This window comes from Fibrella aquatilis, assembly GCF_017353255.1.
Classification (GTDB): domain Bacteria; phylum Bacteroidota; class Bacteroidia; order Cytophagales; family Spirosomataceae; genus Fibrella; species Fibrella aquatilis.
Genome location: NZ_JAFMYU010000003.1, coordinates 343,267 through 400,937 on the forward strand (window position 1 = coordinate 343,267; position 57,671 = coordinate 400,937).

The following is a 57,671-nucleotide window of genomic DNA, read 5'->3' on the forward strand; positions in this document are numbered from 1 at the left end:
AAAAAAGCGCAGGACATCGTTGTGATGGACCTTCGCAAAGTGAAAAATGCCATTACCGATTACTTCATTATCTGCTCTGGTAGCTCCGACACGCAAATTGACGCCATTTCGGGATCTGTTGAAGAAGAAATATTGAAAGTAAGCCGGACGTTCCCCATGAACCGCGAAGGCAAAATGAACCGCGAATGGATCCTGCTCGATTACCTCGACGTGGTGGTTCACGTGTTCAAAAAAGACCGCCGCGCGTTCTATGATCTCGAGCAACTTTGGGGCGATGCCGAGATCCATGAGATACCCGACGATGCACCGATTATTTCGGTCAACGTAGCCGCCTGATTACCTCTAAAACCGCCCATCATTTGCCTTTGAGGGCCACTACTAGCGGCGAAACATTCATTTCCCGTCTGGTGTTACTTTCATAATCCTATCTTTTGTACAACCTGTCGAAATGTCTGATAACAACAATAAAAATCCCCTCAGCCGAGTGCCGCGTAAGCCGAACTTCCAGGGGTGGATTGTGGTGCTGCTTATTGCCGCAATTTTAGGCATCACCCTGCTCAGCAAAACATCGTCGGTTCGCCCCACTACGCCCAAACAGTTTGAGCGGATGGTGAAAAACAACGATGTTAAATCGGTGGTCATCGTTAACGACAAGATCGCCGAGATCACCCTCAAACCAGAGGCACTCAACAAACCCGACTACCGGGCCGTTGGGGGACAAAAGCAACTCTTCAACAGCAACTCGAACGGAGGCCCTCATTATTCCTTCGAGGTGCCCTCTGCTGAGTCGTTCAAAAGCGACCTGCAACGGCTGGAGAAAGACGTTCCCGACGCCCAACAGATTGACGACCGCTACGAAACCCGCCCCGACTGGGTTAGCTCTCTGGCTACCTACGGCGTGGTGATCGTGATGATCCTGGCCATGTACTTTATCCTGGGCCGCATGTCGGGTACGGGCGGGCCGGGTGGTCAGATCTTCAACATTGGCAAGTCACGCGCCGCCCTGTTCGACCCCGAAAACCGGGTGAAGATCACGTTCAACGATGTGGCTGGGCTGGACGAAGCCAAAGAAGAGATCAAAGAGATTGTCGACTACCTGAAGAACCCCGCCAAGTTTACGAAGCTGGGAGCCAAAATTCCTAAAGGTGCTCTGCTGATTGGCCCTCCGGGCACGGGTAAAACGCTGTTGGCCAAGGCCGTAGCCGGTGAGGCGGGTGTACCGTTCTTCTCGCTGTCGGGGTCCGATTTTGTGGAAATGTTTGTGGGGGTGGGTGCCGCGCGGGTACGTGACCTGTTCAAACAAGCCAAAGAAAAAGCGCCCTGTATTATCTTCATTGATGAGATCGACGCCGTGGGTCGTACGCGGGGCCGGGGTTCTATGCCCGGTGCCAACGACGAACGCGAAAACACGCTGAATTCGCTGCTGGTAGAAATGGACGGTTTCGCTACCGATTCGGGTATCATTATCCTGGCCGCTACCAACCGCCCCGACGTACTCGATTCAGCCCTGCAACGCCCTGGCCGTTTCGACCGGCAGATCAGCATCGATAAGCCGGACATCATTGGCCGGGAGGCAATCTTCAAAGTCCACCTGAAGCCCATCAAGCTGGCCCCTGACGTGGACCCCCGCGAACTGGCGGCACAAACACCTGGTTTTGCCGGTGCCGAGATTGCCAACGTTTGCAACGAAGCGGCCCTGATTGCCGCCCGTCACGATAAGGAGTCGGTGGAAATGATTGATTTTCAAGATGCTATGGACCGCGTGATTGGTGGTCTGGAGAAGAAAAACAAGCTCATTTCACCCGAAGAGAAAGAGATCGTGGCCTACCACGAAGCCGGTCACGCCGTGGCGGGCTGGTACCTGGAGCACGCCGACCCGCTCGTGAAGGTGTCTATTGTGCCGCGTGGTGTGGCGGCGTTGGGTTATGCCCAATACCTGCCCCGAGAACAGTATCTCTACCGCACCGAACAACTCATGGACGAGATGTGCATGGCCCTGGGTGGCCGCGCCGCCGAAGACCTAGTGTTCGACAAAGTATCGACCGGGGCGCTGAGCGATCTGGAGCGGATCACGAAGCTGGCCTACAGCATGGTGACGATGTATGGCATGAACGACAAGATCGGCAACATTTCGTTCTACGATTCGAAACAGTCAGACTACAACTTCAACAAGCCGTATTCGGAAGAGACCGCCCGTCAGATTGATGAAGAGGTGCGTAAGATTGTTGACATCGCCTATCAGCGCACGAAAGACATGTTGCAGGAACACCGCGCCGGTCTGGAGATCATTGCGAAGGAGTTGCTCGAAAAAGAGATTCTGTTCCAGAAAGACCTAGTGCGTCTATTGGGCGAGCGGCCTTTTGAGCGGGACACGGCCTACGCCGCCAACAAAAAACGCGGCGTAGCGGAAGAAGTGAAAGAGGAGATTGGCAAGGAAGCTAAACCCGTTGAGACCCTGCCGCAGGAGTCGATTTAGATTCGACTGCTTTTAGTGAAAAAGGCTCAACCAGCAACGGTTGAGCCTTTTTCATGCTCAGCGGAACGTTGCTCATTCTTTTGGAGAAATAATAGTTATACCCCCCCCCCTTAACTGTTGACTTAAGCAGGCCGTTACGGATTACCTGCACCAACAACTCATCCGCTTCAACGTCAAGCAGTGTGGTCACCGATACCTTATAATAACTGGCAATCACTGCCAAGTGTGTCTAGGAAGGCTGGTCTTTCCCATTTTCCCATTTACAATAGGCTGCTTGGCTTATATTGAAAAAAACGACATCTGATCCTGCGAAAGCCCCTGAAGACTTCGTAGGCGAAAAAGCTTATCAGGTAACGTATGCATAGCAGGTTGAGCGTTTAAGTAGTTGTAACAGTAGTAAAGTTGAGCATAAATTCGTATCATACTTACAAAAAAAGATTACCATATTGAGAAAATAGCATCAAGTAACTATTAGTTGTCTTAGATTTATTGTTCAATAACTTCTGGTTATAGGTATATACTGTATGAACCTCCACATTTGGCTAGTCAACATAAATAGATTAGCCAATGAAAAACATGTTCGTATCCCAACGAATCTGGCGTGTGGTGAGTCTAGTAGCACTAGGCTTTACTAGTCAGGCGTGTAACCCGGATTTTTTGCAAAGTGATCCCGGAAAAAATACCCCCGACGAGGGCGTATTGAGTATGAGCTACGAGGCAGAAATGCTGACGTATCAGCCCCTTGGCAGCGACTGAGGAACGGTAATATCAGTATTCGTAACTCGGTTCACACCATGAATCGTAATGCGCGGGGTGGCATTGCCGACCAGAAGCAAGTCGATATTGTGAATGAGCAACTTGGTATTGTAGTAGGGTCGAGCCTGTATGACGAAAAAGACCAACTGGTTTGCCAGACCTTCTACAAGTACAAAAAGGAGAACAACAAGAACAAGCTGACTCCTGAGGTCATCTATTCAAAGTCGTGGCACGTAAACCCACGCACGAATCAGCGGGTGGAAACCATCACCAATACCGAGTTCGAAAACATTGTTGTTAAGACTAAGAAAGCATAGCCAGCATGAAAACGAAGCAAATTTTGATCGCTTTAGCCTGTTGGGTAATGGCGACAGTAGCACAGGCTCAGAGCCGGGGTGCTGTGTGGGTACACGGTTTGGGGTCTGATGCCAATGAATGGGCGCAGTGGGCCAATCTGTTCACCGCTGAACGGCAATTGAACACCCTGAGCCGGGGTTCATTTACCAGCGAAAATGGTGTAGCCAATATGGCTGGTCAGGTACGTGGGAGCTATACCGCCAACGAGCAGAGCATTTATTTTGGCCACAGCCTGGGTGGCGTAGTGGGGCGACAGATCGACGCTACCGATGGCAATACATTCGGGGCTATCATCACGGCAGGAAGTGCGCACGACGGAGCACGCATTGCCAACGCCGCCGGCAACGGGGAACTGGTCAACGCTGTTTCTGACGGTATCGATGCGCTAGCCTCTGGGCCAGGGGGGGACCCTACGCTGAACCTGTTGACCGGTGGTTTATTTAACGTAGCCGGTATTGTGGTTTCAGTGGCTGCGAATTATCTGAAGCAGCCAGCCCAGGTTTATCTGAACAACAATTTTCTGAATCAAACCGCCCAGGATTTATCGGAAGGCAGTGGTTATCTGAACGGCGGGCCGCGAACCACCCAAACCAACACGCCGAAGCTCCTGATCTATGGCAATGAGGAAAGCCCCGTTCACTGGCGCATTGCCTCGGAAGCCGCTTTCAACGACGAACGGATGGCTGACTGGGCAAACACCGCCTTCGACATCTATTCGGCGGCCATGTGGACCAACTACGGGTTGGCGGCAGCGGTGGGTGCTGTTACGTTTGGGTTGGGGGCCATACCGTTTGTGGCCAGCGCCATTCGCTGGAGCCGGGGCATGAACTGGGTACGGTACGATTCAGAGCGAGTCTGGAATTACCTTATTGGGGCGGGTATTCCGGCTACCTTTACGGTCTGCCAACAGAACATCAATTGGGGTTCTTTTGGGCAGTGTATGAATGCGGTGGGGCAAGGAGCAACGTACGATGACTATATCCGATGTCAGCAGCAGAACTCCTACCAGTCGTGTTATACCTACTATGCCTCGACTAATGGTCAAAGCGATGGTTTCATCAAGGCCCCGTCTCAATCGGGTTTCAACTCGGCTTGGGCCAGCAACGCTATTCGGGTGGAAGCTCAGGGAGTCAACCACTTGCAGATGAAGAAGCATCCCAGAATGCGCGACATCTACAATCAGGCTTTTGACGGAACTTACGGTTTTAGTTTTAGAGTAGCCAGATGAGGAGGGTAATAGCTATTTTTCTTCTGCCACTATGGCTGTGTGCTTGTCACAAAGAAGAGGACATCGTGAAAGACGCAAATGGGGTAGCTATTCAGCTACCCCATTTGTGGGGTACGTCCATTTCCAACAATGGAGAATTAGCCGAAATTGTAACGGAGGCAAATTTTGTTATCAACAATCAAACTGTTGTTGTTGGTGGGAATAAGGATAATAATCGCCAATTGTTAGGGGTAAATAGTGAATCTGGAAAAATTGTCTGGGTTTGGAGTGACCTGTTAGGACTTCTGTCAAACCCAACTTATCCAGACCCCATTTCTGTAGATGAAGGCAAATATCACCTTTACCAAAACAAATGGCTTTTTCTATTGGGCTCAAGCACATATTGCATTGATTTGGACAAAGGCACTACTTTTTGGAAGCATAAAACAAACTTAAGTCGCTTCGATAATTGTAGCGGAATCGACAACCTTTTTTTTAATGCAGGAAGACCTTATTCTAGCCAGGATGACGAATCTCTGTTTTCTGCTCAGATTATCGGAAATACTATGGAAGAGAAAGTTGTGACCCCTCATTATGACTCGCTTGATGTGGACAAGAGTAGTGTTATTAAGGGAAGTATTTGGAAGATATTGCCTTTTAAGCAGAATGAAGATGTATTGCTAGCTATCTTATTTGGAGACCCGGCTAAAACTAACAGACGCTACCCCACCGCAATGGGCTTGTATAATTATACCCAGCGAAAGTGGGTCTACGAACGGGTAGCCCTCAACGGCTCCTATCCAGATTCAAATGTGTCCTGGGCCAAGCTCTATAACGGGAAAGTCTACCACACCTCAACGCGCAGTATGCAGTGTAACGACGTTATGACAGGTGAGGAGATTTGGAAGGTGAATTTCGATCAGGGGTTTGGCTCGTCGGGCTTTATCATTCATGACGGCAAAATCTTTGGCAATAACGACAATCGGTACACCTATTGTCTTGACCCTCAAACAGGTCGTCAGATCTGGAAGGAAGAAAGCTCCGGTTCGGCTTCGCCCATCAGTTACCTCAACGGGGTGCTGTATTTCATGGGTGGGGGTGATGGGCGGCTTCACGCCATCGACGCCACGTCTGGCAAGCACCTCTGGCGGCTGCGCTCGCCAGACGTGGACAAGAACTCAGGGGCGTTTTTCTACGGTACCTGCGTAGCCGTGCCGGGGCAAGGCGGGCAGAAGGGACGGGTGGTGGCCACCACGGGGCTGAACGCGTATGGCTATGAGGCCATTCGGTAGTGGCATACTATAGTTAATGCCGCTATTCAAGAGCAACTTTTCACGAAAAGCCTGGCCAATTGGTCAGGCTTTTTTTGTTTATCGGTATTAGTGATATATTTCCCCGTAAGTAGATGTCCTGTCTATTCGTACCTACTATATCCTTGCCTAAATGACCACTTTACCGTCCTTATACCTGGGCTGCGTTATCAGCCTGTTACCCCTTTTTTGCTGGGCGCAAACCACCACCCCAACGCCAAACGTGAAGTTTGGCCAGGTTACGGAAGCCGATTTTGCGCTGAAGCCCGTACCCAACGACACCACCGCCGAGGCCGTGGTCCTCTACGAATCGGCCGATAGCCGATTTGAATTTCGGAATAACCGTATCCAGCTGATAACAAGCTTTTTCAGCCGGATACGGATCAATAAGAAATCGGGATATGACCAGGCCACGGTCGATATACCGCTTCGGGGGAAAAGTACCGATGCCGACTATGCGATGAGCCTGGAGGGGGTGACCTACACGCTTCAGAATGGGCAGGTTACCAAACAGAAAATGGACAAAGCCGCCATCCGCATCGAAAACGTGGCCGACGGGTATAGAATCCAGAAGTTCACGCTGCCGGGTGTGCAGGAAGGCTGCATCATCGAGTACCGCTACGTGCTGAACATGCCAAACGTGTATACGCCACCAAGCTGGCGTTTTCAGCAGTCAATCCCCGTGGTCTGGAGCGACTACAAGGTCACGATCCCCAACTTCTTCTACCACAAGGTGATCCTGACTGGCTACCTGCCCCTCACGGTGTATCAGTCGCGGACCGTATCGTCGCAGATGTCTATTCCGGGTATTCCCGACGTGAACGCCACCGAGAGCCACTACGCTATGGCCAACGCGCCCGCGTTTCGGAACGAACCCTACATCACCACGGCGGGTGATTACGTGTCGAAGATTGAGTTTGAACTGGCCCGCGTCGACGTGCCCGGCCAGCTTACGGAAAACTATTCGCTCAATTGGCCCGACATTGACCAGACCCTGTTGCGGCGTGAGTCATTTGGCGGACAGTACAAAAAAGCGCCCTATTTCCGCGACGTAGCCACCGCCATCAAGGCTAAATACCCGGCTACCGACACGCTGGGCCGGGCCGTGGCTGCCTATGAACACGTGCGCAGCACCATGACCTGGAATGAGAAAACGAGCATGGACAGCGACCGCCTGAAAAAGGTATTGGAATTGAAAAAGGGTGATGTGGCCGACCTGAACTTTATGCTGATCGGGCTACTGCGCGACCTGGATATTGACGCTAACCCACTGATTTTGAGTACTCGAGACCACGGACGTATCAACGAGACTTATGGCCTGCTACGTAAGTTCAACTACGTGGTGGCTCACCTGGTGGTGGGGGGAAAAGACATGATGCTCGACGCTACCGACCGGTTTGTGAAGCCGGGTATGCTACCGGAACGGGCACTCAACAGCACCGGTCGCCTGATTATGCCCAACGACCAAAGCCGATTTGTGTCGCTTACGCCCACCGAGCGCGACGTCGAGGCTAAGTCGGCCTCGTTCACCCTGTCTGACGAGGGTGAGCTGACGGGCGAGTTAACCCATTCCTACGCGGGCTATGCGGCCGTCGATGCCCGGTCGTCGTATGTGCTGCGGGGCGAAACACTCTTTGTGGAAGACGTGAAACGCAAGAAACCTTCCTGGCAAATAGAGAAAGCCGAGTTTACCAACGCCACCAACGTAAACCTTCCCTTGAGTGTGAAGTATGCACTGAAGATACCAGAAGCGGCTCAGGTAGCTGGCGACCGTATCTACCTGAATCCACTCCTGACCGAAGGGTCCACCGAAAACCCTTTCAAATAGCCAGAAAGGCAGTTTCCCGTCGATTTCGGGTCTGCTTTCGACGAGACCTTCACCGCCACGTATACCCTGCCCGATGGCTACATTGTCGACGAACTGCCTAAATCTACGGCCCTGGCCCTGCCCGATAATGGTGGTCGGTTTACCTACCAGGTAAGCCAACAGGATAATAAGCTACAGGTGGTCAGCCGGATTGCTGTTCGCAAGGCCGTTTTCCCCGCCGAGGATTATGTGTTGCTGAAAGAATTTTACGAGAAGATTTTGCTCAAGCACGGTGAGCAGATTGTACTGAAGAAGGGTGCCCCCATTGCCACCAAAAAATAGCCTCACCATGAAACAACTCGTCTTTCTTCTCGCATGGCTGTCGGCGCTGTCGCTACAGGCGCAGTCTGACAATTGGGCGGTCAGCGCCATCCCTGCCAATATGTTGCGCAATGCCGACGCGGTGCTGCGTATGGATGAACTAAGTTACGTCGTGACCTCGCCAACGGAGGCGGTCCACCGGGTGCGGCAGGTGATCACGATTTTGAACGAAAAAGCCGACAGTAAAGCGCGGCTGGTGGTGCCCTACGACAAGTTTTCGAAGGTGACCGACATTGAAGGAGCCATTTTCGATGCTACGGGTAAGCAGGTAAAACGCCTAAAACGGGCTGAAATCAATGATTACGCCTACTCGCAGGACAACTACGCCGACGATTCGCGCTATAAGGTGGCCGAGTTTTCGCGCCAACTGGCCTACCCCTACACGGTTGAATTTCGGTATGAAGTAAGCTCGCGCAACCTGATGTTTTACCCCACCTGGCAACCCCAGGACGACGAGCGTTTCTCGGTCATCCGCAGCCGGTTTACTGTCGACGTGCCCGCTCATATGCCCCTACGCTACAAGGAGGCCAACCTGACCCGGCCTTTGGCCAAACAGCCCAGCAGTGAGGTGAAAGCGGGGCAGTTGTACACCTGGCAACTTGACACCCTGGCGGCCGTAGAGGTAGAGCCAATGGCCCCATCACTGGCCGAACGGGTACCCACTGTCTACACTGCTCCGGGGCAGTTTGAGGTGCAGGACTACACCGGCACGTTTGCGTCGTGGAAAGACGTGGGCGCATTTTATTACGCCCTCAACAAGGGCCGTGACGCCCTGCCCGAGGCCGTTCGGCAGCAGGTGCAGACCTTGGTGGCAGGTCAGAAAACGGTACCGGGCAAAGTGAAAACGATTTATGAATATCTGCAAAAACAGGCTCGCTACATCAGTATTCAGCTGGGCATTGGCGGTTGGCAGACTATAGAAGCCAGCCGCGTGGCGCAAACCCATTACGGCGACTGCAAAGCCCTGACCAACTACGCCAAAGCCCTGCTTGGTGTAGCGGGCATTCCGGCCTACGAGGCCCTCGTAAAAGCCGGCGATACGGCCCCCGACATCCGCACCGATCTGCCGGGTTTTCAGTTCAACCACGTCTTTCTATGCGTGCCCAATAACCGCGACACCCTGTGGCTGGAATGCACCAGTCAGCATAGCCCCGTTGGCTACGTGGGCGATTTCACCGGCAACCGGCACGTGCTGCTGGTCACACCTGACGGCGGCAAGCTGGTCACTACGCCAACCTACACCCCCGACCAAAATCGGCAGCAGCGGCTCGTAACCGTGACGCTCACACCCGACGGTGCCGCCACGGCCCGCGTTCGTACATACTATACGGGCCTGCAACAGGAACCCTATGCCGAAGTACTCCACAGCATGACCCACGATCAGCAGCGCGACTGGCTCATTAAAACCACCAACATGCCCTCCTTTGAGCTGACCGATTTTGGGTTTGTCGAAACAAAAGCCGTTATCCCGGCGGTGGCCGAAACCATGACGCTCGCCACCCGCCGGTGGGCCTCGCCAAGCGGCACACGGCTGTTTTTGCCCCTCAATATGCTATCGGCAGTAGGGCCGGCTCCGGTGCTGACCCGGCCCCGCCAAACGCCGGTTGTGCTGAAATACACCTACGATTTCGAGGATACCGACACCGTACGCTACACGCTGCCCGATGGCTACGCCCCCGAATACACTTTGGCCCCAATGACGCTGGAAGCTAAGTTTGGCACCTACCAGGCTCGCGCCGACGTGCAGGGTAACCAACTGGTTTACACCCGCCGCCTGCGGATGCACAGAGGTCGCTACCCGGCCGAAGCGTATACCGAATATGCCGAGTTCCGCAAAAAAATAGCCAAAGCCGACAAAACCCAGCTCGTGCTCATCAAAAAAGAAATCGCAACAGCAGCACCGAAGTAGTGTCGGAGATAGGAGAAATTAATTTGCAGTGCCTCGTATCAAAGACTACCAGAAGATCCAGTCTATGCTAATTCCAACTCAGTATATTTGAAAAGTATTTAGTTCAGTTCAGGCGTTTTCTGTACTAGCTCGTCTTCGTATCTCGTGCGGCAATGACCTGGTTAACGGCATCTATCCAGTCTTCCCAAGCGGCAGGGTCCATCGTGCTTCCATCTTTCATCAGTGCCATCGATCCTAAAAAACTAGGCAGTTCGTCAGATTCAACCAAACTGTTCAGATTCTCTAAATAAGCAATCATGGCCATGTAGCCTTCTTTAATAGTGAGTTGGTTCTCCATTTGGTGTCCGTGTTATGGTTTTGGCCGATTTGGGGCGGAAGGGGCAGATAATCCAGTTTCAGAGTTGTAAGGTTTAGGTGGGTTATTTACACCACCGTTTGTGATTTTTCCATCTCTAGTCTGGACCCAGACTTGACTGCCGTCTGATTGAGTCTTAGCATACCATTCGTTTCCGTTATTGTCCGTTCCAAGCTTGGTTTCAGGGTCGTTGGCTACATCCTCTAGCTTACGTCTATTGGCAGGCGTATCGTCAAGATGGCCCTCTTTCTTCCTAAAAATATGCCCTATTCGCTTAGGGTCAATTTCTTTTCTAGATGATTCCCCACCTGTCCTGGTTCCGGTGCTGGGCAGGTTGCGGGGCTTGGGGCCGGGCAGGGCCTCGCCGGGATGGCCGCTGCCGGGGTTGGGCCGTCCGGGGCGGGGGAGGTCGCCGGCTACGGGTACGGGCACGAGTTGGTTGCCCCCACCCATGCGCCGCCGCCAGGCTTGCAGCACTTCATCAATTCAGATCAGCAGGAACCCCGGCGTATAGGCCCGCTGGGCCACCATCTCCGAGAGCCGCCCGACAGATTTGAGCGTCTGGCGGGTGGAAAAGAACAGGTCGATGATGTCAAGCAGGCCCTTGGCTACGGCTTTGCCGAATAGCTCCCCCGCCGCCCTGATGTCGGCGGGCGTGCGGGCGCTGTCGGCGGCTTCGTAGTATTGGCGAAATAAACGTTAAGCAACAGGGGCAGACCGGAGCGGCCTATCGTTAAGCCAAATAGTTACACTCTGTCGGGAAGGTAGGTATGGGGCGTTTGGGCTAAGAAGGCCTGACCCGTGGGCGTTTGCCATATCCCAGCTCTAGGATCAATACTATACTCGCCGATTTGTCGTAGTAGATATACGTAATCATAATTAAAGTCTAATAATGCATTACTAGTTACGAACTGTAATAACGATAGACAGAACTGTAAGACATTATCAATCTCAGCAGGCCAGTCTAACACATCACTTAGTCTCATCATCACGCAATCAACAGATTCGAAAGGTGTTGGTAGCACCTCATTCTCAAAAGGGAACTGACTTAATACTCTTCTGGAGTAGATCATTGAAAACCCAGTGACGTTTGAGAACTCATCTATTCTGTAACCAGTGGGTAGGTCCTCGTATTCACTATAAGTAAATCCCAGTTTACTCAGCAAGTCATCCAGTATCTGCTTGTCCAAGCAGGGTCTGTTGAATCTAAGAGTATATTCTTTAGCCATGATTAAGGAAAAATATGTTGAACTGAGCCGTCTTTCGTGATTATGATTACCTCTTCTAAACCTTCCATAGGCCAATCAGCAAATTGCTTTTTTAAGGCATTTACGTCACCTTTCCAATCCTCTAAGTTCAGTACTACTCGCTTGGTTTGTTCGTTGACAACCACCTTTTCCTCAACTCTATTCCAAATACTTCGAGGCGACGTGGTCTCAGCCGGAGTGATACAATCTATTGGTTTACCCTCAATAATGTAGTCGGCTTTTTTCACGCCTTTTTCCTTCGAAGGCGGCACCTGTTCCACATCATAGCCATGCTCAGCCATCACTTCAGCCGTACGATCTTCTCCCTCTGCGGAACGTCGGGTAGATGCGTCATCTTTAGGAGTTGTTTTGTCTCTCGCCCGTGGCCCTCGTGGCTTAGCATCGGTATCTGGCTTACCCGATGGCTGGGTACGTGACGACCCAGTTCCTCCAGTTCCGGTGCTGGGCAGGTTGCGGGGCTTGGGGCCAGGCAGGGCCTTGCCGGGGTGGCCGCTGGCGGGGTTGGGCCGTCCGGGGCGGGGGAGGTCGCCGGCTACGGGTACGGGCACAAGCTGGCTGCCCCCACCCATGCGCCGCCGCCAGGCTTGCAGCACTTCATCAATTCAGATCAGCAGGAACCCCGGCGTATAGGCCCGCTGGGCCACCATCTCCGAGAGCCGCCCGACAGATTTGAGCGTCTGGCGGGTGGAAAGGAGGCTTAATTAAAGCTAACTATTTACCTTTCAGAAAAAGCGATTGATAGCCGTCTGGCTATCAATCGCTTTTGAGAACATATCAATCAATACTTCTATAATATGATTATTCTCAGGCGTTCGTTGTACTTGTTCTAAATACGTCAATGAGGCTCTTAACTTGTCAGGTTCACTAATCATGTCGTCCTCAAAATCATCAATCATTGAACCACAAATGGCGTTAATACTGTCAATGATATCTGAGGTGATCAACGTATCGAACTCAGCCTAGGGAACCAAATAATCCCAGACCTGCTCTGGTTGAGCAATGTCGTAATCTACAGCTTCCATTGCTGCTACGTCGCGAGCTACTGTAATTAGTTTGCCTGATACATTCATTATTCATTATTCTGTTGGTTGTGAAATAGTGTCATACACAACACTGATTAACTATTATTGTTTTCGGTGATTTCGTTCAATATATCAATTGCATCATATATGTACTTATCTTTGTTGGCAAAGTTTTCTAAAATTGATAGGGATTTGTTTATGATCGATTGATCTAATTGATCAGGCAAATCAATAAAAAACTGAAGCGCATTTTCTTTGACTTCAAAATTGCCGATACCGATTTGTGTTGCAATTGTTGGAAGTATATCAGTAGCATCAAAAAATTGTAGCGCATAAATGAGTGTACCCCGACTATGCTTGGTAGCTTCGTCATTCAGTAATTTTATGATGATAGGTACGGCGGTATCTATTTTCCAGTCAGCTAATAGTAACACAGCTGCATTTCTGACATTATCATCAGAAGTCGTTGCTAAAAGAGTTTTTACATCATCCGCAAAGGACATATCATTTGCAGAGTCCAGTTCATCAATCTTATCGATGATCTGTTCTGGATTACTTAGCCCATAAAAGACATTGTTTATTGAATCTGACATATTTCAGCGATTTGGTTTGTTCAATTTGTCACCTCTGCCTGTTGGTTTCCCTCTCGACAACCAATCTTCATACACTTCATCCATCATTTCTTTAGTCATATCCTGACCACCATATTCTCGCTTGCCATCACGGTGCCACCAACTCCAAAAGTTAGGGTCTTTAACGCCATAATCCTTATCGCGTTGTTTCTTCTTACCCCCCTTTAAATTATCATCCGTTGGTCGTCTGCCCTGTTTGCCTCCCGTTCCTGTTCCTTCGGTGGGCAGGTTGCGGGGCTTGGGGCCGGGCAGGGCCTCGCCGGGATGGCCGCTGCCGGGGTTGGGCCGTCTGGGGCGGGGTAACTCACCAGCTATGGGGACGGGTATAAGCTGGTTGCCCCCGCCCATGCGCCGCCGCCAGGCTTGCAGCACTTCTTCAATCCAGATCAGCAGGAACCCCGGCGTATAGGCCCGTTGCGCCACCATCTCCGAGAGCCGCCCGACGGACTTGATCGTCTGGCGGGTGGAAAAGAACAGGTCGATGATGTCAAGCAGGCCTTTGGCTACGGCTTTGCCGAATAGCTCCCCCGCCGCCCTGATGTCGGCGGGCGTGCGGGCGTTGTCGGCGGCTTCGTAGTATTGACGAAACAGGTCGAGCACCTGCGTCATAAGGTCATAAATGGCCAGGGCGGCTCCTGTGGCGGCCAGCAGAACGGCAATGATTTCGCCAAACAGAGCCAGCGCCACCACAATAGCAATCATGGTAGACCAGCCGAGGGGCGTGTTCAGTTTATGCCAGACGGCCAGTAATTCATCACCAACTTTGCCCGGCAGACGTTCAAACCCGATGACGGCGGCCATGAGCAGCTTTTCGGTGAGGCTCATGCTGGCAACATCGCCAACGGGCATTACCAGTGGTAGCGTACTGGCTGCTACGTTGATACCGCTAATGGGTGAACTGATGCGCGGAGCCGCCATGGGCGGGATGAGCTTACCCATGGTGCTGGGCAGGGGACGGTCCCAGTGAAAGGGAAGCCGTTTCCAGCTAAAGAACAGGCTGGGGTCTTGCACCACCAACAAGTCATGCCGACCCAGCAGAAAATAATGAGCGCTTCGTTTGCCCAGTTCGCCCAACTGCTCCAGGTGCAGGCCAGGCTGGAGCGTAACACGCCCCACGGCCCGCATCTGATGGCTGCTAAAAATATCGTAGCTGGGCGCTAGTACTTTATACAGTTGGGTGGTGCTACCCACGGCCTTTGGCTGTGGCCGGGCCTTGAGGGCTGGTTTCGCATAGGTAAACCGGCTGACAGAACCGGTCTTGGCTTTCGTAGGCGCTACGTTCCGCAGCCACAGGTTTACCGCGTGAACCAACGCTTCTTTGCTGTGGGGGGCATCCTGAACAAATCGGTATTCCATGCCTAAACCGGTCGTTCGCTATCGTTAAGCAAGTATACATTTTAATCCACAGATTATGAATACTATTCTGTTTTCCCGGTTAATGTTTTCCAGGAAAACACGGTGTGCGTTCATGAAAGAAAAAACGAATAGACCGCAGTAATAAAAAATCCCGGCTTCGTTGGTGGGGAAGCCGGGACTCAGATTCAGGTAGTGTAGTGAGGGGGTGTTAGTCTACTTTGGCGGCCTTTTTCTTGGCCTCTTTGGCGCTGGCCTTCATCATGGCTGCTTCGGCCTTTATCTCTTTCTTTTGCGCTTTTTCCTCTTTGCGGTTTGCGTCTTTCATGCGCGTTTTAGGGTCTGAGACACCGGCAATTTCAATGCCTTTGTGTGTCTTGGCTTCCATGCGCTTCTCGTGGGCCTTGGCCATTTTCTTCTCGGCCTTCATTTCTTTTTTCGCGGCTTTGCCTTCCTGAGCCGCTTGTGAGAAAGCAACCTGCGAGAGAGATAATAAGAGTCCAACGGTCAGCATGATTCCATTTTTCATCTTCGTAGAGTGATTAGTGATTGGGTGCCTGCCTACCTGGCAAACATTCTGCGAGTTGAACGGCTAGGTCTGAAAAAAGTTTAACAGATTGATTATGAGATATTTATATTCTATAAAATAAATAGACTAAGTATTTTAAAGTAAACTTCCTCGTAATCAGCGCGTTTGCTCACTACTACAGGAGGTGTATCGCTTGTTTTCAGGCTTAACTTTTTGTTAACAAAAAAATGCCGCCCCGGCAAGAGGCGGCATCTATTGATAGTCGCGAAGGGGCTACTTCTTCCCCATAGCGGCCTTGATAGCGACTACCTCGGCGGGGTCGTAGGGAGTACCGTCGTTTTTCAGGATTTCGTGGAACCAGACCTTCGGTTCGTTGCCATTGACGTACGGTTTCTGCCAGCTGTCCCAGGGCAGGTAGGTCTGACTTTTACCCGCCACGAAACCCCAGCAGATCATGCCTACTTTTTCGCGCCTGGCAATGGGCAGGTGCGTCTGAAACTTGCTGTTCACACCCCGCGCCATAAACTCGGTGCATATTACCGGCCTACCCATACGCTTCAGGTTTGGAATGATCTTTTCCAGGGCGGCGGCATCAGCATACTGGTGAAACGTGATCACGTCCGAGTTTTCCAGCATCATTTTGTCGAAGGCAGGGATAGTGGCGTCGGTACTCCAGTCGTTGCGCCAGAATTGCCACACGCCCGACGTAAGTGGTTGGGTAGGCCCCGCTGCCCTCGCCCAGCCGAATGCCTGCGGCAGCAGCGCCTGGATGACGGCTATCTTTTTGGCCTTGGGCAGTTCGGTTTTTATAGTATGGTTATCGCCGTAGCTGTTGTCGTTGGTGTTGTCGGGTTCGTTCCAGATGTCCCACATCAGCACTCGCTTGTCGTTCTTAAATGCCCCCACAATGCCTTTCACGTAGGCTTCCAGCCGTGGGTACTGCGACACGTCGGTGAGGGCATCGGCCCCCGGCGACTGCACCCAGCCCGAATTGTGGATGCCCGGTTGCGGGTCGCGCTGTTTGCCCAACTTGGGGTTGGGGTCCCAGCACGAGTCGAACAGCACGAGCATGGGGCGGATCTTGTGTTTCTGGCAAAGGCTCAAAAACGTGTCGATGCGCTTAATAAACCCTTTGGCGTCTTGCTGGTAGGGGAGGTCGTGCAGAAAGACGCGCATGGTGTTGAGGCCCATGCTTTCGGCCCAGCCCAGTTCTTTGTCAATGGTGGCGGGGTCGAAGGTTTCGGCCTGCCAGAACTCAAGTTCGTTGATGGTATTGGCCGGGTTGTAGTTGGCACCCACCAGAAACGGCTCGCTGGCGTACCAGGCGTTGGCTTTGGCGGCGGTCCAGCGGCCTGGTGCCGAGGGGAGTTGCGACGATTGCGCCCAGCAAGAGAAGGTTGTAAGAAGTAGTAGGCCCAACAGGGCAAGTGATCTACGCATGTGACAGAAAGGTAAATGGTCAGACTATTACCCAAAGGATGAATGCTGTACTTTTTGGGTCTTGGTTCAGAAAAAAACGTGGATTGGGCGCGCAGACGTTGGCGGATTATTTCGTGCCAACCCTCTAAGCCGTTACGACCGGCATCGTTACCTGAAGCGGTAGCCGCACCGTGACGGTAGTACCCATGCCCACAACCGAGTCTATTTTGAGTTGCCCGTTGTGGAGCTTCACAATGCGGTTGGTCAGGGCCAGACCGATGCCATGACCGGGAGCTACGTTGGTGGTATGCGACGACCGGTAGAATGGCTCGAACAAGTGGGGGAGGTCGTCGGGAGGAATACCGTAGCCATTGTCGCTAAAAGCTACCTGCACGGCGTTGGGTATAAATGAAATACGTACCGTAACGCTATGATTGACAGAATATTTACAGCCGTTTTCCATTAGATTTTGCAGGGCCGTGCGCAACAGGGCTTCTTCGGCAAGCAGGGTGAGGTCGTCGTCCTGCTCCACCAGCGCATCGTCATCAAAATCGAACAGGATGTCGATGGAATAGTCCGGTTTTTTCGACAAAATGCTGCTACGGGCCTGCCAGAGCAGTTCGTCGATACGCGTAGGGCGGAAGGAGAGGTTAGCGGCGTCGGTGCTGGCGCGGGCCAGGTCGAGCAGGCCGTTGGCGAGGTCGATCATGCGCTGCACCTGATAGAGTACTTCGTCAAGGGTTTGGCGGTAATAGGGCATGTCGCGGGGCTGCATCAGAGCCACGTCGATGTTGCCGCGCATGATGGCCAGGGGGGTGCGCAGTTCGTGCGAGGCGTGCGAAACAAAACTGCGCTGCGTCACGAATGCTTCCTCCAGCCGGTTGAGCATGGCGTTGAAGGTGTGGGCCAGTTCGGCGAGTTCGTCGCGCTGCCGGCTTACCTGTAGCCGCCGGTGAATATTGGTGCCCGAAATGGTGTTGACCTGCTCAATGATCTCCGACACGGGTCGCAGGGCGTCGGAAGCAAACAGCCAGCCTGCCACCCCCACGGCCAGTAGACTGGCCAGCCAGCCGAAAATCAGGATTTGCCGGAGTCGGTTGAGGTGGTTGAAGCCATAGCGGTCATAGGCGGTGGCCACCACCACCAGCATTGGCCCCGATTTGCTGTGGTAATTTATGGCCAGCGTTTCGTGGATATCCTGGCGAGATCTGAACTCAAACCCCGCCCGAATTTTCTTCAGCAGATCGGGGCCAATGCTCACCAGCGGCCCCGACCCCACCGTAAATGCTATTTTATCATCAGGTGTATAGATGGAGATGCGTTCGTCTACCATCAGGGGTAAGTCAGTACGGGCCACGTCGCCGGCATCTTCGCGTACCCGAACGGTGGCTTTAGCCTGTTCATGGAGGCGTTCGTAGAAATCGACTTCCCGAAACTGATTATAGAGCAGGTAGATGCCTAGGGAAAACAACAGCAGGATAGACCCCACCAACAACAAAAACAAGAGGGTCAATCGGGTGCGGATGTTCACTCTTCTTTCATAATATAGCCCATGCCAATGACCGTGTGGATAAGCTTCGTGGGAAACTCCTTGTCCACTTTCTTACGCAGGAAATTCACGTACACGTCGATCACGTTGGTGCCGGTGTCGAAGTGAATATCCCAGACCTTTTCGGCAATGTCTACCCGCGACACCACCCGGCCCCGGTTGCGCATAAGGTATTCCAGCAGGCCAAACTCCTTGGCTGTCAGTTCAATACGCTTACCACCACGTCGGGCTACTTTCTCATTCAGGTCAAGCTCCAAATCGGCCACCCGCAAAATATTGGCAGTGGTACCGCCGTCGGCGCTGCGTTTATGGAGGGCACGAATGCGGGCCATTAATTCCCGGAACTCAAACGGTTTCACGAGGTAATCGTCGGCACCGGCCTCAAAACCAGATAATTTATCGTCAACCGAACCCATAGCCGTGAGCATCAGAATAGGCGTACGCACCTGCTCGTGCCGGATGGTCTGCGCCAGATCGAGGCCATTCATTTTGGGCAGGTTTACGTCCAGCACAATGATGTCATAGCTGTTGCTGAGCGCCATGGTCCGGCCAATCTGCCCATCATAGGCCAGATCGACCTCGCATTTCTGCTCTTCAAGCCCTTTTTTGACAAACGAGGCCAGCTTTGGCTCATCTTCGACTACCAGTACTTTCATATCTGCAACATACATACTATTCCGACGATTTTAATGGGTTAACCCGTTCAACTTATCCTGTGCACTACCAGTTTATCAGTCCTTGAAGAGGCGTTTGCTCCAGACAGATACGTGTTTCTGGTATGTAAACGTGGCGACGGGGTATTAAAACATGGACAAAGGGGCGTTAAAAGTGCGTTAAGCTGTGCGTTGGCCCGTTACAGCCTATTTTTAACCTTTCGGGTTGTTGTGAAGTTGGTGAGTCAATACCTGTGCTTTACTCAACAACAGCATGACCACCCAGGAATCGCGCCCCACCTCTGGGGACATACAGGGCCAGAAATTACCCTACCCCGCCCGTCAGTCGGATATGCAACAGCAGCCCGACTCGGACCTTTCCAACTATAAACCGGCCGGCAAGTTGGCCGACAAAGTAGCCCTCATCACCGGTGCCGATTCGGGCATTGGCCGGGCCGTGGCCATTGCCTATGCCATGGAGGGTGCCAAGGTGGCTATTCTCTTCAATGAAAACACCGACGATGCCGCCGAAACCAAACGCCTGGTAGAAGAAAAAGGCGGTCAATGCCTGGTCATTCAGGCCGACGTCCGGCAGTCGGTGGCCTGCAAAAACGCGGTGCAACAAACTGTCGATCAGTACGGAAAGCTGAACATACTAGTGAACAATGCTGCCTACCAGATGGCGCAGGAGTCGTTTGAAGACATCACCGAAGAGCAACTACGCCGCACGTTCGAGACCAATATTTTTGGCTACTTTTTCATGGCACAGGCGGCCCTGCCCCACCTTCAGAAAGGTGACGCCATTGTAAATACGGGCAGCATTGTGGGCATCGTGGGCAACCCGCTGCTGATTGACTATACCGCTACGAAAGGGGCCATCCACGCGTTCACCAAATCATTGGCCATTCAACTCGGCGAGCGTGGCATCCGGGTCAACGCGGTGGTGCCCGGCCCTGTCTGGACGCCAAACATTCCGGCCACCATGCCGCAGGATGAAGTCGAGCATTTTGGCCACGAAGTAGCCCTGGCCCGACCCGGCCAACCCGAAGAACTAGCCCCCGCCTATGTCCTCCTCGGCTCGTCGGACGGTAGCTTCATGACCGGTGCCCTGGTAGAAGTAACCGGCGGAAAGCTGGGATAATCTGATTTACGAATTACGATTTACGATTTGGGCTTACGCAAATGTATTGCTCCTGCGTAAGCCCAAATCGTAAATCGTAATTCGTAAATCGTAAATCATAAATCATGGCTTACCCTTTAGGTACCGTGCGGACGTTGCTTGACACGGATCACGTGACACCCGCCACCCGGCAGGCGCTGCAAGAGCGGCTGGATAAACAGCCCGACTGGCAGGGCCTGACGCTCCGTTTCTTTACGCCCGACGAAGCCGAACTGCTAAAGCAGCTGACAGCCCGGCTACTGCCACAACCAGCTGACCGTGAGCAAATTGACGTGATAAATCCTGTTGATCATCGGCTGGCGCACAATGAAAGCGACGGCTGGCGCTATGACGTCCTCCCTGCTGACCCCGACGCCTGGCGAATGGGGCTAACGGCCTTTCAGGAGGCTGCACAAGCGCAATTTGGCAAGCCGTTTACCCAACTCGATTCCCCGCAACAGGACCAGCTAATTGGCCAGATGCAGCAGGGTACGGCCACGGGTGCTTCGCTCACCGCACTGCAATCGAAACACTTCTTTGAAGACATGCTGGCCGAACTGGTGAGCCTGTACGTCAGCCACCCGCTGGCGCAGGAAGAAATGGGCTACGTAGGCATGGCCGACAAACCCCGCTGGGACCGCATAGGGCTAAATGAACTGGAAGAAAGAGAGAAATAGGGGTTAGTGGTTGGTGGTTTGTAGTTGGTGGTCTTACTGACGCAGGAGTAGCTGACGCACGGCCGGAACGCCGGACCGCCCTCAACTGCGCTCGGGGTGACAACCACCTTGAATCAACTCTTTGAGAATTAGTCTAGTAGCCTGTCACCCCGAGCGCAGTTGAGGGCGGTCCGGCGTTCCGGCCGTGCGTCAGCTACTCCTGCGTCAGCAAAACCACAAACTACGAACCACTACCCACCCAAAAAAACCATTTATGACAACGTACTCAACAAACGATACGGTCGATGCCGTGGTGATTGGCACGGGGGCGGGGGGGGCACCTTTGCTGGCGCGGCTGGCTATGGCGGGGCTGCGCGTGGTGGCGCTGGAGGCGGGAGCCGAAAAAGACCCCAAGACCGAATACGCCACCGACGAACGGGCGCAGGAGTTTCTGTTCTGGAATGACGAACGCCTGAGCGCGGGCGAAAACCCACTGGCGTTTGGGTCGAACAATTCCGGCACCGGCGTGGGCGGCTCTACCCTTCACTACACCGCCTACACCCCCCGCGCCCAGCCCGACGACATGCAGATGCGCACCGAATTTGGCGTCGCCGCCGACTGGCCCATGGACTACCACACCGACATTGAGCCGTATTACGACGAACTGGAGCACTTTTTGGGTATCTCCGGTCCAAGTGACTACCCCTGGGGACCAAAGCGGAAACGCAATTATCCCTTGCCGCCCTTGCCGCTGAACGGTGCCGCTCAGCTGATGCAGCGGGGTTGCGCCGAACTGGGTATTCGCACCTCGCCGGCGGCCAACGCGGCGTTGTCAGGGCGATATTATCAGGAAGGCGTTGGCTGGCGCGAGGCGTGCACCAACCGGGGTTTCTGCCAGGCGGGGTGCAGCATTGGGGCCAAAGCCAGTATGGACGTGACCTTTATTCCGCTGGCCCGCGCCCACGGTGCCGAGGTGCGGGCCAACGCCTTCGTCACCACCTTCGACCGCGACACGCAGGGGCGTATTACGGCGGTGGTGTATGTGCAGGATGGACAAACGTACCGGCAAAAATGCCGTAATGTATTCCTTTGCGCTGGAGCTGTTGAAACGCCCAGGCTATTGTTAATCAACGAATTAGCAAACAGCAGTGGGCAGGTGGGGCGCAACGTAATGGCGCATCCCGGCCTGCAAATCTGGGGTGAGTTCGACGAAGACGTGCGGCCATATAAGGGTATTCCGGGCGGGCTTATTTCCGAAGACACCCACCGCCCCTTTGCCGGTGGCTCGGCCGATTTTGCGGGGGGGTACCTGCTGCAGTCTATCGGCGTGATGCCCGTAACCTACATGAAGCAACTGGCCCGCGGGCGGGGGCTGTGGGGACCGGCACTGATGGAGGCCATGAGCCGCTACAACCACGTGGCGGGCATCAACATTCTTGGCGACGGCCTGCCCTACGACCACAACTACCTCGAGCTGTCGGACGAACTGGATGCCCGTGGCCTGCCCAAACCGCGTGTGTACCACACCGACGGCGACAACGAGAAAAAGATGAATGCCCACGCCGAGGTCATTATGCGTAACATCTGGTCGGCGGCGGGGGCCAAAAACGTCTGGGCATTTCCGCGTGCGGCCCACATCATCGGCACCTGCCGCATGGGTCACTCGCCCGACGAAGCCGTGGTGAACGCCAACGGCCAGTCGTTTGATATCCCGAATCTTTACATCTCCGATAACTCCACATTTCCGTCCTCCCTCAGCGTCAACCCCGCCCTGACCATCATGGCCCTGGCGTTAAGGACAGCGGATCGCTTTTTAAAGAGTGGTGAGTGATGAGTGGTAAGTGACGAGTTTGCTTCCGCCAGCGCAATTACTCGTGCGTAAGCAAACTCATCACTTACCACTCATCACTCACCACTCATTTCCCCATGAACTTCCTATCACACATCAAAAAACACTTCGGCGGCGGCAACTATGCGGGCGACGAATTTGGGGGCGCTGCCGGTCATAATGGTAGCGGCCTGCCCGATGGTTCGCCATCTAACTTCATGTTCGCCACCGGTATCGAATGCTCGTACCCGACTATTGGGCATGGCAAAATTCGGCGCGATCAGCTTCGCGAATGCGGGCACTACGACCGCTACAAAGAAGATATAGGTTTGGTTAAGGAGATGGGTCTGAAGGTGTTACGCTACGGGCTGCCCTATTACAGCATCCATCAGGGGCCGGGTAAATTCGACTGGGAGTTTGCTGATATGGCTATGGCTGAGATCAAACGGCAGGGCATCACGCCCATTCTGGACCTCATGCATTTTGGTGTACCAGATTGGCTGGGCAATTTCCAAAACCCCGAACTACCCATCCACTTCGCCGACTATTGCGCTGCCGTGGCAGAACGGTATCCTTGGGTGCGGTACTACACGCCCGTCAACGAAATCTACGTGACCGCCCGCCACAGTGCCAAAGACGGTCTCTGGAACGAACAACTGAAGACCGACAAAGCCTTTGTTACGGCGTTGAAGCATACCGTAGCGGCGAGTATTATGGGCACGCAACAACTGGCTAAACGCCGCAACGACTTGATTATCATTCAAAGCGAAAGCGCCGAGTACATCCACGAAGTGTGCGCCACTCCTACGCAGGAAATCATCCTGCACAACGAACTGCGCTTTCTATCGCTCGACCTGCTCTATGCCCACGCGCCCATTGCCGACGTAACGCTATACTTACTTGACAATGGCATGACCCGTGAGGAATACAAGTGGTTTATGGCTGGTCAGCCGCCGGGATACCAGGTAATGGGCAACGACTACTATGGGCGAAATGAACAGGTTAAACTGCCTGATGGTAAGATGTTTAGCTCGATGGATGTGTTGGGTTGGTATGAGACTACCAAGGAATACTACAACCGCTACCACAAGCCCGTGATGCATACCGAAACGAACGTGTTTGAGTCGGCTGACGCGCCTATGTGGCTCTGGAAACAGTGGATCAACCTCATGCGGATGCGCCGCGACGGCACCCCCGTACTGGGCTTCACCTGGTACAGCCTCACCGATCAGATAGACTGGGATTCGGGCCTGGCTGAGCAGAATAATAATGTCAACGAATGCGGACTTTTCGACCTCGACCGCAAGCCCCGCCCCGTGGCCGAAGCCTATAAACAGTTGCTCAACGAGTTTGGGCAGATCACGATTGTGCCCTATGGTCAACTGCTGGCTGTTACCGATCAACCCGCCCGCATAAAGGTTGAGATTTAAGCCTGGTTATGGTCAATACACATACGCGAAATCCGTCTCGAGCGAATTCTGAGTTGGCAGAAAAAAACCGCCCTGCGCTGGTTTTTCTCCATTATTTCGGTGGTTCGGCTCTGTCTTGGACTGCCGTACTTGATTCGCTATTAGCTGATTATCAGTGTGTTGCTGTTGATCTTCCCGGCTTTGGCGAATCACCGCCTCTGTCTGATCACCAGACTGTTGATGAAGTAGCGGCCGTGGTGGCCGACGCCCTCGCGGCGCAACTGGGCAACAATCCGTTTGTGCTGGTGGGGCATTCCATGGGCGGCAAAATCGCGCTGGCCATTGCCGCCGGGCTACCCGGACACGCGCCACCGGCGGGCCTGCGAGGGCTGGTGCTGTTGGCCACCTCGCCCCCCGGCCCCGAACCCATTCCCGACGACTCGCGGCAGGAAATGCTGGACAAGCCCGGCCTTTCGCCCGAAAAGCAGCGCGAAGCCGCCGAAAAAACGATGGCCAAGATTACCCGAAAACCGCTTGCTGACGCCGCAAGGGCACAAATCATTGCCGACAACCTCCGCGCCAGCCCCGAAGGCTGGATTGCCTGGCCCGCCGTGGGCAGCCGCGCCGACATTACCGACCGCATGGCCCGCATCACGGTGCCCGTTACACTGCTGGCAGGCGAGGAGGACGCAGCACTCGACCCGTCTGTTCAGCCCGACATGGTGATGCCCTATCTGCCGCAGGCCACCCTCTACACCCTCCCCGGCGTGGGGCATCTGCTGCCCCTGGAAGTGCCGGACGAGGTGGTGACGTGGATACGGAAGAGCCTGTAGGGGCCTCGGTGTTATTTGAACGGATTGGTGTAGAAGCCGAACGTGAGCAGGCCGCCGCCCTCAGGCTCAAGGGTTGGCCACATCATGGTAGCGCGGAACGAGCCGATACCAATGAACGCCTTGGCACCCACGTCGCTGAAATAGGTCTTCTTGCTGTTGCCATACTTGTCGAAAACCGGAACGCCCACTTGCGCATAGCCCGTGCCACTTCCCAGATAAATCTTCGACGACGCAGATGGCCGGAAAAAGGCATTCAGCATAATCGACGCGTAGGTGGGCGAATCCCTTGAGAAAAAGTCCATAAAAGCCCCATCGAGCAGGAGGCCAACGGTTTTGCGTTGTCCAAATAGCCAATAATGTCCGTATTCAGTAGTGTAGCCGTGTAACTCGCCAAATGCCTCTGCGGGCGTCATATAGCTTAGCCCCCAATAGCCACCGTTGCTTTTTATGGTGGGCAGATTGGCCGTTATGGAGGCTGTTTCCCGCTCTGCTACTGGCAAGGCCAACGGCGGGCTGTTGCGCGGCTGCTCACGATAAGCAGTCGTGCCAACCACCGGCTGTGCTTGCCTAAACGTTTCGCGGGAGCCATCCTGGTAGATAATCACGAAAATCTCGGTTTTACGGAGGCTGTATAGTGGCCCGCCCTGCCGGTTGAACGGCTTGTATTTCACCATATCGTCGGTGATTTCCTGTACCTGAACGCTCAATTCTGTTTTGTCATTTTTGATAATCAGGTCCTGCGCTCGTAAGTGAATTATAGTACAAAAAAGGCTCAAAAATAGCCAGGAAGTTAGCTGTATTTTCATGATGTGGATTGGAGAAAAGATTAAGTTATGGCATTGAAGAAAGTAAGCCAATAACCTACTTATTGACAATTGCCTGCTGCGGTGAAGCTGGTTTTATTACCATTGAAATCTTCTCCCCGCATGGAAACAGATACTACTTTTCCATTGTATGTAGCACTACCCGATGTGGATGCATAAAAACTACCGTTGCTATCTATGTATGCCCCCCATGGATCTTTCGTTGCGTCGAAATTGCCATTAATAATATCGACCAGTTGATTGTTGCCCGGCCGAAGATTATAGAGCAGAATAGCCTGATTACTGGTAATCATGATACCGTATGCTTTGCCATAGCCAAAGCCCATATCAATGTCGCATACGGCGGTGGCCGAGTACGTTTTCCCGTTTAGCACCACACTGCCTTTGCCGGGCGCAGGAGGCGTGAAGCGGGTGATGGTAAATCGGATAGAAATGATATTACTCACCCGCCCCGATGCGTCGTAGATACAGACAACCAGCGTAAACGAGCCGTTGTCGATGTTGTCGGGTATGCCAATGGGCAGTGTGACCACCCCCGATTTGGGCGCGTTGCCGCTGAGCGGGATATCATAGTAGCTTAATGACCCCTGCACCTGCGCGTAGGCCCCGCCAATGCCGCCGTTGAGGTTGGAATAGTTCACCCCCACGCGTTCTGTGCTGCCATTGCTGGTGGGTTGGTCGGTGGTGGTAGGGGTTACTTTGGGAGCCTGTGTGCTGCTGCTGGGCGCTGGCGGGGTGCCCGTTTTGGTCTGCGTACCATTGGGCATAATCAGCGCGTCGCCTACTTTTTTGGCGTCTGATGGACTAATGAGCGCTGGTTGCGGATCGGTTTTCGACTTGGTGCAGAAGCTAAGCCCCATCACGAGGGCAAAGACAAGCAGGCGGGAGATGAAGGTGTGGTATACCGTTTTCATGTGCTGTGTGTGGTTGATTTACGGCTCAAATGTCCCCCAGCGTCAGCTGCCAAACCTCCCCCAAACGTGGTATCTTGGGAGGGTGATTTACCCGTATTTTTTACCCGTAAATAAACGGGTTTACGGTAATTAGTATTTGTGTGAAATTTTATTTTTATTGATTTGGTTGTGTGAGTTTACTTGTATTGCTTCGCGCTATAGGCTACGCGCCGCGGGCCCTTCGACTAGGCGTCCCCGACAAGCTCAGGGTGACACGACACCTTGAATCAAGTCAATTACTTAAATCCACTTCCCTGCCACCCTGAGCTTGTCGGGGACGCCTTGTCGAAGGGCTATGCGCCGAGACGTCGGACCGCAGCAATACACACTAACTAATTCACATCAAATAAAAAAGGCAGTCATGCAAGAGAAATTAATTTCTCTTGCATGACTGCCTTTTTGTATAAAAAACTACCCCGCCAAATAGCGCTAGAATCCTTTACTATCTACCACAATAGCGGGGATTTTTTGTTCGGTTACGAGTTGATTAAAGGCTGGCACCTGTTTGCCTGTAACGTCTTTCAACTTCGCCAGCGCCAGATCAATTTGGCGGGCCAGATCAGCGTAGACAACGTGGGCGGCTTTGGTGGGTTTGCCATCGGCGTTGGCCATCATGCTGGCGAGGCCCGCGAGCTTGTCGTTGAGGCGGATCGGGTGGGCCAATACGTCCTGCGGTGCTTTAGCTTTGGGCTGCATCAGCGTGGCCTCCAGCGAGTCGAGTTGCGCCAGCATGGGCTTAGTCACGAGGGCAAATTTCTTGGCCTGCGTGCTATCTTTCACCGCACCCATATACCCGCTTACCGCCGTCCGGATGGCCCGCAGCTGATTGATGCCCCGATGCGCCTCCGACAGCTTGTCGTTGCACTGTTTCACAAACGCAAACTGCTCGGCATAGTCGGCGTCGGATACGGTTAGGCGGGGGTCTTTGCGAATGTCGATAGGTTGTTCGGCCACTAGCGAGTCGCCCAGCAGTAGCCGGACTTTATAGCGGCCCGGTACGGCTTTCACGCCTATGCCGTCGCCGCTCCACATCACGTTGGTGCCTTCCACAGCCACGGCATCGGGGTAGCGCATGTCCCAGACAAACTGGTTCAGGCCGGGTTGCGCGGGGATGGTGCCGGGGCGGGTGAGCTTCAGGTCTTCATGGAAATCCTTCGAGATCGTGAGCGGTTTGCCCTTCTTATCCTTCCGGTCCGAGTAGCTGATGATGGTGTCGCCGGTGGCGGTCATAAACTGTAGCCGCAGCTCTTTGGCGGGCGTGGCGGGCAGAAAATACCGCACCAGCACCCCGTTTTCGGCGTTTTCGCCTTCGTCGGGGATCGTGCCGGGACGCATGGCGTTGCCCCCTTCCATGCGGTAGGCGTGGCGCGGCGCAAACAGCATAGGCTTGCGCGTGGGCACGGGGCCGGTGGCTGCCAGCCGGGCCAGTTCGCGCAGGGGCGTCACGTCGTCCATGATCCAGAACGACCGGCCGTGGGTGGCAATGACCAGGTCTTTCTCGCGCTTGTGCACCTGCAAATCCCGCACCGACGTAATGGGCAGGTTCAGGTTTATTTTCTGCCAGTTGGCCCCGTCGTTAAACGACACGTAGATACCCCGCTCGGTGCCCGCGTAGAGCAGGCCGGGCTGATCGGGGTCGTCGCGTACCACACGGCAATACTCGTCGGCGGGGATGCCCGCGGCTATGCTCGTCCAGGTTTTGCCGTAATCGGTGGTCTTGAACAAATATGGCTTACGGTCGCCGCTCATGTAGCGGTTCGCAGCCAGATAGGCTTTGCCGGGCGTGTGTTCCGAGGGGTGGATGAGGCTCATCAAGGCAAACTCGCCCAGTTGGGTGGCGGGCAAGCTCACGTTCTGCCAGTTTTTGCCCCCGTCGCGGCTCATGTGTAGCAGGCCGTCGTCTGACCCCGCCCAGAAAACGCCTTTCTCGGTAGGGGCTTCGGCGAAGGTGAAAATGGTGGCGTAAATCTCGGCCCCGGTCATGTCTTTGGTAATCGGCCCGCCGGTTTCGGCAATGGTGCGGGGTTCGTGGCGCGTCAGGTCGGGGCTGAGGTCTTCCCACGAATGCCCCGCATCCGTAGATCGGTGGACGTGGTTGGACGTGGCGTATAAGACACTGGGGTCATGCGGCGAAAATAGGATGGGGTAGGTCCACTGAAACCGGTATTTTTTCACGGAAGCAGGGGCACCAATGGCTCCTTCGGGATACACCGAAATGGCGTAGTTGCGGTTGGTGCGGGCATCGTGTTTCGACATAAAGCCGTCATATTCACCACCATACGTGATCTTTGGATTCTTCGGGTCGGAGGCAATGTAGCCCGCTTCGCCGCCCGCCACCGGATACCAGGCACTCTTGTCGATGCTGTAGTCGTCGGTGCGGGAGGCAATGCGTACCGAGGTGTTGTCCTGCTGCGCGCCGTAGACGTTATACGGAAAATCGGTATCGAGCGAGACGTGGTAAAACTGCGCCGTGGGCATATCGACCTCCGAAAACGACCGCCCTCCGTCAACGGTGATTTCGGCACCCCCGTCGTCGGCGATGGCGAAGTTGAGCGGGTTTTTGGTGTTGAACCACACATCGTGCGTATCGCCGTGGTGCACCGGTATGCGGGCAAATGTTTTGCCGCCGTCTTTCGACCGCATCGCGTTGACGTTCAGTACAATAAGGTCGTTCTCGTTTTGCGGCGACACGCCCAGCATCATGTAATACCAGGGCCGCTGCCAGAGGTTTTTGTCGTCGTTGAGCAGCGTCCAGTGTTCGCCCGCGTCGTCGGACCGGTAGAGGCCACCTTTCGCGTTTTCGATCAGGGCGTAGAGTCGGCTGGCGTTGCTGGGGGCCACGGCAATGCCGATCTTGCCCAGCAGGCCACGCGGCATACCTGGTTTTTCGTTCAGCGACTGCCAGGTATCGCCGCCGTCGGTGCTTTTGTAGAGGCCACAGCCCGCCCCGCCGCTGCTCATGGAATGGCCGTTGCGGTAGGCCTGCCAGAGCGTGGCGTAGACAATGCTGGGGTTGGTGGGGTCAAGCCGCACGGTAGCCGCGCCCGTGCTGTCGTTTTTAAACAAAATCTTTTTCCACGAAGCACCACCGTCGGTAGAACGGAACACGCCCCGGTCGGGGTTGGGCGCAAACGGATTGCCCAGGGCGGCGGCATAAAGCAGGTTTGGGTTCTGCGGGTGCACCTCAATGTTGCCAATGGCGTCGGCGTTGGTTAGTCCCACGTGCCGCCACGACTTGCCGCCGTTGGTGCTTTTATAAACCCCGTCGCCGTAGCTGATATTGCTCCTGATTTCGGGTTCGCCCATGCCCACATACACGACGTTGGGGTCGGACGGTGCCACGGTGATGGCCCCCACAGATGACGACTGAAACACACTGTCTGACACGCAGGTCCAGTTTTGGCCGCCGTCGGTGGTTTTCCAGACCCCCCCGCCCACGGCCCCGAAGTAGTAGGTCAGCGGCTGATCGGGATGCCCCGCCACGGCCAGCGACCGCCCCGCCCGGAACGGCCCGATGTTACGCCATTTGAGGCCGCTAAACAGTTTGGCATCTACGGTAGCGGTAGGGGAGGCCGCGGTCATTGCCGAGCCAGCAGCAGCCCGCCCCCGCCGCGATTGGGCCTGAGCAGTAGGTTGGTCCGGCCCAGCCAATAAAGCCGTCAGGGCTAGTGATGTGATGAAGAAGTGACGCATAGCGAAGGGATCTGTTTTCCCCCGAAAGTACGGGTTTTGTGAAGACCGGTCCACTACTGCCGTTTTCATTGCGCTGGTGATAAGCAGCTAGAGGGCTAAAAAGACCTATTTTTGCCTATCACACTCTGTTATCAATGGCAACGCTGAAAGTAAAAAACGTAGGCCCCATCCGGGATGCCGAACTGGACGTAAAGAAGCATACCATCTTCATCGGTCCGCAAGGCTCAGGCAAAAGCACGCTGGCAAAGTTGATTGCTATTGGAGCGGACGAGGAACTTACCTACGGGGCGGATATTAATCATAATATACTCAAAAAATATTTTATTCATGATTATGCGAATGATAGCTCATCATTTATTTTTAACACTGAAAATTATTCCATCAGACTAGAGTCGAAAAAAATAAACATTTCTTATACAGAAGAAAAAGACAAACCTATTCGTAGTAATGAAACTTTGGAAGAATTTCTTAATGAAACTATTACTTATAAAGGAATTGAATCTTTTCTTGATTTAGTTAGAGATAAAAAATATTTTGAAAATCTATTGTCCAATTTTGTATTAAAAAATAAAATATTACAAATCACGTCTACTTACGTACCATCGGAGAGAAATTTGTTGTCGTTGCTCAATGAATCTATATGGAGTCTAGTATCTGCAAATGTAGACTTTCCAAGATCTATAATTTCTTTTGCAAGATTGTATTCTCAATCAAGAACACAAATAAACAATCTATCTATAAATTTTTTGAATGTAAAATTTCAGTCTAGCGATTCAAATGATCATGTTTTCTTAAATGATGGTACGAAAGTAGAGTTATCGCAGAGCGCAAGTGGCTATCAAACGATTATTCCGCTGTTGGTCGTTATTGAACAGCAACGACGACTGACTTCGCATAGGTTTATTGTTGAAGAACCAGAATTGAATCTATACCCTATAGCTCAAAAAGACCTTATCTATGCACTGGTAAGTGGGTTAGACCAAAACATTCAATACCGCGAGGTTGAATGGGTTATCACTACACATAGTCCGTATGTACTCAGCTCCTACAACACGCTGATGCTCGCCTACAAAGTAGCTAGTAAGAGCCATGAGCTTCGGTCGGAAGTTGAGAAAATTATACCAGCACGGTGTTGGATTAACCCGGCTGATTTTGCGGCTTATTATGTCGATAATGGCACCGTTCGCAGTATTATTGATTCGAAAACGGGATTGATTATGGATAATGAATTAGACGATGTGTCTGAACAGTTTGCTGCTGAACAAGATCAATTACTGGAACTTAACCGTAGCGTGGCTCGTGGTTGATATGTTGAAAGCGGTTTTTCCGCAAATCGAAGCTAATACTTATTTACAGACATTAACTGATTTGGTATTTTGTATCTATGATCAGGATACAGAACCTAAGCGCTGTTTTATTCAACACGATCCAGAGGGCATAGTCCACTTCACAGTACATAATTCAACGGGTCGCGCTATCCATTTTCTTGCTATTGATAGAGGAGTTATTTCTGGTTCTGTCGATATGGAACGTTGTGACTGCGCGGTATTCGATCATAAAACATTTTGCTTTATTGAAATCAAAGTAGTTGCTGACACACAAGTTGGCGTTTCAAATCGTAAGGCCAAATCTCAACTCAGGACTACCATTCTTTATTTCAGAGAACAGCTTGATTTCACAACCAGACGCATAGAGGCCTATATATGCGTAGGGGCTACAACGCCGCGTCCTGCCCGGTTGGCTAAAGATTTGAATGAACGCTATCAGTTTGAAGAGGAAACTGGCGCTGCCCTTTATCACGGTAACGAAAAACGCTTCGCTTAACGGAGTTTTGTGGTAGCGGCAGAAGTAATATAGGTAAGATTCCAGTGCATTGTTCGGATTAGTAGAAACCTCTGAATCTACTCTTGTTTGACCGCCTAAACGCGCTTACAAACAATACGTTTACCCGTTCACCCAGACCAACGCATGAAACCCCTGACTTATGCCGCACTGACCGGCCTGCTCCTTAGCACTACCCAACTCCTGGCGCAAAAGTTGACTCTAAAACCCAGTTGGGAAACCGACACCACCCTGCGCACGCCTGAATGCGTTTTGTTCGACCCCGCCTCGAAGGTGTTGTTTGTCTCCTGCATCAACGGTAGCCCAAAACTGGAGAACAAAAGCAGCTACATTGCCAAAGTGGGCCTTGATGGCAAGGTGATGCAGATGAAATTCACCGACAACCTCAACTCCACCAAAGGAATGGGCATTCTGGGCGACAAGCTCTACGTAACGGAGATGAATCAGGTGGCGGAAATCGCGCTCACAACGGGCAAAATCGTTAACCGATACCCCATTGACGGGGCTAAATTCCTCAACGACATTGCCATCGATACTAAAAACGGCATCATCTACGTCACCGATTCGGGCGATAGCAAACTGTGGTCATTGACGCAGGGTAACGCCACGCTCGTTATGGCCAGCACACCCCTGAAAGGCCCAAACGGACTCCTGTTTGACGACGGGCAGCTGCTGATCGGCAACGGCGATGGCGCACTGCTGAGCATGAACCCGACCACCAAAAAAGTTGACATCCTGAGCAAGGTAACGGGCGGTATCGATGGCATTGTGAGCCTGGGCGGTAAGCAATACATGGTGACCGAGTGGGGCGGAAAGGTCTGGCACATCCGCGCTGATGGCACCAATGAACTGCTGTCGGATACCTCAGCCGGGAAGATTAACTCAGCCGACATTGGCTACAATCCGGCCACCCAGACGCTGTTTGTCCCCACGTTTTACCACAACACCGTCAAAGCCTTTTCGCTGAAGTAGCTGGCCGCTATGCTATTTCACCGCCTGCCAACCGGCACCGTAGGTGATGGCATCCTCGATCACGGCCAGCAGTGGGTCGGGGATGTCCTGCTCGTGATTCAGGTAGCGGCGAAGGTGAAAAAAAGTAAACGCACCAGCCAATGCCCCTGTAGCTCCCAGCAGTGCTCCTACCCGTACGGAGGCCCCCCGCGCTTCGCTCAGGGCCGCGCCGCAGGTGGCACCCGACGCCAGCCGGGCAATAAGCTGCGGTGGCGAAATGCGGTCGGGACCATGCGGTACCTTGTCGCCGATAAGTTCGCCACCCGCCAGCACTTTCAGCACATTAGCCGTTTTAGGCGACGCAATGAACGATAAACTGCTGTCGAACAGTGGGTTGGGAGTTTGTGTCGACAGTTTTTGACTAATCAATGCCGGTCCAGCCATGGCCCGCATGCCTGAGACCACCCCAATGAGAAAGGCGCTAAGTGGTGATGAATTCATATAATATTTATGCGTTGAGTTACCTGTTCAACAGCTACTCCGGGTTTTTGTTTTCCAGCGTAGGCAGCCAATGCTAGAGGCGCTAGTTTTTGGCGGTGTACCCGGCCATCATCATTTCTTTGCGACCTTTGCGCGTCATCCCGACGGCATACTAACAGGTCGCCGGGAGACCTTGCCAGAGACTCAGTAGATCATGATCCTTTTAGACGGAAAACTTCTTTCTGCCCAGATAAAGCAGGAAATCGCGGCCGATGTTGCCCAAATCAAGACCGAAGGTGGTAAGATTCCGCACCTCGTGGCTATCCTTGTCGGCACGGCGGGGCGGTCTGAGACGTACGTGGCCAGTAAGATGAAAAGCTGCGAAGAAGTGGGCATGCACTCTACCCTCATCCGCTTCGACGACGACGTGACCGAGGCTGATCTGCTGGCGGCCGTGGCCGAGGTGAATGCTAACCCCGATATGGACGGACTGATTGTGCAACTGCCGCTGCCCAAGCATATTAACCCCGACAAGGTGATGGAAACGATAGCGCCCGAAAAGGACGTTGACGGCTTTCACCCCGTCAACATTGGGCGCATGGCCAAGGGGTTGCCTGCCTACGTGTCGGCCACGCCGCAGGGGATTCTGGAGATGCTGAAACGGTACGATATACCCACCAGCGGCAAGCACTGCGTAGTGGTGGGCCGCAGCCAGATTGTGGGATTGCCCATGAGCATTCTGATGCAGCGAAATGACTACCCCGGCAACTGCACCGTTACGCTGACCCACTCGAAAACCACTAACCTCGCCGAGATCTGCCGCACTGCCGACATCCTCATTGCCGCGCTGGGTCGCCCCGAATTCATCACCGCCAATATGGTGAAAGATGGTGCCGTGGTGATCGACGTGGGGCTGGAGCGCGTGGAAGATGCCACCAAAAAAAGCGGCTTCTCCCTTAAAGGCGACGTGAAATTTGACGAGGTAGCGCCCAAAACAAACTACATCACGCCCGTACCCGGCGGCGTAGGCCTGATGACGATCTGCTCGCTCATGCAAAACACCGTCAAAGCCGCCCGGCGCGAGGTGTATAAGTAAGATGAGCCAGTTTGTTTCTTGCTGACAGTGAAGGAGTTTGTTATGGCTCCTACCCAAACCCCCGTAACCATGAACAAACGCACTTTCCTCAAACTATCGTCTACGGCATTGGCGACCCCTATGCTCTCACCCTCGTTCGACTGGCTGGCCCCCGCGCCGATGACCAACTGGGCGGGTAATTATCAATACAGCACCGCCCGCCTGGCGCAGGCCAAATCGGTAGAGCAGGTACAGGAACTGATCCGTAAGTACCCCAAAATGAAAGTGTTAGGTACGCGCCATTGCTTCAACGGCATTGCCGACAGCACCCAGCAGTTCATTCACCTGGGCAACATGAATCAGGTAATCTCGCTGGATGCCAACGCCCGCACCGTCACCGTAGATGCAACGATGAAATACGGCGACCTGGCTATCTGCCTGGATCAGCAGGGCTTCGCGCTGCATAATCTGGCCTCGCTGCCCCACATTTCGGTGGCGGGGGCCTGCGCCACGGCTACCCACGGGTCGGGGGTGGGCAACGGCAATCTGGCTACGGCGGTGGTAGGCATGGACTTCATCACGGCCGCGGGCGAAAAACGTACGCTGACCGAAGCCGCCGACGGCGACGCCTTCCGGGCGGCGGTGGTGCATCTGGGCGGACTGGGTGTGGTGACGCACGTGACGCTCAGAATCCAGCCTACGTTTCAGGTGCGGCAGCTCGTCTACGAAAACCTGCCCATGAGCCAGCTTAAAGATCATTTCGCCGCCATCATGTCGGCGGGGTATAGCGTGAGTTTGTTTACCGACTGGCAGAAAGGCACGGTGAGCGAGGTATGGGTGAAATCGCGGGTGGAGCCGGGTGAGCAAGCCGCGACACAGGATTTCTACGGGGCCAAACCCGCCACCCGCAACTTGCACCCCATTGCGGCACTCGACGCCGTGAACTGCACGGCGCAGATGGGTGTACCCGGACCCTGGTATGAGCGGCTGCCACACTTCCGAATGGGCTTTACGCCCAGCAGCGGCAAAGAATTGCAATCGGAGTATTTCGTGCCCGCCAGCAACGCCGTAGAGGCACTGTTGGCTGTTGAACGCCTCCGCGACCAGATTACGCCGCACCTGATGATCTCCGAAATTCGGACCATCGCCGCCGACAATCTGTGGATGAGTACGGCCTACAAACGGCCATCGGTGGCCATCCATTTCACCTGGAAACCCGACTGGACATCGGTGAAGAACGTGTTGCCGGTCATTGAGAAGGAACTGGCCCCGTTTAGTGCTCGGCCACACTGGGGTAAACTCTTTACCATTCCCCCCGCCCAGCTACAGGCCCGCTACGAAAAATACGCCGAGTTCAAACAGATGCTGGCCCAGAACGACCCCAAAGGCAAGTTCCGCAACGCCTTCCTGGATACGAACATCTTTTAAATAGTGGTGAGTGGTAAGTGATGAGTTTGCTGCCGCCCGTGTAACTGCTCTCGCGGCAGCAAACTCATCACTCACCGTTTAGCACTCATCACTATAAGCTCACCACTTGCGCCCCGCGCGCGCCTGGACGAAGGTGCCGTCGGCGGCGAAAGAGAGTTCAACCAGCTGACCAGTAGCTGTTTGAATAAATACTTTATACTGGCCGGTGGTGCTTTTGCCCACCAGTTTAATGCTCGACCCCGCGTAGTTGGTAGTGATGTAGGTCGTTACGTTGGCCGGTAAGGTACTGGCCGCTACCACGCTGTAGTTACCCTTCACACCCCGCACTACTTCCTGGCTGAACGTGCCGTCGAGGTTGAACAACAGCGCTTTGCGCTGACCGTTCTGCGTAATCATAACCACATACCCCCGGTTGGCATCCTTCGCCGCTACGTCGACGGTAGCTCCGGCGTAGTTGGCGGTGATGTAGGTGGTAATGGCCGCTGGAAGTGCACTTATAGCCACCACAGTCAGGCTATCACGCTTCTTGCCAAAGCCACCCGGACCGTGCCCGCCGGGACCACCCCGAAGCGTCAGTTCTTTGTTAAACGTACCGTCGGCGTTGAAAAGCAGCAGGTTCCGCGTCGTGGTGGTACTAATGGCTACCAGGAAATTCCCTTTGTCATCTTTGGCGGCATAATCAGCCGTCGATCCGGCGTACGTTTTGGCGATATAGGCCGTGATGGTGGCCGGGAGGGCCGTCACAGCCACTTTGGTCAGGCTGTCGCGACAGTGGAAACCGGTGGAGTCGCTGGTGAGGCGTGCGGTCGATAGTGTCGCGTCGGGCGCTACGTTTGATCCCTGATTACATCCCCAAAGCGCCATGCCAAACAAAGCTATGAAGCTTACTACCTGTAACTTTTTCATCGTTGTGATTCGTTGGTTTTGTACAGGATTACGGCCTATAGGCTAAGGCTGTTGCAGTGCGTTCGATTAATTTTCAATGAACTTTTTGTTCACTCATACCATACAATCACCTCCTCGGCGGGTTTGCGGTGGATGTTGGGGACGGTGGCGGTGGGGGCGGGGTAGCCAACGGGAATGAGTAGAAATGGCTTTTCGTTAGTGGGACGGTCAAGGAGTTTGGTCAGGAAATCCATGGGGCTGGGTGTATGCGTGAGGGCCACCAACCCCGCGTCGTGGATAGCGGTGAGCAAAAAACCACAGGCAATTCCCACCGACTCCATAACGTAGTAGTTGGGTCGTTTTGCCTCGGCCTGAAACTCGAAAATGCGCCGAAAAACGATGATCAGGTAAGGCGCGATTTCCAGAAATGGCTTCTGCCAGTCGGTACCCAGCGGAGCCAGATCGTCTAGCCATTCTGCCGACATCCGACTGGTATAGCTACGGTGCTCTTCGGCCTCAGCAGCAGCCCTGATCTGTGTTTTCAGCACCGGATCGCCTATAACGCAAAACGTCCAGGGCTGCTTGTGCGCTCCCGACGGTGCCGTAGAAGCGCTCATAATCAGCTGCTCGATCACGTCTCGTGGTACGGGTTTATCCGAAAAGTCACGCACCGTCCGGCGACTGTTCACCTGCTCGAAGAACGCTCGGCTCCGCGCCAGTAAATCGACCTCAGTCGGGGTGAAGGAAGGTTGAAAGGGGATCATGGCCGGGTGGGTTAAAAGCCAATATCGACGACCAGCGGTTGCACAAGCCATTGTTGGCGGCGGACGTCGTAGATGGTGCGGATGCCAACCTCCAGGGGTGAGCGGAGCCGGAGGGGGTTGAAGACGAAGGAGAGGTCGCCGCCGATGGTCCAGTCATAGCCGGTGACGGGCGCGATCTGGCGGGTCGATGCCAGGAGCACGTTGCTGCTGCCCTGGGCGTAGTCGGTGAAGAGGTTGGCTTTGATGCGCTGCACGTAGAGCAACCTCGTGAGCGACCAGTGTACGTCGGCGAGGGGGAGGCGGTAGTCGGCACCCGAAATGGTGAGGTTGTCGAAAGCCACGTAGGGCGCCCCGCGCGGGTAGAGGACGCCCGCCTGAAACCGGTAGGGCCTGCTTACGTTGGCCGTGCCCCGCTGGTATTGATAGGCCCCGCGTAGCCGCAGACTATGGTGCTTGCCCAGTCCCGGCACGTACACGCTCACCGACGTTCCCCATTGTAGCCCACTTAAATCGGCATCGGTGTTAGCCAGTGGGGTGTGGCGTAGCGACGTGCTGATGCCAAAGCCCAGCCGGGGACCTACGTCGCGGTAGCTCTGGCGCAGGGTGTAGCTGTAGGCGGCCCCGTAGGTTAGCGTGTGCAGGTTGCCGTTGCCGGTTTCGGTCAGCAGTCGGCCCGGCAGGTCGTAGTCCGTTACGTTCAGCAGGCCATAGTAGGCCGACAGGCTGGCGCTCTGGTTAAACCGCGATTGTGTCAGCACCAGCGGCAACCGCACCCCCGCCGTAAACTGGTTGTAGTGCCAGAGGTCGGAGCGCAGGCTGTCGAGTGGCAACGCACGATCCAGGTACACACTCGTGCGCCGATTGCCGGTCTGGAAGCCTACGTCGATGACCGGATATAGCCCCTGGTAGCTCACGTTGGCCGAAAATGCGCCGATTTGCTCGCTTTGGTTATAGACGTAGGCTGCCGAAACCTGGGTGGTGTTCAGCATATCCTGCGACTGGATACCCAGGGTCAGCCCCTGCCCGTCGGACGTAAAGGCCGGTCCCCAGCCATACACGTTCAGGGCGTGGGCCAGGCGGCTGTAGCGTTGCGGCGGGCTGGTAGGCAGGGTTGGTATCGAATCGGTCGCGATGGGGGCAAGTGTTTGACTGCCAGCGGTTAACAGTGGGCCAAAGTAGCGCGTGGCCTGGTCGGTTTGACCGAAATTGGCTACTGGTGTCCAGGTGGCGGGGTCGAGCGGCAGTTCGGCAATGCGGAAGCCGTGGGTGTCGTAATCCTGCACGGCCAGCGTCCGGATGGTGGGCGACACCGTGGCGTGGTAAGCCCCAAACGGCCGCGACGTTACTTGCGACACCTGCCCCGACGTCATCTCCACGGCGTAGATATTGTCGATACCCGACTGCGGCGAGTTGAACAGAATATGCGTATTGCCATACGATTGCGGATGGCTGATGTTGACGTTGGCAGGGGGTAGCAGGTCCCGCTTGTCGCCCGTTTGCGTGTCGATGTAGGCAATGGTTTTGCCTGATTTCGAGAGCGTTATGGTCACCACCTGCCGGTTGTTATGCCAACGGGGGTGCACATACAAATCGTTGGCGGGGTTGGGTAACACGCTGATTTCGAGGCCCGTTTGCGCGTCGAGCACCACCAGCCGGTTCTGGTTGTCGGTATCGTTGCGGAGGGCAATTAGCTGCTGGTTGTCGGGCGACAGGGCTACAGCGGTGTAGCGGGTTCGGGTGGTGAGGCGGCGGAGGGTACCGGTGGCCAGGTCGAGTACTTTTATTTCCCCATAAACCCGTGAGCGCCAGCGGGGATCAACGCGGTTTTCGATCCAGCAGGCCTGTTGCGGCGTGGCCGAAAAATAGGCTGGGTTATTGAGGATCAATCCCTGCTTGTACACCCGTTTTTCAACGCCATGCCGACTCAACAAAACCAACTGTGCGATGTCGCCAAGGCCGTTTTTGATGCACAGGATAGTGCTGTCGGTGAGGTACTGCGGAAAGCGGTAGTTGGTAAAAACGGGACGTGCTGATTGCGCTTTTTCGGCCAGAACGGGATAGAGCGTGGCGGGGGTGATGGTCAGGTTTTCGCGTTTCTTTTTCCAGGTCTCGCCTAAATCGGCCATCGACTCGCGGTAGAGGGCATCCACGCTGGTGCCGCCGGGGTTTTCGGCTGACTTTGTGCTCTGTTTCAGGCCATTGGAAAACGAAAAGGGGTAGAACGGAAACTGTGTGTAGATTTTGTTGAGCGCCTTGCTCCAGGCGTTGGGACCGTAGGTGCGTTTGAGTTTGGTGGTCAGAAAATAGCCCAGTTCGTAGTGGTTGGGCACATTATCGCGAAACGACCCGCCCGTGGCTTTGGCAAAACTAAACAGCGGCCGGGTGAGCAGGTTGGTGCGCATACCCAGTTCAAATTCAGGAATGCGCCCCCGGCCAGAGCGCGTCAGGATGGTTTCGGTACCCACGGCGTCGCCCTCCAGAAACCAGCCTGGCGTAACCAGCTGCGCCGCAAAACTCAGCCCCTGCGCTCCCAGCAGCGTGTAGAGCACCCGCCCGTAGCCCTGCAACGCTTTTTCATACTGCACAATATGCCGGTATTCATGCACGGCCAGCAGGTCGGTCCAGGTGTTGGTGCCCAGCAGGGCGGGGTCTTGCGGGGGCGTGGTAAAAAACTCAGCGTGGCGCGGATAGAGCGTGGCAAAACCGTTGCTCACCGTGGTCTGGTTTTGCAGCACTACCGATAGCGGCCGGGGGCGGCGTTCCAGCCCGGCGGCATCCGGCTCATAAACCTGCTCCAGCCGTTGCGCTGTGCGGCGGGCGGATTCATCAAAACCAGCGGGATAAATAACCCGAAAGTGGGGGGTGTTGATCCGGTACCAGCGTAGCGAGGCTGGGTTTTGGTCCAGAATAGGTAAGCCCTGACCTATGGCCGTGGCGGCGGTCAGCAGTAGCACAGAGAATAATAAAACGCGCATAACGAGGGGATTCGGGCAACGACGTACCAGCCCTGGGGTTGTTGCTAAGATACTATCGAAACTGGTTCTACCACGCGGAAGGGCACCAGGCAACGCCGCTGCTAATTGTAGCGCACCAGGCCCGAAATACGTCTTGGTCAGCCAATGCCGATTCCTGCCAGCAAAGCCCGATACCCTGCAATGCCCGCCTCGATCTCGCTCAGCAACACAAACTCGTCGGCGGTGTGCGACCGTTCTGAACGGCCGGGGCCGCACTTCAAGGATGGAATGACCCGCCCATTCTGCGTCAGCAACGCCTGATCCGACAGCGTTGGCGAGCCGTAAGTGGTGCGTCCCAGCGCCAGCCCCGCCTGCACCAGCGGGTGGCCTGGCGCAATACCCGACGGACGTAGCCGCACCGACCGGGGTGTCACCGTAGCCGACACATGGTCGCGCACAATGGCCAGAATTTCTTCCAGCGTGTACTGCTCCGTCACGCGTACGTCTACGGTAAACGTGCAGACGTCGGGCACCACGTTATGCTGCGTGCCTGCCTCTACCATCGTGACGGACTGTTTCACCGGTCCCAGCAGGGGCGACACTTTTGGGTAGGCATAGGTCTGAAACCACTGCATGTCGGGCAGGGCTTTATAAATGGCATTGTCACCTTCGTCGCGGGCGGCGTGACCGGCCCGGCCCGTGACGGTGCAATCGAGCACCAGCAAGCCCTTCTCGGCAATGGCAAGCTGCATTTGGGTGGGTTCGCCCACGATGGCTACGGCCAGCGGCGGCAGGTGGGGCAGGAGAGACTCTATGCCACCCCGCCCCGAAATTTCTTCTTCGGCGGTGGCGGCCATCACCAGGTTATGACTCAGATCGGTGCGGTCATAGAGCGCTACAAACGTAGCCAGCAGACTTACCAGACAGCCGCCCGCGTCGTTGCTGCCGAGACCATAGAGCACGTCGCCTTCGACCACCGGAGCAAATGGGTCACGCGTCCACGACGGGTTGGGCTTCACCGTGTCGTGGTGCGAATTGAGCAGCAGGGTGGGCTTGGTGGGGTCGAAATGACGGTTTTTGGCCCATACGTTATGCCCCAGCCGGTCATAGACGACGCCATTTTGATCCAAGTACGTTGCGATCAAATCCCCCGTCGCCCCCTCTTCCCGGCTCATCGACGGCGTAGCAATCAATTGTTTTAATAGGGCAATGGCGGGTGTAGCGATAGAGGTGTTCATGGGGCAAAAGTAGTGATGAGTGCTGAGTGGTAAGAAAAGTAGTGGTGAGTGCTGAGTGGTAAGCGGTGAGTTTGCTTCCGCGTAAGTAAATACGCTGGTGGCAGCAAACTCATCGCTTACCACTCAGCACTCATCACTACTTTTCTTGCCACTCAGCACTCATCACTGCTTTCGCCGTTACCAAACACTGTCCCACGTGGCGCATGGTGTGTTCGGCGGCGTGGAAGAGCAGGCCACCCACGGTAGAGGGTAGCGCCGCCCGCCCCACGGTGCGGAAGTCGGGGAGGTTGGCGGGGTCGGTTTGGGCTAGCTGGGCTACGGTGCGGTCGGTTTGGGTGCTCAGGCGGGTCATGAGTTCGGCTACGGTGGCCTGCCCGGTGGTAGGTTGGCCTTCCCCTTTCAGGTCGGCAAACTGGGCTTCCGACAGGCTTTCGCCGCGGGCGTAGGTCAGCATCCGGTCCTGTACACCCGCAATGTGCTGCAAATGGAACCCCACCGACGCTACTCCCGCTGGGCGGTCCCAGAGGTGTTCATCGGGGAACTGGGCGAGGGCTGTTTTCAGGTCTTCGCGGGCCTGCAAGAGGGCATGGGCGGCGGGTTGCAACAGGGCTGGAATACCCGGTAAAGGCCCCCGAAGCCAGATTTCAGGTTGTGTTGGCATTGGTTGTATATTCACAAAAACGTCCAGGATAATGACGCTGAATTTTGCCAATATATCTAGAGAGCAGCGGAACACGCCAATAAACTTTGGTCAGTTTCAGATGGACGATGATGCCTTCTATGAGTTTTGTCAAATCAATGAACACCTCAAATTCGAACGAAGGCCAGATGGAACAATTGTAGCCATGCCAAACTCAGGCGGAAGATCAGGCCATAGAACCGCATTGATCGCTGCAAAACTCTATTTGTGGACGGAAGAAAACGGCGGCTTCGGGTTCGACTCATCAACCGCCTTTAGATTCAAGAATGGTGCGACCCGCTCACCCGATGCTGCCTGGATTAGCGACCCACGCTGGAATACGCTAACCGAACAGCAGCAGGAAAAATTTCCACCCATCGCGCCTGACTTCGTTATTGAGCTGATGTCGCCGACTGATGCATTGACCTCGGCTAAAGACAAGATGCTGGAATATATCAATAATGGCGTTTCGCTGGGTTGGCTGATCAACACCAAAGAGCAGGCTGTTCTTATCTATCGTGCCGATGGCACCATCAGTAAACACGTCGATTTAACCCAACCACTGAACGGCGAAAACGTCCTGCCCGGCTTTTCGTTCGACCTGCGTTTATTATTCCAATAGGGCCAAATACTCAAACTTTTACCCCGTTCGGTCAGTTTCCTTAGTATATGGAAACGCTCGAAAAAATCCGTAAGGCGTACACTGAATACGTCCTTGAAAACGGCAAGCAGCCCACCTCCGTTTTCCAGTTTGCCAAAAAACTGAAACTCGCCGAAGCTGAGTTCTACAACTACTACGCCTCCTTCGATGCCATCGAAGCCGATGTTTGGCTTACCTTCTTTCTGGAGTCGAAACGGACTGTTGAGGCCGACGATACTTACCAGACTTACTCCGTTCGGGAGAAACTGCTGGCCTTCTACTACACCTGGATCGAACTGCTGAAAGCGCAGCGCAGCTTTGTGGTTTATAGCTATGGACGGTTGAGGGGAATGAATGCCGACGGTACCATGTCCGTGGCCTCGCCCATTGCCCGCGCTGGTGTACGTAGCCGCACCGTTAACTCGCAGGTGCTGATGCCGTTCAAAGATGCCTTCAACGACTTTGCCCGCGATTTACTGGCCGAAGGTCGCGAAAGCCGCGAAGTGGAACCCCGCCCGTTTCTCACCGACCGCTACCCCGCCGCCCTCTGGACACAGGCGCTTTTTGTGCTCGATTTCTGGGTGAAAGACGTGAGCAAAGGTTTCGAAAAAACCGACACCGCCATTGAAAAAGCGGTCAATACCACTTTCGACCTCATCGGCCGTTCCCCCCTGGACACCCTCTTCGACTTCGCCAAGTTTGCGTACCAAAATAGATAAAGAGTGAAAGCCTGAAAGAGCGAAAGAGTGGGCAGTAGCCCTACCTATTTCTGCATGAATAATCGCTCTTTCATTCTTTCGCCTTTTCACTCTTTCGCTTATGAAAACCCAAAGCTCTGTTCCAACTAGTAAGGTTGCCCGTGCCAGCCAGTTTGTGAAGGCCGGCGTGAAAGTAGGGGGCAACTATATCAAGCATTACAGCAAAAAACTCGTCGATCCGTCATTGACCAAAGAGGACTTGCATAACGATAATGCCGCCGATATCTACGATGCCCTCAGCGAGCTGAAAGGCTCGGCCTTGAAAATGGCGCAGATGCTGAGCATGGACCGGGGCCTGCTGCCTACGGCCTACAGCGACAAATTCGCCATGTCGCAATACTCCGCGCCGCCGTTGTCGGGGCCGCTGGTGGTGAAAACATTTCGTACGCTGTTTGGTAAATCGCCGGGCGACATGTACGATTCGTTCGATATCAACTCGGTCAACGCCGCTAGTATCGGGCAGGTACACGTGGCTTACAAGTACGGCAAAAAGCTGGCTGTAAAGGTGCAATACCCCGGCGTGGCCGACTCCGTTACGTCTGATCTACGCATTGCCAAACCATTGGCTGTGAGGCTGTTGAACCTGGACGAGCGCCAGATTGATCGCTACATGGGCGAGGTAGAAAGCAAGCTGCTGGAAGAGACCGACTATGACCTGGAACTGAAACGGTCGGTCGAGATTTCGGAAGCCTGTGCCCACATTCCGGGCCTGGTGTTCCCCAAATATTACCCAGAACTGTCGAGCAAGCGTGTGCTGACGATGGATTGGCTGGAAGGGCAACACCTGAAAGAATTCCTGGCCACGAACCCCTCGCAGGACGTGCGCAACAAGATCGGGCAGGCGCTGTGGGACTTCTACGATTTCCAGATCCACACCCTCCGGCAGGTCCACGCCGACCCGCACCCCGGCAATTTTCTGATGCGGCCCGACGGTACGATGGGCGTCATCGACTTCGGCTGCGTGAAGGTTATTCCTGATTTTTACTACGACAATTACTTCCAGCTTATCAACCCCGACACGGTTAAAGACGAAGCCCTGACGCAGCAGATTTTCACGAACCTGGAGTTTTTGGTGCCGCAGGATTCAGCCAAAGACCGCAAGTTTTTCTCCGGCCTGTTCATGCAAATGATCGACCTGCTAGGCGCTCCGTTTGCCGTTGATGAGTTCGATTTCGGCGACGACGAGTACTTCAACAACGTCTACGCTTTTGCCGATCAGCTCTCGAAACTGGATGAGCTTCGTTCATCGAAAGTGGTGCGCGGTTCGCAGGATGGCCTGTACGTAAACCGAACCTACTACGGCCTGTACGCCCTGCTCAACGAATTGAAAGCCAAAGTGATAACGCACAAGCCCGAATGGCTAAAGCCAAAACTGGCAGCGGTGGCCTAACGCAACCCGGAGTTGGATCCGGCTCAGTAGCTGCATAGAATGACGCCCCCCAGAACTTATTCTGGGGGGCGTTTTTGTGTAACGAGAATGGCTTGGCAGCTAGGGTAGGTGGTTATTCATTTGTCTTTATGTACGTAAATGGCACAACGCCCAAACCAAACTTTATGAAAACGATAATAATCTTCACGATGGGCTGCTTACTGACTGCTTCGGGCATTCTCTACAGTCAGGCTCCCGGCGGCTGGGTTAGCCTGTTTGACGGAAAGACGTTAACCGGCTGGAAAGCCGCCGAAAACCCCGCTACGTTCAGCGTAGAGGACGGGGCCATTATGGTGGCTGGTCCCAGGGCGCACCTGTTCTACGAAGGACCGGTGGGCAACCATTCGTTCAAGAATTTCGAGTGGAAAGCGCAGGTGAAAACAATGCCAGGGTCCAATTCGGGCATGTTTATTCATACCGCTTACCAGGAAACCGGCTGGCCCGCGCAGGGTTACGAGATTCAGGTAAACCAAACCCACACCGACTGGCGTAAAACGGGCAGTGTATACAGTATGCAGGACGTAAAAGAGACGTTCGTAAAAGACGACGAATGGTATACCGAAGCCATCACGGTGCAGGGCAAACAGGTGACGGTGAAGATCAACGACAAGGTCATCAACACCTATACCGAACCCGATAGCCTCGCTAACAGTACTATCAAACGCCGCCTGAGCCGGGGCACGGTAGCCCTGCAAGGCCACGACCCCAAAAGCAAAGTCCTCTACAAAGACATCATGATCCGCATCCTGCCCGATTGAGGCTACCTGTTTGGCGGAGTGGCACTCCGCCGTAATTAATTGGCACCAAAAAGCCCACCGAATCGACGTTCGGTGGGCTTTTTGGCGTTGGTTCAGGACACTCACAACCCCATTGGGGTTCTACAGCGCAGCGTCGGTAGCATATGTATTTGCATCGGTCTTCGCCTGCTTGCGTGCCGTAGGTACGCTACCACCCATCTGTGTTGTGGCGTACCTACGGCACGCAAGCAGGCGAAGACCGATGCAAATACATATGCTACCGACGCTGCGCTGTAGAACCCCGATGGGGTTATTTCCGCACCGCCGTAATCGGGATACAAGGCGCAGGCAAACAAGCCGACTCATAGGCCCCCATATCCACCCGCCCATTCTGAACCCGCGGTTGACCTGCATAATCGGATGTTGGTAAGGCAGTTATAATTGGATCGCCTGTATTGATGGCGGGGCTATTGGCGAGAAGTCGATAATTATTACTGTAAGGGTCGATAAAAGCTGGTTCAACACTTATGTTGCCAATACCCGGATAACTCTCTTGCAAATCAGAGTAGGTTGGCAAAAAACTGTTTTTGATTCTATCACTTTCAAAGCTTATCCAATACTGATCTTTATAAACTGGTGAATCTGGTGCCGTATTTTGCCAGACTATACAATTCTCTAAAATTGTGTCATTACGGTTGAATAGGAAAGGCGAAGGCTGAGTACCGGTGAAAAATATAGCATAAAATGCACCACCAGCTATATAAGCTTGATTGTTGAAAAATGTACAATTTCGAAAAATGAGCTTTGTCACGCTGTTATCAGATGTACTATATAGTGCCCCACCATAGTTAGCAATATTTTTAGAGAAGATGCAATTGGTGAATATAGAATTTGCTGCGCCAGAGCCGCTTATAGCACCGCCACCATAACCATAATTAGAAACCCCATTAGAAGAAAATATGCATTCGCTAACTCTAGTTTGATTATATCCAAGCGAAATCGCGCCTCCTTTATATGTTCCATTGTTACTAATAAACTTACATCGTTTGATCGTCAATGTGTTGAGGGGATCGGCTGACGAGTAACTTTGATCGATTGCTCCGCCAGCATATAAACCCTCGTTGTTGATAAACAGACAATTATCAATGAGTGTGCTAACAGATCCACCGTTGTCTTGATATGGAGCGTATGCACCGCCAAAGCCAGCCTTATTGCCTGAAAAATAACTACCTGTTATTGATAAATTGACGCTTGCATAATTGTCAACTTTCGCAATAATTGCTCCTCCACCAGACATCCAATTCTCTATTTGATTGCCGATGAAATTACAATTTATTACGGATAAACTTAACGAAAGAGGTGCTGATTGATTTATATAAAGGCCTGCACCAGAACTGCCATAATCAAATCCGCTGATGTGACCGCCAAATACAGTTATACTATTGAGAATGATCAACTGACTAGCGTTTTGTACCGACATCACATGAACACTGTTGTCCGTACTTGTATAGGGTGTATTGTATATATCACCCGAAAATGTCGTTTCATTTGTGCCAGCTATCCGCTCATTTAATGCTGATTCACTCCCGACAAAACCCCCATATACCTGTACACCTGATGCAATGCTGAACGAGGCCATCCGGTCGCCGGTTGTCGTGGGTTTATACGTGCCTGCTGCTACCCAGAATTGGGTGCCGGGGGTGGCGGAGGCCACACTGCCGGCCAGGGCGGTGCCAGATAAAGCGTTGGCCCACGAACTGCCCGTGCGATCTCCCGCGCCAGATGTGGTGACGCGGATGATAGGTTGCGACAGGGCAGACAACGACAGAAACAGGCAAAAAAGCAGTTGTGGAAAAGTTGGCATGGAAGCCCTGGGTTGGCAGTGTGAATAGCTAAATATGTAGCAAAAATTATGCCCATCGTTGCATTAATAGTCATCAAAATGATGGATAACGAAAATAATTTTTTTATCTAAACAGTTGACAATCAATGTATTGAACAGATTTTGGTAGGGTATAATGGGTGCAATGGATGCCCCATAGGTCTGCTTTTTTGCCAAACCGCCCCGGCCGAAGTGTTTGTTTTTCTTATTTCCGAATTGGCCTGAGACCGTATCTTTACGCATGTCCCCAACCACCGTAGCACCCAAACCCGTGAAGCCCCGTTTCGACGATATTTTTATGGAATTGGCCGTGAACCTGGCCAAACGGTCGCACTGTATTAAGGCGCAGGTGGGGGCGGTGCTTACCAAAGACACCCGGATTATTTCTATCGGCTACAACGGCCCCCCCGCCGAGACCCACAACTGCGACGAGGAATTTCCCAACGTGGGCTGCCCCCGCGACTCGAAGGGGTCGTGTTCACTAGCCCTCCACGCCGAGCAGAACGCGATTTTGTACGCCGCCAAAAACGGTTCGGCTATCGACGGGGCCACTATTTACGTCACGCTGTCGCCCTGCATTGCCTGCGCCCGGATCATCTACAGCATGAAAATTCAGCGGGTGGTGTACCTGCATTCCTACGCCCAATACAAGGGCATTGGCTCTGATGAAGGCGTCGATTTTCTCCAGAAATTTGGCGTCAACGTGGAGCGCTACGTGCCCACGGCGGGCTTTACGCTGGCATCTGAAGCGCCCCTTACGTCTGCGCGGCCAGTATGAATTTGCTGGCACACGCGTGGCTGTCTGATCGCAACGAGGGGTATCTTATCGGCAACTTCATCGGTGATTTTATTAAGGGCGACCCGGCCAATCCGCGCCATAATCTGCTCCCCGACGAGCTAACCGGCGTACGGATTCACCGCACCATCGACGCCTTTACGGATGCCCACGCAGAAGTGCAGGCCGTGCGTACGCTCTTGCACCCGCGCTGCCATAAGTACGCTGGCGTGGCCGTAGACGTGTTTTTCGACCATTTTCTGGCTACCCAGTTCCGCGAAGTGACGGGCGATGAACTGGACGAGTTTGTCCGTTTTGCCTACCACACCCTGCAAACCCGCGCCGACCGATTGCCCCCCCGCGCGGCCCGTATGGCCCACTACATGATGGAGCAGGACTGGCTGCGGCATTACCAGACCACCGGCGGCATCGACCGCGCCCTCAAAGGCCTTGCCCGACGGACGCAGTTCGCCTCTGGCCTCGACACCGCCGTTGATGATCTGGTGCGCTATTACGACGACATCAACCTGCATTTCCTCCGCTTCTGGCCGCAACTGACCGCCCATATTCAGGAGGTAACGGCAGGCCTGGAATGACCCTCACCGGAGCGGTACTACCCGAATATTTTTGTTCTCAATACGCGACAGTTCCGTGAATTGCCCGGCCATATATTGCTGGTCATACCGAATGGAGGCGGTGGTGTCGGTGTCGTTGCTTTTGTAGTTGATGTAGTCCTGGAAACGGATGCCGCCCACCACCTGCGGGTGTATGGCCTTGCGAAAGCGCGGGCCTTCGTCGCTATACGAGAGGTAATCCATGGTGTGGGTCTGCTGGTTGAACCAGTAGCAAAACGTGTCGCCGTGGTCTTTGCCGCCGCCGTCGGCTCTGAAACGCACCCGGACTTTGTCGTATCGCTGCCCGTCTACGGTGCCTTCGCCCACGTAATCGGCCAGCACGGCGGGGTCGCGGAGCTTAAACGGGAGCAGCACAAAATAGGCCACCGAGTTTACCGCCCGACTGTATTTGCCCACCTGAACAGAGTCCAACACCTGCTTTTGCCCGTTGATCGTCCGCACAAACGATTCGTTGGTCAGGATGTCGCGAATCTCGGCTCCCAGCGAGTCGCGCTGCGCCCGTTCGTAGCGGAATTTACCTCCCTGATGTTCCAGTGTCAGGTGAAATTTCCGGAAGTCGAACTCAATGCGTTTGTCCTGCCAGGCCTCACCGCCATGAGCCGTAATGGCCTGATCGATAAGCGTTTGTGCCTTGTTACTAGATTGACAGGCTGCCGCCATAAACACGCAATAAAGCGCACCAAAAAGCAAACGAAATACGCCAGCGACTGGATTGATGAGCGTTTTTTTCACGGAAACGTTTAGGATAAAACTAGTGTGAACAGACCATTAGGAAGCCCTTATTTAATCCGGCTGTCGAATACGAACGGCTCTACCTGACTAATCTGAATATACGCAAAATCGGGGTGTTGGGGGTTCAGCAGGAAGTTGTGTTCAGCAGGGACAATGGCTGAGGGCACCTGCAAAATAGCCGTTTTGCGACCCACTAGCCAGGCATCGCCCAGGCGTTGGCAGTAGGCATATTGCTCGAACTCGCTCCAGTCGGGGGGAAGGGTCTTCAAGGCAATGGTCTCGATGGGCAGCATCTCGGGAATGTCGATGCAAATGGTTCTAAAATCAGCTTGCAGACCGCGCCCGGTGCGGTGAACCACGTTTTCGAGGCAGGCCAGCGCCCGCGAAGCCGCCGTGTAGATCACAAACCGGTCGGCCGAATTCCAGCGTGCCGCCCGCCCCGATGCCACCAGGCTATCGGCCCATTTAGCCAGCGTAATGCGATATACCTCCAAAACGGTAAACTGAAAACTGTTTTACGCCAGTGCCCCAAATTCAATGCGGGTAAGTTCGTCGTCGATCAGGTCAATGCCGCCGGATGTTTGCATGAGGTCGAACGGGCGCTGATTACCAAGACCATAGGCGGGGGCGTCGAGCCAGCTTCTGAATTCGGCGATGCTGCCGAAAATGGCTTCGCCATGCTGAAAAAGGGCCAGCATCTTCAGGGCCAGTTCGCCCGTGGTGGGGCTGAGTTTGCGTTTGGTCTCTTTGTAGCGCAGCAACGTCTTCAGCGACGTGTCGAACAGTGGCGCTATTTCTTCCCGCTTGTAGCCAGATAGTTCGGCTAGGTCGAAAAACAGCACGGCATCAACTCCCCGACGAGATGATAGAACGATGGATATTTTATCGCGGATGAGCGGTTCGTACCGCCCGAAAACTGAGTTACGCATCGTGCTGATTGACTGAGTGTTGCCCTGACAACATGAAACTACGGAAGTTTGTCCCAAAAAAAAGGACAAATGATTTAGGAGATAAGATTTACGATTTACGAGGTACGAATTACGATTTTTGCTGACGCACGAACTTTCGCGTCAGCAAAAATCGTAATTCGTACCTCGTAAATCGTAAATCAGTTGTCCTCCGTCGATTCCGTCCTGAAAGATATTCGCAACAAGCGAATTGCGCCCGTTTACCTCATCCACGGTGATGAGCCCTATTACCTCGACCGCATTGCCGACGAGCTGGAAAAAGTGGTCGTGCCCGTGGCCGAGCGGGGGTTCAATCAGTTTGTGCTCTTCGGAAAAGACGCCGACGTGGGGGCAGTGCTCAACTACGCCCGGCGCTACCCGTTCATGGCCGAACGGCAGCTGGTGCTGGTAAAAGAGGCGCAGCAGATTGGTGGCATCAAAGACAAGTCGGGGCAGCAACTGCTGGAAGGCTACGCCATGGAGCCGCTGGCCAGCACGGTGCTGGCCATCTTCCACAACGAACCGCTCGACGAGCGCAAAGCCTGGGTGAAAGCGTTCGGCAGTAAGGGCGTACTGGTCAACGCCAAGAAAATGTACGACAACAAGCTTGTCGACTGGGTAGGGGAGTATTGCCGGGGGCGGGGCACCAAAATCAGCCCCAAGGCCTGCCAGATGCTGGTCGATGCCATTGGCAACGACCTGAAACGCATGGCGGGCGAAGTAGACAAGATGCTCCTCAACCTGCGCGTAGACGAAGAAATATCGGCTACCACCGTCGAGCGGTTTGTGGGTATCAGCAAGGAGTATAACGTCTTCGAACTGCAAAAAGCCATCACCCAGCGCGACGTGCTGAAGGCCAACCGCATTGTCGATTATTTCGGGCAAAACGCCAAAGACAACCCGCTGGTGGTGATCCTGGCGCAGTTGTTTCAGTATTTCAGCAAGGTGCTGCTGGTGCAGGCCAGCAAAGACCAGAGCGAACGCGGACTAGCTCCGGTGCTGGGTGTAAACCCGTTTTTCGTGAAAGATTACCTCTCCGCCGCCCGCACGTTTCCGCTCGTGAAAGTGGCCGACATCATCCACGCCATCCGCCGCGCCGACGCCCAGGCCAAAGGCATCGACACGGCTACCCTATCGGAAGGCGATATTCTGAAAGAATTGCTGTTTGCGATTTTGCACTGAGCCACACGCGGCCTACCGATGTCGCACAGTGCCCTGTGAGAAATCGTAGCGGAAGATAGATTCCACCTCGTGCGTGTAGTCGTACTTGACCAGTTCGGTGAGCAGGCCGGTGTTCAGGCCAAATACCCAGCCATGAATCGTGGGCCGCTGCTCGAAATGCCAGGCCGACTGAATGATCGACGTTTTTACCAGGTTTTGTACCTGCGCCATCACGTTCAGCTCTACCAGTCGATCTACCTGGGCCTCCTCATCCTGCATAGCCGCCACTTCGGCTTCGTGTTGGGCGTAGACATCTTTAATGTTGCGCAACCACTTGTTAATCAGGCCCAGGTCGTTGTGAGTCATCGACGCTTTCACGCCGCCACAGCCGTAATGGCCGCATACGATGACGTGTTCCACCTTAAGTACCTCCACGGCATACTGCAACACGCTCAGCAGATTCATGTCGGTGTGGATGACCAGGTTGGCCACGTTGCGGTGCACGAAGATCTCACCAGGTTGGGCACCCGTAATGCTTTCGGCAGGTACCCGGCTGTCGGCGCAGCCAATCCATAAAAACTTGGGTTTCTGTCCTGATGCCAGCGTGTTGAAATAGGTTTCGTCTAGCTCTAGTTGATCCTGCGCCCAGGCCTTATTTCCCAGTAATAGCTTCTCGTAGGTTTGCATGGTTTTGGGTTAAGCGTTGTTTAAGAAAAATCTCATTTAACTCGTAGTCAATGCCTTGCGTACGGGCTATGGCTTCAAAATCCGTCAGCATATTCACAATGTCGTGGTCGATGAAGTTGGCGTGCCGACCGTCAACGTAAACCGAATCGCCCCGTTTAAGGTTACGGAGGGCTTCTTTCAGGCGGGGTTTGCTCAGAAAATACATATCTTTCTGAAGCTTAATCAGCACCCTGTTACCATCACGAATTACCCGAAACGTGGCCTGCGAATTGGTGTAGAGCACGTAGAGGATACCAATGACGGTGCCCAGCAAAATGCCCACCAGCAGATCGGTGAAAACAATGCCAACGACGGTCAGAATGAAGGGAACAAACTGGTTGAGGCCGTCGCGGTAGATGCTCACGAAGAGGCTCGGTTTGGCCAGTTTGTAGCCTACCACCAGCAACAAGGCTGCCAGGCAGGCCAGCGGAACATGGTTCAGTACCGACCCCAGCAGGGCCACCGCCACCAGCAGCAGCAGGCCGTGCAGCATGGTGGAAATCCGCGTTTTGCCACCCCCAAAAATATTGGCCGACGTGCGCACCACTACCGACGTGATAGGTAACCCACCCAGCAGCCCTGAGGTGATATTGCCAATACCCTGGGCGATCAGTTCCTGGTCGGGCGACGACTGCCGCTTCAGAGGGTCGAGGCGGTCAGATGCCTCCAGGTTTAGCAACGTTTCGAGGCTGGCTACCAGCGCAATGGTGGCCGCCACGGTGTAGACAGCAGGCTTTTTTAGGATACTGAAATCAGGAAAATCGAAGATGGCCGAGACGTTCTGCCCGGCCTTAAACACCGGAATACGCACCATATGCTCATTGTTGTCGCCCAGGTACCAGTCGGGGTAATAGAGCCGAAAAAGCTGGTTGATGCCCACCCCCAGTACCACAACCAGCAGGGCCGCAGGCAGATTCTTAAAGAAATTGAGGCCCCGCCCGGCCGCCCGTTCCCAAAAGATCAGCAGCATCAGCGAGATAACGCTGATGAGTATTGCTCCTGGACTAGCCGTTACGACTGCCCGGTAGATTTCAGATACCGTATTTTCGCCATCGGCCAACTGGCTAAACTCATATTCGCCTTCGTAATCGTTGTCGCGGCCCAGAGCGTGGGGTATCTGCTTGAGCATGATCACGATGCCAATGCCCACGAGCATACCCTTGATTACGCTGTCGGGAAATAGGCTGCTAAACCGCCCGGCCTTGATCAGCCCCAGACCAAGCTGAAGCACGCCCGCCAGGATCACCGCGACCAAAAACGCCTCGAATGAGCCCAGGCTGGTGATCGACTCGGCCACGATGACGGCAAGGCCGGCCGCTGGTCCACTCACGCTGAGCTCGGAACCCGATAGGCTGCCCACCACCAGGCCACCAATAATGCCTGCCACCAGGCCAGAGAAGAGGGGTGCCCCTGAGGCCAGCGCCACGCCGAGGCAGAGGGGGAGGGCCACCAGAAATACGGAAATGCCCGCCGGTATGTCGTGCCGGAACTGAGCTGGTTGGTACTGCCTGAGCGTATTAAACGGGCCTGTAGAGTTCATAACATCTTACCTACTGTTGGCCTGTCAGCAAACAACTGGAGGCTAGGGTGGGCAAAGATATTAAAACAAGATTAAAGCCGCCCGACTGTCCCATCGAATAGCTGCTATGCGGGTAGCCTATAAACGCCAAAAACCGCCTCCAGAAGCGGTTTTTAGTATTTTTATTCAGTAGCGGGGAGCAGGATCGAACTGCCGACCTTAGGGTTATGAATCCTACGCTCTAACCATCTGAGCTACCCCGCCGTATCGTTCTGCAAAAGTACGGCTTTAATTTGTTTGGTCAAGGAAGCCACCTTGTTTTTGGTACCTTTTTTCTGTTACCTTGCCAAAACCTTCCCCCTTGGTAAGTCCAGTTTCAGGACCGATCAACCGTAATTGCCTGAGGATAATGGAAGTTAAACAGCTTAGTGTCCACGAGTTTTTGCCGCTCCCCATCATGGAGAAATTTAAGTTTACTACCGAATATGAACTGCGGGCATCGCCCAAAGTGCTTTTTCCCTACATCAGTTCGGCGTCGGGGCTATCGCAGTGGTTTGCCGCTAAGGTCAATACCATGCCTGAACACAAGTATGATTTTATCTGGGACGATGAAAGCCACCCCGCCCGCCAAACGTCACTGCGCCAGAACAAGAGTGTCCGCTTCGAGTTTCTAAACACCGGCGATAATGGCCACGACACCAACTATGTCGATTTCAGGCTCGACGTGAGCGAGCTAACCCAGGCTACCTACCTGAAAATCACCGACTATTCAACTAATACCGACGAAGATGATCTTCAGGACATGTGGGACGGGATGATTCACAAGCTAAAAGAGATTGTGGGGTCGTGAAACCGTTAAAAATGTGTAACGACGCATGAAGGCTGAACAAGGATCACCCCGCCCGGCGTTAGGTACGTGAGCGGGCACACGCCGGTTCGTCCATTCGGTTTATTCAGGTATAGTAGGTGAAAAAAATTGATAAACTGGTGCTGAAGTCATTCTTCGGCCCCTTCTTTCTCACGCTGGCCATCGTCATCTTTATTTTCATGATGCGCCTGCTAATGCTCTATATCGAGGAATTCGTTTCCAAAGATATTGGCTTCATGACCATTGCGCGGCTGCTGTATTTCTTTGCCGTGCTCACTGTTCCTACCGCCCTGCCTTTGGCCGTACTGCTCTCGTCGCTGATGACGTTTGGCAACCTGGGCGAGTATTTTGAGCTGACGGCCATGAAAAGCGCCGGTATTTCGCTTACGCGGGTATTGCGCCCCCTGATTCTGCTGGCCGTAGGCTTCGCTTTCTTCTCGTTTTGGTTCAACAACCGCGTGTCGCCTTGGGCCAACCTGAAGGCATTCAGTTTGTTGTATGATGTTAAAAATGCGAAAGCAACCCTCAACCTCAAAGAAGGAATTTTTTATAATGACCTGCCCGGCTACAGCATTAAAGTTGACACGAAAGACAACGACGGCGTTGGCCTGAACGGGCTGGTAATTTATAAACACAACACGTCGGGCGTGGAAACGGGCAACCGCGAGATTATCCTGGCTAAGTCGGGCAAGATGTACGTCGACCCCAGCCGGTCATATCTCGTGTTTGAACTGAACGACGGCAACGATTATCAGGAATACAGCGACAGCCGGTCGGTGTCGTATGGTGCCGGGGGGGGCAAGGCGTCGCAGTTTATGCGCAACGCCTTCAAGCACTATAAACTGGTGATCAGCATGGAGTCGTTCGGACTGCACCGCACCGATGAGCAACAGTTTGAGTATCACCCCTATATGAAGACGCTGTCGGAACTGACCACCATCACCGACTCGTTGCAACGGGAGGCTAAACGGGCCAGCCTGAGCGTGGCCAGTTCGTCGCGTAACTATTACACCTACCAGTTTCGGGCCGACGAGGTGGTGAAGGCGAAACGGGTGAAAGATGGCCCCTGGGTTGATAGTCTGCTGGCCCGGCCTTTGCGCACGTCGAACCCGGTAGAGATCGATCAACAGGCTCTTATGCACTCGCAAAACATGCTCTCCTACGCCCAGTCGAACATTACGTACCTGGCTGAGAAACAGAAGAGTTCGTACCAGTATGACCTGGAAAGCCACCACAAGTTCACGCAGGCCATCTCGGTATTCATCATGTTTTTGATTGGTGCGCCGTTGGGGGCCATCATCCGTAAGGGTGGATTCGGCCTGCCCGTGCTGGTATCCATCCTTTTCTTTATCGTCCTCTACGTACTCACCCTCCTGGGCGATAAGTTTGCCAAAGACGGCGCGTGGCCCGTGCCGATGGGTGCCTGGCTGGCCAATGCCGTACTCTTGCCCGTGGGCCTCTACCTGCTCCGCCAGGCCCGCCTCGACTCCCGCGTCTTCGACAAAGACGCCTACCTGATCGCGTGGAACCGGTTGAAGGGAAGGTTTAAGAAGGAAGGGGTTTGATTTACGATGTACGATGTACGACTTACGATTTTTGCTTACGCCAGGGTTTGCTCTGGCGTAAGCAAAAATCGTAAGTCGTACATCGTAAATCAAACCCCTTGATACGCTTTCCTCGGCCTGATGTTCAGCGTTTGAAACAGTTGCAAATCAGCATCCGTATCGGGGTTGGGGGTGGTGAGGAGCTTGTCGCCGGCGAAGATGGAATTGGCCCCGGCCAGAAAACACAGCGCCTGCTCTTCCACGGTCATCCGCACCCGTCCCGCCGAGAGCCGAACCATGGCGGCGGGCATGAGCATGCGGGCGGTGGCAATCATCCGTACCATTTCCCAGACCGATACCCGTTCTTGATCTTCCAGCGGCGTGCCTTCTACCGGCACCAAGGCGTTAACCGGCACCGATTCAGGGTGTTGCGGCAGCGTGGCCAGTGTTAGCAGCATCCCGATCCGGTCGTGGTGCGACTCGCCCATGCCGATGATGCCCCCCGAACAAACCGAAATACCTGCCTCACGAACGTGGCCGAGCGTGTCGAGGCGGTCGCCATAGGTGCGGGTGGTGATGATGTCGTTATAAAAATCTTCGCTGGTGTCGAGGTTATGGTTGTAGGCATAAAGCCCCGCGCTTTTGAGCTTCTCGGCCTGACTTTCGGTGAGCATCCCCAGCGTA

The 57,671-nt window shown here is 54.1% G+C and carries 53 protein-coding genes, 1 tRNA gene and 1 pseudogene (2 of these 55 only partly in view); 29 read left to right on the plus strand and 26 right to left on the minus strand.

The genetic code is table 11. The features are described from left to right. From rsfS to J2I48_RS05865, 9 genes and pseudogenes are all read left to right on the plus strand, one after another. Window positions 1–336 carry the 3' portion of a ribosome silencing factor gene (rsfS, locus tag J2I48_RS05825; protein WP_207334460.1) on the plus strand. It extends 84 nt beyond the left edge of the window, so 336 of the gene's 420 nt are visible here — the last part of the coding sequence; its start codon lies beyond the left edge, outside the window; the stop codon is at window positions 334–336. 112 nt (window positions 337–448) lie between these two features. Beyond that, window positions 449–2,476, plus strand: coding sequence for an ATP-dependent zinc metalloprotease FtsH (gene ftsH / locus J2I48_RS05830; RefSeq protein ID WP_207334461.1), 2,028 nt, complete (start codon window positions 449–451; stop codon window positions 2,474–2,476). A 567-nt stretch (window positions 2,477–3,043) separates the two neighbouring features. Next, a complete protein-coding gene (locus J2I48_RS05835) occupies window positions 3,044–3,232 on the plus strand; it encodes a hypothetical protein (RefSeq protein WP_207334462.1) in 189 nt (62 codons plus the stop codon). A gap of 38 nt (window positions 3,233–3,270) precedes the next feature. After that, on the plus strand, window positions 3,271–3,549 hold the full coding sequence (locus tag J2I48_RS05840; RefSeq protein WP_207334463.1) for a hypothetical protein: 279 nt from the start codon (window positions 3,271–3,273) through the stop codon (window positions 3,547–3,549). A gap of 47 nt (window positions 3,550–3,596) precedes the next feature. After that, the gene (locus tag J2I48_RS05845) at window positions 3,597–4,817 is read left to right on the plus strand and encodes an alpha/beta hydrolase (protein WP_207334464.1); all 1,221 of its coding nucleotides are present in this window, start codon (window positions 3,597–3,599) and stop codon (window positions 4,815–4,817) included. 713 nt (window positions 4,818–5,530) lie between these two features. After that, window positions 5,531–6,088 carry an outer membrane protein assembly factor BamB family protein gene (locus J2I48_RS05850; protein ID WP_207334465.1) on the plus strand — a complete coding sequence of 186 codons (558 nt, stop codon included), beginning with the start codon at window positions 5,531–5,533 and terminating at the stop codon, window positions 6,086–6,088. A 151-nt stretch (window positions 6,089–6,239) separates the two neighbouring features. Further along, window positions 6,240–7,934 carry a DUF3857 domain-containing protein gene (locus tag J2I48_RS05855; RefSeq protein WP_207334466.1) on the plus strand — a complete coding sequence of 565 codons (1,695 nt, stop codon included), beginning with the start codon at window positions 6,240–6,242 and terminating at the stop codon, window positions 7,932–7,934. Window positions 7,935–7,949: 15 nt separating this feature from the next. Continuing rightward, window positions 7,950–8,255, plus strand: a pseudogene (locus J2I48_RS28735) (DUF3858 domain-containing protein); the annotation flags it as partial. Between the two features lie 7 nt (window positions 8,256–8,262). Next, entirely contained in the window at window positions 8,263–10,203 is a 1,941-nt protein-coding gene (locus J2I48_RS05865) for a DUF3857 domain-containing protein (RefSeq protein ID WP_207334468.1), read from the plus strand. Window positions 10,204–10,327: 124 nt separating this feature from the next. Here the strand turns inward: J2I48_RS05865 and J2I48_RS05870 are convergent, their stop codons facing one another. Continuing rightward, window positions 10,328–10,540, minus strand: coding sequence for a hypothetical protein (locus J2I48_RS05870; protein WP_207334469.1), 213 nt, complete (start codon window positions 10,538–10,540; stop codon window positions 10,328–10,330). A gap of 486 nt (window positions 10,541–11,026) precedes the next feature. Between J2I48_RS05870 and J2I48_RS05875 the strand changes: the two genes are divergently transcribed. Continuing rightward, window positions 11,027–11,185, plus strand: coding sequence for a hypothetical protein (locus tag J2I48_RS05875; RefSeq protein WP_207334470.1), 159 nt, complete (start codon window positions 11,027–11,029; stop codon window positions 11,183–11,185). A gap of 119 nt (window positions 11,186–11,304) precedes the next feature. Here J2I48_RS05875 and J2I48_RS28635 read toward each other — a convergent pair whose 3' ends face one another. The 8 genes from J2I48_RS28635 to J2I48_RS05910 all read right to left on the minus strand — a co-directional run bounded on the left by J2I48_RS28635 (window position 11,305) and on the right by J2I48_RS05910 (window position 18,986). Next, window positions 11,305–11,787 carry a SitI3 family protein gene (locus J2I48_RS28635; protein WP_374758149.1) on the minus strand — a complete coding sequence of 161 codons (483 nt, stop codon included), beginning with the start codon at window positions 11,785–11,787 and terminating at the stop codon, window positions 11,305–11,307. Window positions 11,788–11,789: 2 nt separating this feature from the next. After that, window positions 11,790–12,419 (minus strand): CdiA C-terminal domain-containing protein, encoded by a 630-nt coding sequence (locus J2I48_RS05880; RefSeq protein ID WP_207334471.1) that lies wholly within the window; start codon window positions 12,417–12,419, stop codon window positions 11,790–11,792. 524 nt (window positions 12,420–12,943) lie between these two features. Continuing rightward, complete coding sequence (locus J2I48_RS05885; protein ID WP_207334472.1) at window positions 12,944–13,441, minus strand: HEAT repeat domain-containing protein; 498 nt, start codon at window positions 13,439–13,441, stop codon at window positions 12,944–12,946. Window positions 13,442–13,444: 3 nt separating this feature from the next. Continuing rightward, entirely contained in the window at window positions 13,445–14,836 is a 1,392-nt protein-coding gene (locus J2I48_RS05890) for a hypothetical protein (protein ID WP_207334473.1), read from the minus strand. A 208-nt stretch (window positions 14,837–15,044) separates the two neighbouring features. Next, window positions 15,045–15,362, minus strand: coding sequence for a hypothetical protein (locus J2I48_RS05895; protein ID WP_207334474.1), 318 nt, complete (start codon window positions 15,360–15,362; stop codon window positions 15,045–15,047). A 273-nt stretch (window positions 15,363–15,635) separates the two neighbouring features. Beyond that, complete coding sequence (locus J2I48_RS05900; RefSeq protein WP_207334475.1) at window positions 15,636–16,802, minus strand: cellulase family glycosylhydrolase; 1,167 nt, start codon at window positions 16,800–16,802, stop codon at window positions 15,636–15,638. Window positions 16,803–16,926: 124 nt separating this feature from the next. Then, on the minus strand, window positions 16,927–18,312 hold the full coding sequence (locus J2I48_RS05905; RefSeq protein ID WP_207334476.1) for a HAMP domain-containing sensor histidine kinase: 1,386 nt from the start codon (window positions 18,310–18,312) through the stop codon (window positions 16,927–16,929). Next, on the minus strand, window positions 18,309–18,986 hold the full coding sequence (locus tag J2I48_RS05910) for a response regulator (protein ID WP_207334542.1): 678 nt from the start codon (window positions 18,984–18,986) through the stop codon (window positions 18,309–18,311). Before J2I48_RS05910 ends, J2I48_RS05905 begins: the two co-directional genes overlap by 4 nt. A gap of 271 nt (window positions 18,987–19,257) precedes the next feature. Between J2I48_RS05910 and J2I48_RS05915 the strand changes: the two genes are divergently transcribed. From J2I48_RS05915 to J2I48_RS05935, 5 genes are all read left to right on the plus strand, one after another. Continuing rightward, the gene (locus J2I48_RS05915; RefSeq protein WP_207334477.1) at window positions 19,258–20,124 is read left to right on the plus strand and encodes an SDR family oxidoreductase; all 867 of its coding nucleotides are present in this window, start codon (window positions 19,258–19,260) and stop codon (window positions 20,122–20,124) included. 104 nt (window positions 20,125–20,228) lie between these two features. Next, complete coding sequence (locus J2I48_RS05920; protein WP_207334478.1) at window positions 20,229–20,819, plus strand: gluconate 2-dehydrogenase subunit 3 family protein; 591 nt, start codon at window positions 20,229–20,231, stop codon at window positions 20,817–20,819. 253 nt (window positions 20,820–21,072) lie between these two features. Next, window positions 21,073–22,629: a GMC family oxidoreductase gene (locus J2I48_RS05925; RefSeq protein WP_207334479.1), complete on the plus strand. Its 1,557-nt coding sequence runs from the start codon at window positions 21,073–21,075 to the stop codon at window positions 22,627–22,629. 95 nt (window positions 22,630–22,724) lie between these two features. Continuing rightward, entirely contained in the window at window positions 22,725–24,056 is a 1,332-nt protein-coding gene (locus J2I48_RS05930; protein WP_207334480.1) for a family 1 glycosylhydrolase, read from the plus strand. Between the two features lie 53 nt (window positions 24,057–24,109). Continuing rightward, window positions 24,110–24,868: an alpha/beta fold hydrolase gene (locus J2I48_RS05935; protein WP_207334481.1), complete on the plus strand. Its 759-nt coding sequence runs from the start codon at window positions 24,110–24,112 to the stop codon at window positions 24,866–24,868. Between the two features lie 11 nt (window positions 24,869–24,879). On the opposite strand, the gene J2I48_RS05940 is transcribed toward J2I48_RS05935, so the two are convergent. The 3 genes from J2I48_RS05940 to J2I48_RS05950 all read right to left on the minus strand — a co-directional run bounded on the left by J2I48_RS05940 (window position 24,880) and on the right by J2I48_RS05950 (window position 30,338). Further along, window positions 24,880–25,674, minus strand: coding sequence for a hypothetical protein (locus J2I48_RS05940; protein WP_207334482.1), 795 nt, complete (start codon window positions 25,672–25,674; stop codon window positions 24,880–24,882). A 59-nt stretch (window positions 25,675–25,733) separates the two neighbouring features. Beyond that, entirely contained in the window at window positions 25,734–26,606 is an 873-nt protein-coding gene (locus J2I48_RS05945; protein WP_207334483.1) for a hypothetical protein, read from the minus strand. Between the two features lie 468 nt (window positions 26,607–27,074). Next, window positions 27,075–30,338, minus strand: coding sequence for a WD40/YVTN/BNR-like repeat-containing protein (locus tag J2I48_RS05950; protein ID WP_207334484.1), 3,264 nt, complete (start codon window positions 30,336–30,338; stop codon window positions 27,075–27,077). A gap of 134 nt (window positions 30,339–30,472) precedes the next feature. On the opposite strand from J2I48_RS05950, the gene J2I48_RS05955 reads away from it, so the two are divergent. The 3 genes from J2I48_RS05955 to J2I48_RS05965 all read left to right on the plus strand — a co-directional run bounded on the left by J2I48_RS05955 (window position 30,473) and on the right by J2I48_RS05965 (window position 33,152). Beyond that, window positions 30,473–31,645 carry an AAA family ATPase gene (locus tag J2I48_RS05955; protein ID WP_207334485.1) on the plus strand — a complete coding sequence of 391 codons (1,173 nt, stop codon included), beginning with the start codon at window positions 30,473–30,475 and terminating at the stop codon, window positions 31,643–31,645. Continuing rightward, the gene (locus J2I48_RS05960; RefSeq protein ID WP_207334486.1) at window positions 31,638–32,162 is read left to right on the plus strand and encodes a hypothetical protein; all 525 of its coding nucleotides are present in this window, start codon (window positions 31,638–31,640) and stop codon (window positions 32,160–32,162) included. Before J2I48_RS05955 ends, J2I48_RS05960 begins: the two co-directional genes overlap by 8 nt. A gap of 144 nt (window positions 32,163–32,306) precedes the next feature. Next, window positions 32,307–33,152 (plus strand): SMP-30/gluconolactonase/LRE family protein, encoded by an 846-nt coding sequence (locus J2I48_RS05965; protein WP_207334487.1) that lies wholly within the window; start codon window positions 32,307–32,309, stop codon window positions 33,150–33,152. 12 nt (window positions 33,153–33,164) lie between these two features. Here the strand turns inward: J2I48_RS05965 and J2I48_RS05970 are convergent, their stop codons facing one another. Continuing rightward, window positions 33,165–33,632: a DUF4126 family protein gene (locus tag J2I48_RS05970; protein ID WP_207334488.1), complete on the minus strand. Its 468-nt coding sequence runs from the start codon at window positions 33,630–33,632 to the stop codon at window positions 33,165–33,167. A 193-nt stretch (window positions 33,633–33,825) separates the two neighbouring features. Between J2I48_RS05970 and J2I48_RS05975 the strand changes: the two genes are divergently transcribed. Together J2I48_RS05975 and J2I48_RS05980 are read left to right on the plus strand one after the other, a co-directional pair. Beyond that, window positions 33,826–34,707, plus strand: coding sequence for a bifunctional 5,10-methylenetetrahydrofolate dehydrogenase/5,10-methenyltetrahydrofolate cyclohydrolase (locus J2I48_RS05975; RefSeq protein WP_207334489.1), 882 nt, complete (start codon window positions 33,826–33,828; stop codon window positions 34,705–34,707). Window positions 34,708–34,776: 69 nt separating this feature from the next. After that, the gene (locus tag J2I48_RS05980) at window positions 34,777–36,114 is read left to right on the plus strand and encodes a D-arabinono-1,4-lactone oxidase (RefSeq protein WP_207334490.1); all 1,338 of its coding nucleotides are present in this window, start codon (window positions 34,777–34,779) and stop codon (window positions 36,112–36,114) included. A gap of 99 nt (window positions 36,115–36,213) precedes the next feature. Here J2I48_RS05980 and J2I48_RS05985 read toward each other — a convergent pair whose 3' ends face one another. From J2I48_RS05985 to J2I48_RS06005, 5 genes are all read right to left on the minus strand, one after another. Beyond that, window positions 36,214–37,020 (minus strand): PepSY-like domain-containing protein, encoded by an 807-nt coding sequence (locus tag J2I48_RS05985; protein WP_207334491.1) that lies wholly within the window; start codon window positions 37,018–37,020, stop codon window positions 36,214–36,216. An 89-nt stretch (window positions 37,021–37,109) separates the two neighbouring features. Next, on the minus strand, window positions 37,110–37,763 hold the full coding sequence (locus tag J2I48_RS05990) for a nitroreductase family protein (RefSeq protein ID WP_207334492.1): 654 nt from the start codon (window positions 37,761–37,763) through the stop codon (window positions 37,110–37,112). A gap of 11 nt (window positions 37,764–37,774) precedes the next feature. After that, window positions 37,775–40,738 carry a hypothetical protein gene (locus tag J2I48_RS05995; RefSeq protein WP_207334493.1) on the minus strand — a complete coding sequence of 988 codons (2,964 nt, stop codon included), beginning with the start codon at window positions 40,736–40,738 and terminating at the stop codon, window positions 37,775–37,777. A gap of 137 nt (window positions 40,739–40,875) precedes the next feature. After that, a complete protein-coding gene (locus J2I48_RS06000) occupies window positions 40,876–41,955 on the minus strand; it encodes a M20 family metallo-hydrolase (protein WP_207334494.1) in 1,080 nt (359 codons plus the stop codon). Between the two features lie 136 nt (window positions 41,956–42,091). Further along, on the minus strand, window positions 42,092–42,616 hold the full coding sequence (locus tag J2I48_RS06005; protein WP_207334495.1) for a DinB family protein: 525 nt from the start codon (window positions 42,614–42,616) through the stop codon (window positions 42,092–42,094). Window positions 42,617–42,647: 31 nt separating this feature from the next. Here J2I48_RS06005 and J2I48_RS06010 point away from each other — a divergent pair, with 31 nt between their 5' ends. The 4 genes from J2I48_RS06010 (at window position 42,648) to J2I48_RS06025 (ending at window position 46,219) form a co-directional block, all read left to right on the plus strand. Next, a complete protein-coding gene (locus tag J2I48_RS06010) occupies window positions 42,648–43,256 on the plus strand; it encodes a Uma2 family endonuclease (protein WP_207334496.1) in 609 nt (202 codons plus the stop codon). A 47-nt stretch (window positions 43,257–43,303) separates the two neighbouring features. Then, entirely contained in the window at window positions 43,304–43,993 is a 690-nt protein-coding gene (locus J2I48_RS06015) for a TetR/AcrR family transcriptional regulator (protein WP_207334497.1), read from the plus strand. Window positions 43,994–44,093: 100 nt separating this feature from the next. After that, window positions 44,094–45,422: an ABC1 kinase family protein gene (locus J2I48_RS06020; RefSeq protein WP_207334498.1), complete on the plus strand. Its 1,329-nt coding sequence runs from the start codon at window positions 44,094–44,096 to the stop codon at window positions 45,420–45,422. Between the two features lie 188 nt (window positions 45,423–45,610). Next, window positions 45,611–46,219 (plus strand): 3-keto-disaccharide hydrolase, encoded by a 609-nt coding sequence (locus J2I48_RS06025; RefSeq protein ID WP_229375848.1) that lies wholly within the window; start codon window positions 45,611–45,613, stop codon window positions 46,217–46,219. 289 nt (window positions 46,220–46,508) lie between these two features. Here the strand turns inward: J2I48_RS06025 and J2I48_RS06030 are convergent, their stop codons facing one another. Continuing rightward, a complete protein-coding gene (locus tag J2I48_RS06030; RefSeq protein WP_207334500.1) occupies window positions 46,509–48,062 on the minus strand; it encodes a choice-of-anchor Q domain-containing protein in 1,554 nt (517 codons plus the stop codon). Window positions 48,063–48,321: 259 nt separating this feature from the next. Between J2I48_RS06030 and J2I48_RS06035 the strand changes: the two genes are divergently transcribed. Both J2I48_RS06035 and J2I48_RS06040 read left to right on the plus strand, forming a co-directional pair. After that, window positions 48,322–48,858, plus strand: a complete 537-nt coding sequence (locus J2I48_RS06035; RefSeq protein ID WP_229375834.1) for a deoxycytidylate deaminase — start codon at window positions 48,322–48,324, stop codon at window positions 48,856–48,858. Continuing rightward, window positions 48,855–49,451, plus strand: coding sequence for an acyl carrier protein phosphodiesterase (locus tag J2I48_RS06040; RefSeq protein ID WP_207334501.1), 597 nt, complete (start codon window positions 48,855–48,857; stop codon window positions 49,449–49,451). Before J2I48_RS06035 ends, J2I48_RS06040 begins: the two co-directional genes overlap by 4 nt. 3 nt (window positions 49,452–49,454) lie before the next feature. Here J2I48_RS06040 and J2I48_RS06045 read toward each other — a convergent pair whose 3' ends face one another. From J2I48_RS06045 to J2I48_RS06055, 3 genes are read right to left on the minus strand one after another with little or no spacing between them, the layout of a single operon-like run. Then, window positions 49,455–50,222: a DUF6503 family protein gene (locus tag J2I48_RS06045; RefSeq protein ID WP_310587253.1), complete on the minus strand. Its 768-nt coding sequence runs from the start codon at window positions 50,220–50,222 to the stop codon at window positions 49,455–49,457. A 47-nt stretch (window positions 50,223–50,269) separates the two neighbouring features. Beyond that, the gene (locus tag J2I48_RS06050; protein ID WP_207334502.1) at window positions 50,270–50,716 is read right to left on the minus strand and encodes an RES family NAD+ phosphorylase; all 447 of its coding nucleotides are present in this window, start codon (window positions 50,714–50,716) and stop codon (window positions 50,270–50,272) included. A gap of 21 nt (window positions 50,717–50,737) precedes the next feature. Next, window positions 50,738–51,151, minus strand: a complete 414-nt coding sequence (locus J2I48_RS06055; protein WP_207334503.1) for an Xre family toxin-antitoxin system antitoxin — start codon at window positions 51,149–51,151, stop codon at window positions 50,738–50,740. Between the two features lie 183 nt (window positions 51,152–51,334). Between J2I48_RS06055 and holA the strand changes: the two genes are divergently transcribed. Then, complete coding sequence (gene holA, locus J2I48_RS06060) at window positions 51,335–52,351, plus strand: DNA polymerase III subunit delta (protein WP_207334504.1); 1,017 nt, start codon at window positions 51,335–51,337, stop codon at window positions 52,349–52,351. 12 nt (window positions 52,352–52,363) lie between these two features. Here holA and can read toward each other — a convergent pair whose 3' ends face one another. From can to J2I48_RS06075, 3 genes are all read right to left on the minus strand, one after another. Continuing rightward, entirely contained in the window at window positions 52,364–53,017 is a 654-nt protein-coding gene (gene can / locus J2I48_RS06065) for a carbonate dehydratase (protein WP_207334505.1), read from the minus strand. Continuing rightward, complete coding sequence (locus tag J2I48_RS06070; protein WP_207334506.1) at window positions 52,983–54,596, minus strand: SulP family inorganic anion transporter; 1,614 nt, start codon at window positions 54,594–54,596, stop codon at window positions 52,983–52,985. Before J2I48_RS06070 ends, can begins: the two co-directional genes overlap by 35 nt. A gap of 169 nt (window positions 54,597–54,765) precedes the next feature. Then, window positions 54,766–54,839, minus strand: a tRNA-Met gene (locus tag J2I48_RS06075). A 193-nt stretch (window positions 54,840–55,032) separates the two neighbouring features. Between J2I48_RS06075 and J2I48_RS06080 the strand changes: the two genes are divergently transcribed. Further along, window positions 55,033–55,425: an START-like domain-containing protein gene (locus J2I48_RS06080; protein WP_207334507.1), complete on the plus strand. Its 393-nt coding sequence runs from the start codon at window positions 55,033–55,035 to the stop codon at window positions 55,423–55,425. Between the two features lie 116 nt (window positions 55,426–55,541). After that, on the plus strand, window positions 55,542–57,008 hold the full coding sequence (locus tag J2I48_RS06085) for an LptF/LptG family permease (RefSeq protein WP_207334508.1): 1,467 nt from the start codon (window positions 55,542–55,544) through the stop codon (window positions 57,006–57,008). Window positions 57,009–57,097: 89 nt separating this feature from the next. Here J2I48_RS06085 and bioB read toward each other — a convergent pair whose 3' ends face one another. Then, window positions 57,098–57,671, minus strand: partial view of a biotin synthase BioB gene (gene bioB / locus J2I48_RS06090; protein ID WP_207334509.1) — the 3' portion only. Its footprint extends 383 nt past the window's final position; the window shows 574 of its 957 coding nt (coding positions 384–957); the start codon falls outside the window, past its right edge; the stop codon is at window positions 57,098–57,100.

What these genes read in the sequence shown, in the direction of transcription:
- J2I48_RS05910 (WP_207334542.1), bottom strand. Translation starts at nt 18,986, where the DNA reads ATGAAAGTACTGGTAGTCGAAGATGAGCCAAAGCTGGCCTCGTTTGTC.
- J2I48_RS06020 (WP_207334498.1), top strand. Translation starts at nt 44,094, where the DNA reads ATGAAAACCCAAAGCTCTGTTCCAACTAGTAAGGTTGCCCGTGCCAGC.
- J2I48_RS06000 (WP_207334494.1), bottom strand. Translation starts at nt 41,955, where the DNA reads ATGAACACCTCTATCGCTACACCCGCCATTGCCCTATTAAAACAATTG.
- J2I48_RS05895 (WP_207334474.1), bottom strand. Translation starts at nt 15,362, where the DNA reads ATGAAAAATGGAATCATGCTGACCGTTGGACTCTTATTATCTCTCTCG.
- J2I48_RS06025 (WP_229375848.1), top strand. Translation starts at nt 45,611, where the DNA reads ATGGGCTGCTTACTGACTGCTTCGGGCATTCTCTACAGTCAGGCTCCC.
- can (WP_207334505.1), bottom strand. Translation starts at nt 53,017, where the DNA reads ATGCAAACCTACGAGAAGCTATTACTGGGAAATAAGGCCTGGGCGCAG.
- J2I48_RS05890 (WP_207334473.1), bottom strand. Translation starts at nt 14,836, where the DNA reads ATGGAATACCGATTTGTTCAGGATGCCCCCCACAGCAAAGAAGCGTTG.
- J2I48_RS05965 (WP_207334487.1), top strand. Translation starts at nt 32,307, where the DNA reads ATGAAACCCCTGACTTATGCCGCACTGACCGGCCTGCTCCTTAGCACT.
- J2I48_RS06015 (WP_207334497.1), top strand. Translation starts at nt 43,304, where the DNA reads ATGGAAACGCTCGAAAAAATCCGTAAGGCGTACACTGAATACGTCCTT.
- J2I48_RS05975 (WP_207334489.1), top strand. Translation starts at nt 33,826, where the DNA reads ATGATCCTTTTAGACGGAAAACTTCTTTCTGCCCAGATAAAGCAGGAA.
- J2I48_RS06010 (WP_207334496.1), top strand. Translation starts at nt 42,648, where the DNA reads ATGACGCTGAATTTTGCCAATATATCTAGAGAGCAGCGGAACACGCCA.
- J2I48_RS06070 (WP_207334506.1), bottom strand. Translation starts at nt 54,596, where the DNA reads ATGAACTCTACAGGCCCGTTTAATACGCTCAGGCAGTACCAACCAGCT.
- J2I48_RS05840 (WP_207334463.1), top strand. Translation starts at nt 3,271, where the DNA reads ATGAATCGTAATGCGCGGGGTGGCATTGCCGACCAGAAGCAAGTCGAT.
- J2I48_RS05865 (WP_207334468.1), top strand. Translation starts at nt 8,263, where the DNA reads ATGAAACAACTCGTCTTTCTTCTCGCATGGCTGTCGGCGCTGTCGCTA.
- J2I48_RS05970 (WP_207334488.1), bottom strand. Translation starts at nt 33,632, where the DNA reads ATGAATTCATCACCACTTAGCGCCTTTCTCATTGGGGTGGTCTCAGGC.
- J2I48_RS05900 (WP_207334475.1), bottom strand. Translation starts at nt 16,802, where the DNA reads ATGCGTAGATCACTTGCCCTGTTGGGCCTACTACTTCTTACAACCTTC.
- J2I48_RS05870 (WP_207334469.1), bottom strand. Translation starts at nt 10,540, where the DNA reads ATGGAGAACCAACTCACTATTAAAGAAGGCTACATGGCCATGATTGCT.
- J2I48_RS05985 (WP_207334491.1), bottom strand. Translation starts at nt 37,020, where the DNA reads ATGAAAAAGTTACAGGTAGTAAGCTTCATAGCTTTGTTTGGCATGGCG.
- J2I48_RS05995 (WP_207334493.1), bottom strand. Translation starts at nt 40,738, where the DNA reads ATGCGCGTTTTATTATTCTCTGTGCTACTGCTGACCGCCGCCACGGCC.
- J2I48_RS06080 (WP_207334507.1), top strand. Translation starts at nt 55,033, where the DNA reads ATGGAGAAATTTAAGTTTACTACCGAATATGAACTGCGGGCATCGCCC.
- J2I48_RS05915 (WP_207334477.1), top strand. Translation starts at nt 19,258, where the DNA reads ATGACCACCCAGGAATCGCGCCCCACCTCTGGGGACATACAGGGCCAG.
- J2I48_RS05925 (WP_207334479.1), top strand. Translation starts at nt 21,073, where the DNA reads ATGACAACGTACTCAACAAACGATACGGTCGATGCCGTGGTGATTGGC.
- J2I48_RS28635 (WP_374758149.1), bottom strand. Translation starts at nt 11,787, where the DNA reads ATGGCTAAAGAATATACTCTTAGATTCAACAGACCCTGCTTGGACAAG.
- J2I48_RS06005 (WP_207334495.1), bottom strand. Translation starts at nt 42,616, where the DNA reads ATGCCAACACAACCTGAAATCTGGCTTCGGGGGCCTTTACCGGGTATT.
- J2I48_RS06055 (WP_207334503.1), bottom strand. Translation starts at nt 51,151, where the DNA reads ATGCGTAACTCAGTTTTCGGGCGGTACGAACCGCTCATCCGCGATAAA.
- J2I48_RS05835 (WP_207334462.1), top strand. Translation starts at nt 3,044, where the DNA reads ATGAAAAACATGTTCGTATCCCAACGAATCTGGCGTGTGGTGAGTCTA.
- J2I48_RS05980 (WP_207334490.1), top strand. Translation starts at nt 34,777, where the DNA reads ATGAACAAACGCACTTTCCTCAAACTATCGTCTACGGCATTGGCGACC.
- J2I48_RS05885 (WP_207334472.1), bottom strand. Translation starts at nt 13,441, where the DNA reads ATGTCAGATTCAATAAACAATGTCTTTTATGGGCTAAGTAATCCAGAA.
- J2I48_RS05920 (WP_207334478.1), top strand. Translation starts at nt 20,229, where the DNA reads ATGGCTTACCCTTTAGGTACCGTGCGGACGTTGCTTGACACGGATCAC.
- J2I48_RS06040 (WP_207334501.1), top strand. Translation starts at nt 48,855, where the DNA reads ATGAATTTGCTGGCACACGCGTGGCTGTCTGATCGCAACGAGGGGTAT.
- J2I48_RS05940 (WP_207334482.1), bottom strand. Translation starts at nt 25,674, where the DNA reads ATGAAAATACAGCTAACTTCCTGGCTATTTTTGAGCCTTTTTTGTACT.
- J2I48_RS05955 (WP_207334485.1), top strand. Translation starts at nt 30,473, where the DNA reads ATGGCAACGCTGAAAGTAAAAAACGTAGGCCCCATCCGGGATGCCGAA.
- J2I48_RS06030 (WP_207334500.1), bottom strand. Translation starts at nt 48,062, where the DNA reads ATGCCAACTTTTCCACAACTGCTTTTTTGCCTGTTTCTGTCGTTGTCT.
- J2I48_RS05990 (WP_207334492.1), bottom strand. Translation starts at nt 37,763, where the DNA reads ATGATCCCCTTTCAACCTTCCTTCACCCCGACTGAGGTCGATTTACTG.
- J2I48_RS05850 (WP_207334465.1), top strand. Translation starts at nt 5,531, where the DNA reads ATGGGCTTGTATAATTATACCCAGCGAAAGTGGGTCTACGAACGGGTA.
- J2I48_RS05945 (WP_207334483.1), bottom strand. Translation starts at nt 26,606, where the DNA reads ATGAAAACGGTATACCACACCTTCATCTCCCGCCTGCTTGTCTTTGCC.
- J2I48_RS05950 (WP_207334484.1), bottom strand. Translation starts at nt 30,338, where the DNA reads ATGCGTCACTTCTTCATCACATCACTAGCCCTGACGGCTTTATTGGCT.
- J2I48_RS05855 (WP_207334466.1), top strand. Translation starts at nt 6,240, where the DNA reads ATGACCACTTTACCGTCCTTATACCTGGGCTGCGTTATCAGCCTGTTA.
- J2I48_RS06035 (WP_229375834.1), top strand. Translation starts at nt 48,322, where the DNA reads ATGTCCCCAACCACCGTAGCACCCAAACCCGTGAAGCCCCGTTTCGAC.
- J2I48_RS05930 (WP_207334480.1), top strand. Translation starts at nt 22,725, where the DNA reads ATGAACTTCCTATCACACATCAAAAAACACTTCGGCGGCGGCAACTAT.
- ftsH (WP_207334461.1), top strand. Translation starts at nt 449, where the DNA reads ATGTCTGATAACAACAATAAAAATCCCCTCAGCCGAGTGCCGCGTAAG.
- J2I48_RS05845 (WP_207334464.1), top strand. Translation starts at nt 3,597, where the DNA reads ATGGCGACAGTAGCACAGGCTCAGAGCCGGGGTGCTGTGTGGGTACAC.